58 protein-coding genes (2 of these 58 running past the window's edge) are annotated in these 55083 nt (G+C 71.4%); 15 read left to right on the top strand and 43 right to left on the bottom strand.

The window, feature by feature from the left end; genetic code table 11:
• A protein-coding gene (locus tag AC1DE0_RS05290; protein ID WP_478097904.1) for a GNAT family N-acetyltransferase crosses the window boundary here: on the bottom strand, positions 1-14 show its 5' end (the start). The gene continues 520 nt to the left of window position 1, outside the view; the window shows 14 of its 534 coding nt (coding positions 1-14); its start codon is at positions 12-14; the stop codon falls past the left edge of the window.
• Positions 15-579: 565 nt separating this feature from the next.
• Between AC1DE0_RS05290 and AC1DE0_RS05295 the strand changes: the two genes are divergently transcribed.
• The 3 genes from AC1DE0_RS05295 to AC1DE0_RS05305 all read left to right on the top strand — a co-directional run bounded on the left by AC1DE0_RS05295 (position 580) and on the right by AC1DE0_RS05305 (position 3465).
• Positions 580-1602 (top strand): GTP pyrophosphokinase, encoded by a 1023-nt coding sequence (locus AC1DE0_RS05295; RefSeq protein ID WP_478097906.1) that lies wholly within the window; start codon positions 580-582, stop codon positions 1600-1602.
• Positions 1603-1731: 129 nt separating this feature from the next.
• Entirely contained in the window at positions 1732-2160 is a 429-nt protein-coding gene (locus AC1DE0_RS05300) for a YciI family protein (RefSeq protein ID WP_478097908.1), read from the top strand.
• Positions 2161-3465 (top strand): DUF6596 domain-containing protein, encoded by a 1305-nt coding sequence (locus tag AC1DE0_RS05305; protein WP_478097910.1) that lies wholly within the window; start codon positions 2161-2163, stop codon positions 3463-3465.
• On the opposite strand, the gene AC1DE0_RS05310 is transcribed toward AC1DE0_RS05305, so the two are convergent.
• Positions 3452-3994, bottom strand: coding sequence for a DinB family protein (locus AC1DE0_RS05310; protein WP_478097912.1), 543 nt, complete (start codon positions 3992-3994; stop codon positions 3452-3454). The genes AC1DE0_RS05305 and AC1DE0_RS05310 overlap by 14 nt on opposite strands.
• A 72-nt stretch (positions 3995-4066) precedes the next feature.
• On the opposite strand from AC1DE0_RS05310, the gene AC1DE0_RS05315 reads away from it, so the two are divergent.
• From AC1DE0_RS05315 to AC1DE0_RS05325, 3 genes are read left to right on the top strand one after another with little or no spacing between them, the layout of a single operon-like run.
• Complete coding sequence (locus tag AC1DE0_RS05315) at positions 4067-4693, top strand: LysE family translocator (RefSeq protein WP_478097915.1); 627 nt, start codon at positions 4067-4069, stop codon at positions 4691-4693.
• Between the two features lie 39 nt (positions 4694-4732).
• The gene (locus AC1DE0_RS05320) at positions 4733-6166 is read left to right on the top strand and encodes an FAD-binding oxidoreductase (protein WP_478097919.1); all 1434 of its coding nucleotides are present in this window, start codon (positions 4733-4735) and stop codon (positions 6164-6166) included.
• Positions 6163-7485 carry a class I SAM-dependent methyltransferase gene (locus AC1DE0_RS05325; protein ID WP_478097923.1) on the top strand — a complete coding sequence of 441 codons (1323 nt, stop codon included), beginning with the start codon at positions 6163-6165 and terminating at the stop codon, positions 7483-7485. Before AC1DE0_RS05320 ends, AC1DE0_RS05325 begins: the two co-directional genes overlap by 4 nt.
• On the opposite strand, the gene AC1DE0_RS05330 is transcribed toward AC1DE0_RS05325, so the two are convergent.
• From AC1DE0_RS05330 to AC1DE0_RS05345, 4 genes are all read right to left on the bottom strand, one after another.
• Entirely contained in the window at positions 7482-8057 is a 576-nt protein-coding gene (locus tag AC1DE0_RS05330; protein WP_478097925.1) for a hypothetical protein, read from the bottom strand. The genes AC1DE0_RS05325 and AC1DE0_RS05330 overlap by 4 nt on opposite strands.
• Positions 8058-8137: 80 nt before the next feature.
• Positions 8138-8398 carry a metal-sensitive transcriptional regulator gene (locus AC1DE0_RS05335; RefSeq protein WP_478097927.1) on the bottom strand — a complete coding sequence of 87 codons (261 nt, stop codon included), beginning with the start codon at positions 8396-8398 and terminating at the stop codon, positions 8138-8140.
• Between the two features lie 87 nt (positions 8399-8485).
• Positions 8486-8821 (bottom strand): YnfA family protein, encoded by a 336-nt coding sequence (locus AC1DE0_RS05340; RefSeq protein ID WP_478097929.1) that lies wholly within the window; start codon positions 8819-8821, stop codon positions 8486-8488.
• On the bottom strand, positions 8818-9219 hold the full coding sequence (locus AC1DE0_RS05345) for a VOC family protein (RefSeq protein WP_478097933.1): 402 nt from the start codon (positions 9217-9219) through the stop codon (positions 8818-8820). Before AC1DE0_RS05345 ends, AC1DE0_RS05340 begins: the two co-directional genes overlap by 4 nt.
• A gap of 153 nt (positions 9220-9372) precedes the next feature.
• On the opposite strand from AC1DE0_RS05345, the gene AC1DE0_RS05350 reads away from it, so the two are divergent.
• On the top strand, positions 9373-9588 hold the full coding sequence (locus AC1DE0_RS05350; RefSeq protein WP_478099553.1) for a sigma factor-like helix-turn-helix DNA-binding protein: 216 nt from the start codon (positions 9373-9375) through the stop codon (positions 9586-9588).
• Between the two features lie 34 nt (positions 9589-9622).
• On the opposite strand, the gene AC1DE0_RS05355 is transcribed toward AC1DE0_RS05350, so the two are convergent.
• The gene (locus AC1DE0_RS05355) at positions 9623-10243 is read right to left on the bottom strand and encodes a class I SAM-dependent methyltransferase (protein WP_478097937.1); all 621 of its coding nucleotides are present in this window, start codon (positions 10241-10243) and stop codon (positions 9623-9625) included.
• A 135-nt stretch (positions 10244-10378) separates the two neighbouring features.
• Between AC1DE0_RS05355 and AC1DE0_RS05360 the strand changes: the two genes are divergently transcribed.
• Positions 10379-10900, top strand: a complete 522-nt coding sequence (locus AC1DE0_RS05360; RefSeq protein ID WP_478097940.1) for a flavodoxin family protein — start codon at positions 10379-10381, stop codon at positions 10898-10900.
• Between the two features lie 19 nt (positions 10901-10919).
• Here the strand turns inward: AC1DE0_RS05360 and AC1DE0_RS05365 are convergent, their stop codons facing one another.
• The 19 genes from AC1DE0_RS05365 to AC1DE0_RS05455 form a co-directional block, all read right to left on the bottom strand.
• A complete protein-coding gene (locus tag AC1DE0_RS05365) occupies positions 10920-11852 on the bottom strand; it encodes an alpha/beta fold hydrolase (RefSeq protein WP_478097942.1) in 933 nt (310 codons plus the stop codon).
• 48 nt (positions 11853-11900) lie between these two features.
• Positions 11901-13166 carry an RNA polymerase sigma factor gene (locus AC1DE0_RS05370; RefSeq protein ID WP_478097944.1) on the bottom strand — a complete coding sequence of 422 codons (1266 nt, stop codon included), beginning with the start codon at positions 13164-13166 and terminating at the stop codon, positions 11901-11903.
• Positions 13167-13170: 4 nt separating this feature from the next.
• The gene (locus AC1DE0_RS05375) at positions 13171-13551 is read right to left on the bottom strand and encodes a YciI family protein (protein ID WP_478097946.1); all 381 of its coding nucleotides are present in this window, start codon (positions 13549-13551) and stop codon (positions 13171-13173) included.
• A 129-nt stretch (positions 13552-13680) separates the two neighbouring features.
• Positions 13681-14052, bottom strand: a complete 372-nt coding sequence (locus AC1DE0_RS05380) for a VOC family protein (protein ID WP_478097949.1) — start codon at positions 14050-14052, stop codon at positions 13681-13683.
• Positions 14053-14111: 59 nt separating this feature from the next.
• Entirely contained in the window at positions 14112-15122 is a 1011-nt protein-coding gene (locus AC1DE0_RS05385; protein ID WP_478097951.1) for a sugar phosphate isomerase/epimerase family protein, read from the bottom strand.
• Between the two features lie 73 nt (positions 15123-15195).
• Positions 15196-16602: an alkaline phosphatase family protein gene (locus tag AC1DE0_RS05390; RefSeq protein ID WP_478097953.1), complete on the bottom strand. Its 1407-nt coding sequence runs from the start codon at positions 16600-16602 to the stop codon at positions 15196-15198.
• Complete coding sequence (gene eboE / locus AC1DE0_RS05395; protein WP_478097955.1) at positions 16599-17807, bottom strand: metabolite traffic protein EboE; 1209 nt, start codon at positions 17805-17807, stop codon at positions 16599-16601. Before eboE ends, AC1DE0_RS05390 begins: the two co-directional genes overlap by 4 nt.
• 3 nt (positions 17808-17810) lie before the next feature.
• Positions 17811-18722 (bottom strand): TatD family hydrolase, encoded by a 912-nt coding sequence (locus AC1DE0_RS05400; RefSeq protein WP_478097957.1) that lies wholly within the window; start codon positions 18720-18722, stop codon positions 17811-17813.
• Between the two features lie 10 nt (positions 18723-18732).
• A complete protein-coding gene (locus AC1DE0_RS05405; protein WP_478097959.1) occupies positions 18733-19356 on the bottom strand; it encodes an EboA domain-containing protein in 624 nt (207 codons plus the stop codon).
• The gene (locus tag AC1DE0_RS05410) at positions 19353-20231 is read right to left on the bottom strand and encodes a sugar phosphate isomerase/epimerase family protein (protein ID WP_478097961.1); all 879 of its coding nucleotides are present in this window, start codon (positions 20229-20231) and stop codon (positions 19353-19355) included. Before AC1DE0_RS05410 ends, AC1DE0_RS05405 begins: the two co-directional genes overlap by 4 nt.
• A complete protein-coding gene (locus AC1DE0_RS05415; RefSeq protein ID WP_478097963.1) occupies positions 20228-21175 on the bottom strand; it encodes an SCO3242 family prenyltransferase in 948 nt (315 codons plus the stop codon). The genes AC1DE0_RS05410 and AC1DE0_RS05415 overlap by 4 nt, the downstream gene beginning before the upstream one ends.
• Positions 21172-22317: an inositol-3-phosphate synthase gene (locus AC1DE0_RS05420; protein ID WP_478097965.1), complete on the bottom strand. Its 1146-nt coding sequence runs from the start codon at positions 22315-22317 to the stop codon at positions 21172-21174. Before AC1DE0_RS05420 ends, AC1DE0_RS05415 begins: the two co-directional genes overlap by 4 nt.
• Before the next feature lie 100 nt (positions 22318-22417).
• Complete coding sequence (locus AC1DE0_RS05425; RefSeq protein ID WP_478097967.1) at positions 22418-23140, bottom strand: FIMAH domain-containing protein; 723 nt, start codon at positions 23138-23140, stop codon at positions 22418-22420.
• Positions 23023-25764, bottom strand: a complete 2742-nt coding sequence (locus AC1DE0_RS05430; protein WP_478097969.1) for a PQQ-dependent sugar dehydrogenase — start codon at positions 25762-25764, stop codon at positions 23023-23025. Before AC1DE0_RS05430 ends, AC1DE0_RS05425 begins: the two co-directional genes overlap by 118 nt.
• Positions 25765-25909: 145 nt before the next feature.
• Positions 25910-27025: a sugar phosphate isomerase/epimerase family protein gene (locus tag AC1DE0_RS05435; RefSeq protein ID WP_478097971.1), complete on the bottom strand. Its 1116-nt coding sequence runs from the start codon at positions 27023-27025 to the stop codon at positions 25910-25912.
• A gap of 97 nt (positions 27026-27122) precedes the next feature.
• Positions 27123-28355 carry a Gfo/Idh/MocA family protein gene (locus AC1DE0_RS05440; RefSeq protein ID WP_478097973.1) on the bottom strand — a complete coding sequence of 411 codons (1233 nt, stop codon included), beginning with the start codon at positions 28353-28355 and terminating at the stop codon, positions 27123-27125.
• Between the two features lie 105 nt (positions 28356-28460).
• On the bottom strand, positions 28461-29522 hold the full coding sequence (locus AC1DE0_RS05445; RefSeq protein ID WP_478097975.1) for a substrate-binding domain-containing protein: 1062 nt from the start codon (positions 29520-29522) through the stop codon (positions 28461-28463).
• A 118-nt stretch (positions 29523-29640) separates the two neighbouring features.
• Positions 29641-30744 (bottom strand): ABC transporter permease, encoded by a 1104-nt coding sequence (locus AC1DE0_RS05450; protein ID WP_478097977.1) that lies wholly within the window; start codon positions 30742-30744, stop codon positions 29641-29643.
• Positions 30741-32225, bottom strand: a complete 1485-nt coding sequence (locus tag AC1DE0_RS05455; protein WP_478097979.1) for a sugar ABC transporter ATP-binding protein — start codon at positions 32223-32225, stop codon at positions 30741-30743. The genes AC1DE0_RS05450 and AC1DE0_RS05455 overlap by 4 nt, the downstream gene beginning before the upstream one ends.
• A 154-nt stretch (positions 32226-32379) precedes the next feature.
• Between AC1DE0_RS05455 and AC1DE0_RS05460 the strand changes: the two genes are divergently transcribed.
• A complete protein-coding gene (locus AC1DE0_RS05460) occupies positions 32380-33588 on the top strand; it encodes an ROK family transcriptional regulator (RefSeq protein WP_478097981.1) in 1209 nt (402 codons plus the stop codon).
• Positions 33589-33773: 185 nt separating this feature from the next.
• Entirely contained in the window at positions 33774-34592 is an 819-nt protein-coding gene (locus AC1DE0_RS05465) for an HAD-IIA family hydrolase (protein ID WP_478097983.1), read from the top strand.
• 45 nt (positions 34593-34637) lie between these two features.
• On the opposite strand, the gene AC1DE0_RS05470 is transcribed toward AC1DE0_RS05465, so the two are convergent.
• From AC1DE0_RS05470 to AC1DE0_RS05500, 7 genes are all read right to left on the bottom strand, one after another.
• Positions 34638-36275 (bottom strand): HAD family acid phosphatase, encoded by a 1638-nt coding sequence (locus AC1DE0_RS05470; RefSeq protein ID WP_478097985.1) that lies wholly within the window; start codon positions 36273-36275, stop codon positions 34638-34640.
• Between the two features lie 200 nt (positions 36276-36475).
• On the bottom strand, positions 36476-36979 hold the full coding sequence (locus tag AC1DE0_RS05475) for a DnaJ family domain-containing protein (protein WP_478097987.1): 504 nt from the start codon (positions 36977-36979) through the stop codon (positions 36476-36478).
• Positions 36980-37157: 178 nt separating this feature from the next.
• Positions 37158-37706: a mycothiol transferase gene (locus AC1DE0_RS05480; RefSeq protein WP_478097989.1), complete on the bottom strand. Its 549-nt coding sequence runs from the start codon at positions 37704-37706 to the stop codon at positions 37158-37160.
• Between the two features lie 33 nt (positions 37707-37739).
• Complete coding sequence (locus tag AC1DE0_RS05485) at positions 37740-38006, bottom strand: hypothetical protein (protein ID WP_478097991.1); 267 nt, start codon at positions 38004-38006, stop codon at positions 37740-37742.
• Between the two features lie 58 nt (positions 38007-38064).
• Positions 38065-38301 (bottom strand): hypothetical protein, encoded by a 237-nt coding sequence (locus tag AC1DE0_RS05490; protein WP_478097993.1) that lies wholly within the window; start codon positions 38299-38301, stop codon positions 38065-38067.
• A 14-nt stretch (positions 38302-38315) separates the two neighbouring features.
• Positions 38316-39158 carry a uracil-DNA glycosylase gene (locus AC1DE0_RS05495; RefSeq protein ID WP_478097995.1) on the bottom strand — a complete coding sequence of 281 codons (843 nt, stop codon included), beginning with the start codon at positions 39156-39158 and terminating at the stop codon, positions 38316-38318.
• Between the two features lie 55 nt (positions 39159-39213).
• Positions 39214-39513: a COG4315 family predicted lipoprotein gene (locus AC1DE0_RS05500; RefSeq protein ID WP_478097997.1), complete on the bottom strand. Its 300-nt coding sequence runs from the start codon at positions 39511-39513 to the stop codon at positions 39214-39216.
• On the opposite strand from AC1DE0_RS05500, the gene AC1DE0_RS05505 reads away from it, so the two are divergent.
• From AC1DE0_RS05505 to AC1DE0_RS05515, 3 genes are all read left to right on the top strand, one after another.
• Positions 39500-39838 (top strand): hypothetical protein, encoded by a 339-nt coding sequence (locus AC1DE0_RS05505; RefSeq protein WP_478097999.1) that lies wholly within the window; start codon positions 39500-39502, stop codon positions 39836-39838. The genes AC1DE0_RS05500 and AC1DE0_RS05505 overlap by 14 nt on opposite strands.
• 79 nt (positions 39839-39917) lie before the next feature.
• Positions 39918-40406, top strand: a complete 489-nt coding sequence (locus AC1DE0_RS05510; RefSeq protein ID WP_386053705.1) for a sigma-70 family RNA polymerase sigma factor — start codon at positions 39918-39920, stop codon at positions 40404-40406.
• Positions 40403-41092: a zf-HC2 domain-containing protein gene (locus tag AC1DE0_RS05515; protein ID WP_478098002.1), complete on the top strand. Its 690-nt coding sequence runs from the start codon at positions 40403-40405 to the stop codon at positions 41090-41092. Before AC1DE0_RS05510 ends, AC1DE0_RS05515 begins: the two co-directional genes overlap by 4 nt.
• Positions 41093-41301: 209 nt before the next feature.
• Here AC1DE0_RS05515 and AC1DE0_RS05520 read toward each other — a convergent pair whose 3' ends face one another.
• From AC1DE0_RS05520 to arfA, 6 genes are all read right to left on the bottom strand, one after another.
• Entirely contained in the window at positions 41302-42327 is a 1026-nt protein-coding gene (locus AC1DE0_RS05520) for a glycoside hydrolase family 43 protein (protein ID WP_478098006.1), read from the bottom strand.
• On the bottom strand, positions 42324-44483 hold the full coding sequence (locus tag AC1DE0_RS05525; RefSeq protein WP_478098008.1) for a family 43 glycosylhydrolase: 2160 nt from the start codon (positions 44481-44483) through the stop codon (positions 42324-42326). Before AC1DE0_RS05525 ends, AC1DE0_RS05520 begins: the two co-directional genes overlap by 4 nt.
• Positions 44484-44679: 196 nt before the next feature.
• Complete coding sequence (locus AC1DE0_RS05530; protein WP_442291213.1) at positions 44680-45507, bottom strand: carbohydrate ABC transporter permease; 828 nt, start codon at positions 45505-45507, stop codon at positions 44680-44682.
• Positions 45504-46475 carry a carbohydrate ABC transporter permease gene (locus tag AC1DE0_RS05535; protein ID WP_478098011.1) on the bottom strand — a complete coding sequence of 324 codons (972 nt, stop codon included), beginning with the start codon at positions 46473-46475 and terminating at the stop codon, positions 45504-45506. Before AC1DE0_RS05535 ends, AC1DE0_RS05530 begins: the two co-directional genes overlap by 4 nt.
• A gap of 4 nt (positions 46476-46479) precedes the next feature.
• Entirely contained in the window at positions 46480-47844 is a 1365-nt protein-coding gene (locus AC1DE0_RS05540; protein ID WP_478098013.1) for an ABC transporter substrate-binding protein, read from the bottom strand.
• On the bottom strand, positions 47841-49367 hold the full coding sequence (arfA, locus tag AC1DE0_RS05545) for an arabinosylfuranosidase ArfA (protein WP_478098015.1): 1527 nt from the start codon (positions 49365-49367) through the stop codon (positions 47841-47843). The genes AC1DE0_RS05540 and arfA overlap by 4 nt, the downstream gene beginning before the upstream one ends.
• A gap of 188 nt (positions 49368-49555) precedes the next feature.
• On the opposite strand from arfA, the gene AC1DE0_RS05550 reads away from it, so the two are divergent.
• Entirely contained in the window at positions 49556-50614 is a 1059-nt protein-coding gene (locus AC1DE0_RS05550) for a LacI family DNA-binding transcriptional regulator (RefSeq protein ID WP_478098017.1), read from the top strand.
• 7 nt (positions 50615-50621) lie between these two features.
• Here AC1DE0_RS05550 and AC1DE0_RS05555 read toward each other — a convergent pair whose 3' ends face one another.
• Both AC1DE0_RS05555 and AC1DE0_RS05560 read right to left on the bottom strand, forming a co-directional pair.
• Positions 50622-51347, bottom strand: coding sequence for a class I SAM-dependent methyltransferase (locus AC1DE0_RS05555; RefSeq protein ID WP_478098019.1), 726 nt, complete (start codon positions 51345-51347; stop codon positions 50622-50624).
• On the bottom strand, positions 51344-52018 hold the full coding sequence (locus AC1DE0_RS05560) for an alpha/beta fold hydrolase (RefSeq protein ID WP_478098022.1): 675 nt from the start codon (positions 52016-52018) through the stop codon (positions 51344-51346). The genes AC1DE0_RS05555 and AC1DE0_RS05560 overlap by 4 nt, the downstream gene beginning before the upstream one ends.
• Positions 52019-52133: 115 nt before the next feature.
• On the opposite strand from AC1DE0_RS05560, the gene AC1DE0_RS05565 reads away from it, so the two are divergent.
• Positions 52134-52382: a DUF2630 family protein gene (locus AC1DE0_RS05565; RefSeq protein WP_442291206.1), complete on the top strand. Its 249-nt coding sequence runs from the start codon at positions 52134-52136 to the stop codon at positions 52380-52382.
• A gap of 137 nt (positions 52383-52519) precedes the next feature.
• Here AC1DE0_RS05565 and AC1DE0_RS05570 read toward each other — a convergent pair whose 3' ends face one another.
• Together AC1DE0_RS05570 and AC1DE0_RS05575 are read right to left on the bottom strand one after the other, a co-directional pair.
• Positions 52520-54346, bottom strand: a complete 1827-nt coding sequence (locus tag AC1DE0_RS05570; RefSeq protein WP_478098026.1) for a glycoside hydrolase family 3 protein — start codon at positions 54344-54346, stop codon at positions 52520-52522.
• A gap of 47 nt (positions 54347-54393) precedes the next feature.
• On the bottom strand, positions 54394-55083 hold the end of the coding sequence (locus tag AC1DE0_RS05575; RefSeq protein WP_478098030.1) for a glucoamylase family protein. 924 nt of this gene lie beyond the right edge of the window; 690 of the gene's 1614 nt are visible here — the last part of the coding sequence; the start codon falls outside the window, past its right edge; it ends in the stop codon at positions 54394-54396.

A 55083-nucleotide genomic window follows, 5' to 3' on the forward strand; every position in this document is an offset into this window, starting at 1 on the left:
GTCTCGAGGTGCATGCCGCCACGCTCGCACCACGGTGGTCGCCGAGTCCACGCCTTTCCACCCTCTGCCACCACGTCTGCCCGCTCCCTCTGCCGCCTCCTCTGCATTGAGTCACCGGATGACTCGCCCCCGGAGGCCTGCGACGCGGGTCGACACGCGACGCAATGCAGAGTGGGTCGGCCCCGACGTGCCCGGTCGGAGGTGCGCCGCGGCAGGCCCTTGTCCACACCCCCAGCGGGGCGACTACGTGTGTCCACAGGTGCGACACCGACAGCTGAACCGGACGCCACCGTCCACGATGGTCGACGCACGCCCGCTCCGACCGACCGCCCGACTCGAGAGCGGGCAGCACGGCATCACGCTCGAGGCCGTCATCTCGCTCTTCCGCGCGCTCGGCTTCAGCGTTGGCCTCGACCACACGTTTCCCTGCCCCGTCGAGCGACGAGGTGCACCCGCGGTGCGCCGACTGGGACAACGACGGCGCCGTCGGGCTCGTGGACTCCGCCCTCCGAGCCTTTCCTGCGGTGGCACCGCGACCACAGGTCGGCACCGCGGCTGCCGGCACGGCAGGATGGCCGCATGTCCGACAGCGAGGTGGCACCGAAGTCCGGCGACGACGTGGCAGGGGCGTATGCCGCCGTCCGGCCGGACGTCGAGGCCGCCACCGCCCTCTTCGTCGAGATGGTGCGGGCGCTGCTCGACGAGGCAGGCATCAACTACCTCACGGTGAGCGGCCGCACCAAGACCGTGGCCTCGTTCGCATCCAAGGCCGAGCGTCGCCGCGACGGCCAGCTGCTGTACCCCGACCCCCTCAACGACATCACCGACCAGGTCGGCGTGCGGGTCATCACCTACGTCCACGACGACGTCGCGGCCGTCGCCGAGCTGCTCGCGGAGGAGCTGGCCGTCCTCGACGACCGCGACATGGGCCTCGAGACCGCACGCTCGGGTCGCTTCGGCTACGCCAGCCGCCACCTGCTCGTCGCCGTCGACGCCAGCCGCACGATTCCCGGGGCCTACGAGGGCCTGCGCCGCCGCAGCGCGTCCGTCCAGATCCGCACGGTGCTCCAGCACGCCTGGGCCGAGTTCGAGCACGACATCCGCTACAAGGGCACGGTCCCCGAGGAGCACGCGCACGACCTCGACCGACGCTTCACCCTGGCTGCCGGACTCATCGAGCTCGCCGACCGTGAGTTCTCGGCCATCCGCGACCGCCTCCAGATGGCGCTGCCCGCCACCCCTCCCGACGCCGCGGTGCAGGATCCCCGCATCAGCTCGCAGGACCTCGCGAAGTTCCTCGCCACGAAGTACGCCGACGCCGGCTGGTCGCGCACCGACCACTACGCCTGGGTGTCGGGCCTGCTGCTCGAGCTCGGCATCACCTCGGTCGACCACCTGGCCGACGTGATCTCCGACGTCGACGGCAGCGACCTCATCACCCGGATGGGCTACAAGTACCCACCCGGCGCGGTCCGTCGGCTCGACGACGCGCTGCTCGCCACGTTCGGCCGCCGCTACCTCGACCTGGAGGGCAACGCCCATCGACGCACCTCGCTCGAGGGTCGCCTCGAGCGACTGGCCGGACCTGAGCAAGCCACCTGAGGAACCTGTTCCCCCGTCGTGTCGATTCCCGCGCACCGAGTTCGTCAGGATGATGTGGCGAGGGTCGCCGCAACCGCGCACAGCACATCGCACATCGCACCGCGCACCTGAGCAGAGAAGGAGCTGGCCATGGCCGAGACGTACGCATACCTGATCCACGAGGGCGACTGGGACTCCGACGCCTGGCTGAACGGCGCCCCGCCCGCTGAAGGCGGCCCCGCGGGCAAGGACCCGAACGCGCCGATGCAGGAGGAGATGAACGCGAGCTTCCCCGAGCACGCGGCCTTCCAGAAGGCCGTCGTCGAGCTCGGCGCCCGCCTCGTCGGTGGCAACGCGCTGCAGAACACCCGCCACGGCGGCACCGTCACCCCCGGCGCCGGTGACCGAAAGGTCGAGGACGCCGTCTACACCGACGGGCCGTTCGCCGACACCTCCGAGGTCATCACCGGTTTCTACCTCGTCGAGGCCGACGACGAGGACACCGCGCGGCGCATCGCGGCCCTCGTGCCCACGGGCGGACGCATCGAGTGGCGCAAGGTCTTCCCGACGGGGATGTGAGTGCCTCTCGGGACGGGTGAGTTCGAGGAGGCGTGGCCGCGCATCGTGCGCGCCCTCGCCTCCTTCACCGGGAGCCTCGACGACGCGGAGGAGTACGCCGCCGAGGCCGTCGCCCGCGCCGCCGCCCATGAGCGAGCCGGCGGGACCGCCATCGAGTCGTATGCCGCCTGGTGCACCTCGGTCGCCAAGCGCGCGTGGCTCGACGACGCCCGCCGGCGCGCGGTGGAGCTCCGGCTCGCGCCCGAGCTCGCCCGGCCCGAGGCCGATCCCGTCTGGAGCCCGGTCACCGACCGCACCGCCATGGATGCCGACGACCTGTCCGTCCACGTTCGCGAGGGGCTCGACGACCGCCTCGCCCTGCTCTTCGTCGCCTGCGACGAGGCCATCTCGCCCGCCTCACGGATGGTGCTCGCCCTCCGCGTCGTCTGCGGCCTCACCGTTCCGGAGATCGCCGGCCACCTCGGGGTCCAGGAGACGGCCGCAGCCGCCCGCCTCACCCGGGCCAAGCGCGCCCTCTCCGAGGCGCGGGGCGCGTTCCACGTGCCCGAGGCCGCCGAACGCGAACGCCGCCTGCCCGTCGTGATCGCCTGCGTGTCAGCCATGTTCACGGTCGCGCACCGCACGGTGCTCGACCCGGCTGACGCCCTCGCCGACACCGGACGCCAGGCGCTCTCGATCGCGGACGCCCTCGTCGCGGCCTATCCGGACGACACGGAGGTGCGCGGCCTCCGGGCCGTCATCCGACTCGGGCTCGCCCGGCGGCCGGGGCGCGTCGCGGCAGACGGCACGGGTCTCGCCCTCGACGAGGTCGACCGCAGCACCTGGGACCTCGCGCTGCTGCGTGCAGGGCTCGACGACGCGACGTTCGCGGCCGCCGGCGACGGACGGTTCGCCATCGAGGCGGCCATCGCCGGGCTGCACTCGAGCGCGCGGACGTTCGAGCGCACCGACTGGGCGCGCATCGTCCGGCTCTACGGTGCGCTCGAGCAGCGCTGGCCCTCGCCCTCGGTCCGGGTCGCGCGGCTCGTCGCCACGGCCCAGGCCCAGTTCGCCGACACGACCTCCACGGAGTCGGGCACCGAGACCCGGGATGCCCTGGCCGACGTGGAGCGGGAGCTCACGTCGCTCGAGACGAACGCTCCGGCATACGCGAGCAGGGACGCCTCCCTCGCCCTCGCCGACCTCGAGTGGCGCACCGGGCGGCAGGAGCAGGCCGCCGCGCGCTACCGCGACCTCGCCGAAGTCGTCGCCGTCGAGCCGCTCCGGCGGTTCTGCCTGAAGCGGGCCGGCCTCACTCCCCCGTGACCCCATCCACGTTCTCGCGGAGGAAGTCCGCGTGACCGTTGTGGCGGGCGTACTCCTCGATCATGTGCAGCAGGATCCAGCGCAGCGTGAACTGTTGGTTCTCCTTGCGGTCGAGCTTGGCCGACCTGAAGTCGAGGCCGCCCTCTGCGAGCGCCGCGTCGATGTCGCGGCGGGCCTGCTCGACCGACTCGTCCATGATCCGGCGCAGCTCCTCGGGGCTGTCCGTCGCCGCCGAGGTGATCTCCCAGTCGCGGTCGGCGTCCCAGTCGGCGCTCGCCCACGGCTCGGGCATCGGCCGTCCGTGCAGCACCTCGCCGAACCAGCTMGCCTCGTTGAGCGCGACGTGCTTGAGCAGGGCCCCGAGGGTCAGGGTCGAGGGCGACAGGCGCTGGCCCAGCTGCTCCGCCGTCAGGCCCTCGGCCTTCATCCGGAGCGTGTCGCGGTGGTAGTCGAGGAAGGCGACGAGGGTGGTCGCCTCGTCGGCGGCGAGCGGCGGGTCGGTGCGCTGGAAACTCGAAGGCGTCGTCATGCCGACCGACGCTAGTGTCCGACGGCTGGAAACCGCCTGCCCTTTACGCCTGGTCGGGCGCACACTGGGCGGGTGCCAGCGTCGAGTCAGTGGGTCGCGTTCCTCATCGCGTCGATCCTCTTCATCCAGGTCCCGGGGCCCAGCCTGCTCTTCACCATCGGTCGTGCCCTCACGGTCGGCCGACGCGAGGCGCTGCTCTCGGTCGTCGGCAACGCCATCGGCGTCACGACCCAGGCGGTGCTCGTCGCGGTGGGCCTCGGCGCCATCGTGGCCGCGAGCGTCACGGCCTACACCGTCATCAAGGTGGCCGGTGCGGCCTACGTCATCTGGCTCGGCGTGCAGGCGATCCGCAACCGCCACGAGGCGCGTGAGGCGCTCGAGAAGCACGTCTCGGCCAAGCGCGGGCACGCCCTGCGCATCGGCATGGTCGTGGGCCTCACCAACCCCAAGACGATCCTTTTCTACGTCGCCTTCCTCCCGCAGTTCACGAACGCGACCGCCGGGCACGTCGCCGTGCAGATGGCGGTGCTGGGCGTGGTCTTCGGCGCGCTCGCCGTCTGCAGCGACAGCGTGTGGGCACTGCTCGCCGCCCGGGCCCGCGAGTGGTTCGCGCGCAAGCCGGCCCGGCTCGACAAGCTCGGCGCCACCGGCGGCGTCATGATGGTCGGCCTCGGCGCGACGATGCTTGCCACCGAGTAATCCCCACCAGAGCCCAGCCTCGTCTGTTTGACTTGCACCGTGGCAGCGCCTCAGGTCACGACGCTCGGTGAGGACCCGTCGACACGGGCCCGCGACCACGAACGCGCGGTCGCGGACGTCCAGCGGGCGTATGCCGCCCTCCCACCCGACCAGCGGGTGCGCCTGGCGAAGCGCACGTCCAACCTCTTCCGGGTGCGCAGCGAGACCAGCGCGCCGGGCCTCGACCTGTCCGCGCTGAGCGGGGTGGTGGACGTGCGTCCCGGCGTCGACGGTGGGCCGGCGACCGCGCGGGTGGGCGGCGTCACGACCTACGAGCAGCTCGTCGACGAGCTGCTGCCGCACGGCTACGTGCCGCTCGTCGTGCCGCAGCTGCGCACCATCACCATCGGCGGCGCCGTGACCGGTCTCGGCATCGAGGCGGCGTCGTTCCGCAACGGCCTCCCCCACGAGTCGGTGACCGAGATGCGGGTGCTCACCGGTGCCGGCGAGGTCGTCACCGCCACCCCCGACGGTGAGCACGCCGACCTCTTCCGCGCCTTCCCGAACTCCTACGGCTCGCTCGGCTACGCCCTCGACCTCGTCATCGAGCTCGAACCGGCCCGGCCCTACGTCGCGCTGCGCCACGAGCGCTTCGACTCGGTCCGGGCACTGGTCGACGCGGTCGACGCGGTCATGGGTGCCCTCACGTGGGACGGCGACCGCGTCGACTTCGTCGACGGCGTCGTCTTCGGCCCGACCGAGGCCTACCTGACGTTCGGGCGCTGGACCGACCACGTCGAGGGCCAGGCGCGGCCGAGCGACTACACCGGGGAACACGTCTTCTACCGCTCGATCCAGCAGCGGCGCACCGACGTGCTGACGGCCCACGACTACCTCTGGCGCTGGGACACCGACTGGTTCTGGTGCAGCCGGGCCTTCGGAGCGCAGAACCGGACGATCCGGCGCCTCTGGCCCCGTCACCTGCTCCGCAGCGACGTCTACTGGAAGATCGTCGCCTTCGAGAACCGGCACGGCGTCATGGCGCGCATCGACCGGCTGCGCGGCCGACCCGACCGCGAGCGGGTCGTGCAGGACGTCGAGATCCCCCTCGACCGCACCGCCGAGTTCGTCGGCTGGTTCCTGCGTGAGGTCCCCATCGAGCCGGTGTGGCTGTGCCCGATCCAGCTGCGCGAGCGGGGAACCGGCACCCCCTGGCCGCTCTACCCGATGGCGCGCGACGAGCGCTACGTCAACGTCGGCTTCTGGTCGTCGGTGGTGGTCGAGCCCGGTGCCGTCGAGGGCGACGTCAACCGGCGCATCGAGTCCGAGGTGACCCGGCTCGGTGGTCACAAGTCCCTCTACTCCGACGCGTACTACGACGAGGCCACCTTCGGGCGCCTCTACGGCGGCAACGCGTACGCGCCGGTCAAGAAGAAGTACGACCCGCGGGGACGACTCCCCACGCTCTACGAGAAGGCGGTGCAGTCTCGATGACCCTGACCGTTGGACAGGCCTTCGATCTCGTGTTCGGCTCCGACGCCCCCGTGCGCCTCGTCGCCTGGGACGGCTCGAGCGGCGGCAGCCCCGACGGGCTCGTCATGCGGATGACGAACCCCGACGGGCTCAACCACTTCCTCACCGGCGGCTCCGAGCTCGGCCTGGCTCGGGCGTACCTGCTCGGTGACCTCGAGATCGACGGCATCGACGAGGCCGACCCCTACGACGTGCTGCGGCTCGTCAGCGACGGCCTCACGCCGCGGCACCAGGGCGTGCGCGAGGCGGCCGAGCTGGCCCGGTTCGTCGCCCACCACCGGCCCCGCGCACCGCGGCTGCCGCGCGAGGAGACGCCGAGCCAGCTGCGCCGCATGGCGCAGGGGCTGCGGCACGCGAAGGTCCGCGACGCCGCCGCCATCAGCCACCACTACGACGTGTCGAACGCGTTCTACGAGCGGGTCCTCGGCCCCTCGATGACCTATACCTGCGCCTGCTTCCCCACCGAGAACGCCTCGCTCGAGGAGGCCCAGGCGTACAAGTACGACCTCGTCGCGCAGAAGCTCGGGCTGCAGCCGGGCATGCGGCTGCTCGACGTCGGCTGCGGCTGGGGCGGCATGGTGCGGCACGCCGTCAAGCACTACGGCGTCACCGCGCTGGGCGTCACCCTCTCCAGGGAGCAGGCCGGCTGGGCGCAGGCCGCGATCGAGGCCGACGGCATCGGCGACCGGGCCGAGGTGCGGCACGGGGACTACCGTGACGTCACCGAGCGCGGCTTCGACGCCATCAGCTCGATCGGCCTCACCGAGCACATCGGTGTCGGCAACTACCCCGCCTACTTCCGGTTCCTGCGCGAGCGCCTGCGCGACGAGGGCCGGCTGCTCAACCACTGCATCACCCGGCCCGACAACAGGCACGACGGGCTGCCCTCGCGCGGCTTCATCAACCGCTACGTCTTCCCCGACGGCGAGCTCACCGGCAGCGGTCACATCGTGCGCGTCATGGAGGACGAGGGGTTCGAGGTGCGCCACCACGAGAACCTCCGCGAGCACTACGCCCGCACCTGTGCCGCGTGGAACGCGAACCTCGCCAAGCACTGGGACGACTGCGTCGAGCTGGCCGGGCTCGGCACGGCGCGCGTCTGGGGCCTCTACCTCGCCGGTTCACGACTGGGCTTCGAGCGCAACGGGATCCAGCTGCACCAGGTGCTCGCCTCACGCACGAGCACGGAGGGCGTGTCGGGCTTCCCGCTGCGGCCGCGCGTCGAACCGAGCGAAGTGGCCCGGGCGGCTCGGGCGGGTCAGGTTGGTCAGGGCGCCTAGCCCTGGCCGCCGAGGTCGACGTCGTAGGCCTCGTAGACGAGGTCGCCGCCCTTCTGCCGGTGGCGCACGAGGCGCCCCATCAGCACGGTGAGCTCCTCGCGGAACACCGGCAGGTCGGCCATCGTGCCGCCGTGCTCGAGCACGGCGAGGTAGCCGTGGATCGCCTCGTGGAGGTCCTGGTGCTCGGCGAGCAGCCGGTTGACGCGACCGGCGAGCCGCGGGGCGTTGTGCCGGGCCCGGTCGTAGATGCCGCCCGGGCTCTCGGTGAGGGCGACGTGGTCGTCGAAGTCGTGCGCCAGCTCGGCCAGGGCCGCTCGCACGCGTTCGCGGAACATCCCGCCGCGGGCGATCGGGGCCTCGAGGGCGAGGTCGACCGCGGCCACCGACTCGCGCAGCTCCGAACGGTGCTGGCGCACGCGTTCGAGGTGTCGCGCGAGGTCGGCCGAGGCCATCAGGTGCGACAGCTCCTCGGCCGACGCAGGGGCAGTCGCAGGGGCGGACGCAGGGGCAAGGGCGTCGGGACCGGCCTCCTCGATGAGGGGCGGGCTCGGGGCATTCGGCTGCAGGTTCATGGCGCGACCTCCGTGCCCCCCATGGTCCCCCCGGGTGCCCGGTTCGTCCAGACCTCGAGGCGCCATGCCCGCGGTCGATGTCAGGCGAGGGAGAGGAAGAGCTTCTCCATCTTCGCGACGTCCATCTGCGCGCCTTCCGGGTCCGCCAGGCACTCGCGAAGGCCCGACGCGATGACCGCGAAGCCGGCGCGATCGAGGGCTCTCGAGACGGCCGCGAGCTGCGTGACGACGTCGGCGCAGTCGCGTCCCTCCTCGATCATCCGGACGATGCCACCGATCTGCCCGCGGGCGCGGTTGAGGCGGCGGATGACGGACTGCATCTCGTCGAGGTCGAGCTCCACGGCATACTCCTCCAGGGCCTCGGCGACGCTCCCGATGATACCGGGGGCCGTATGCCGTCCGCCATGCTCTGGCGCGCGCGTGACCCGTCAGCCCGAGCGCGGCGCGTACATGATGACGGCGACGCCGACGAGGCACACGAGCGCCCCGGCGACGTCCCAGCGGTCGGGCCGGAAGCCGTCGGCCACCATGCCCCACACCAACGAGCCGACGATGAACACCCCGCCGTATGCCGCCAGGATGCGCCCGAAGCTGGCGTCGGGCTGGAGCGTGGCGACGAAGCCGTAGACGCCGAGCGCCACGACGCCGGCGCCGGCCCACAGCCAGCCCCTGTGCTCGCGCACGCCCTGCCAGATGAGCCAGGCGCCGCCGATCTCGGCGATGGCGGCCAGCACGAACAGGACGATGGAGCGCGTCACCGTCACGGGATGTCCCCGGCGGCCCGGCGCTCGTCGTCGCTGCGCAGGATGCAGAACTCGTTGCCCTCGGGGTCGGCCATGACGACCCAGCCGCGGCCGTCGTCGGTGCGGCAGTCCTGCGCGACGGTCGCGCCGAGCCCGAGCACGCGCTCGACCTCCTCGTCGCGCGGACGGTCGGTGGGCCGCAGGTCGAGGTGCACGCGGTTGCGCACCACCTTGGCGTCCTCCACCTCGATGAGGAGCAGGCGGTGCGAGCCGTCGGGAGAGAAGATCATGCACTCGTGATGGCCCGGCTCGTTGGGGTCGTCGGGGTCCTCGTGGTAGCCGAGCAGGTCGGCCCACCAGACCGACTGCGCGTAGGCGTCGAGGGCGTTGATCGTCGTGTGCGAGAGGGCGAGGGCCATGCCGCCCATCCTGCCGGGGCCCGCTCCGTGCAACCACCGGGTTCGGGCTGCCACGTCAACTCTGGTTGACGGATGATGGGCGCCGACCTACCGTTGTCAACACGGTTTGACAACCGGAACGAAACCAGGACGACAAGGACGACCGGGGTGACCATGGAGGTCGAGGACATGCTCAAGCTGGCACGGGCGACAGGTGACGACGACCCGCGCGCAGCGCTCGAGGCGGCACGCGAGCTGCGCCGTGAGGCGGACCGCACCGAGGCCGCCGTCGTGCGCCGCGCCAGGCTCCAGGGCCTGTCGTTCGCCGAGATCGCCCAGGCCCTCGGCGTCAGCCGGCAGGCCGTCCACAAGAAGTACGGCCGGCGCTGACCACTCCGGGTCGACCGATCCTGCTTCGCCGGACCTACGGCTCCCGGCGCAGCACGACGACCGTGTCGAGCGCGACCCGCTCGCCCTCCTCGGTCTCGACCGGGCGCTCGCGGATGCCCGACTGCTCGACGGTGACGGGCAGGCCCTCTGCCGCCTCGAGCACCTCGTCGGGGTCGTAGAGCACGGCGCGGTCGCTCGGGCCGCCCCAGCCCTCGGCGAGGTTGCGCCCGGCATGACCCACGACGACCACCCGTCCGCCGGGGCGCACGGCGGTGACGGCGCCCCGGAGCGCCTGGCGCCACTCGTCGGCGGGCAGCTGGAGGTAGCTGAGCAGGGCGACGTCGTAGGCGGATGGGTCGCCCGGCGCCGGGAGCGTCGCGTCACCCACCATCGGGGTCAGCCGGCCGACGTCGGCACCGAGCCGCTCAGCGGCCAGCGATCGCATCCGGTCGACGGCGACCGACGAGTAGTCGAGCGCCACCACCGACCAGCCCTGCTCGACCATCCAGATCGCGTTCCGCCCCTCCCCCGCGGCCAGGTCGAGGCCATGGCCCGGCGTCAGCGGCCCGATGATCTCGGCGACGAAGCGGTTCGGCTCGACGGACCACACGAGGTCGTGCGCGGCATACCGCTCGTCCCAGGCCTTGGCGTCCACGACGTCTCCCTCCAGCTGATCGGCCGCCCGGCGGCGACCGCGAATCCCATTGTGGCGCGGCGCGTCTCGTTCGTCACGATCACCGGACACCGGCTGTGCTCCGGCGTAGCGTTGTCGGCGGAAGGGATGTGCATGATGAACGTCCTCATCGTCCACGAGTCCATGTTCGGCAACACCCGGGAGATCGCGGCCGCCATCGCCGCGGGGTTGCGGCGGGGCAGACATCCGGGCGACGACGGCGTGAGGCTCGTGCACGTCGACGACGCACCGGCCACCATCGACGACGACGTCGACCTGCTCCTCGTCGGCGGCCCCACCCACGCCTTCGGCATGACCCGCCCGCAGACGAGGCTTGACGCCACGACCGAGGGTGGGACGCCGTCACGCGCCGGCGTGCGGGAGTGGATCGAGTCCCTGACGCCGCGGACGAACCTCCCGGTCGTCACCTTCGACACCCGCGTGCACGTGCGGATGCTGCCCGGATCGGCGGCGCGCGCCGCAGCGAAGGCCTTGCGGCACAAGGGCTTCGAGCGGGCGGAACAGGGTGAGACGTTCTGGGTGGAGGGCACGCCAGGGCCGATCGTGCCCGGTGAGGTCGAGCGGGCCGAACGCTGGGGCGCCGAGCTCGCAGCGCGCGTCTCGCACGGCGTCTCGTGACTCGTCTGGGAACGGCCCGCTAGAGCGAGGCGAGCCACGGCTCGAGGTGACCGAGGACCTCCTCGGGCGCCTCGAGCTGCGGCGTGTGCCCGATCCCGTCGAGGTAGGCCGTCTGCCACCCCGGGTTCAGCCGCGCGGTGCGCTGGGCGGCCCCGACCGGCACGAGCCGGTCGCGGGTGCCGTGCACGAGGAGGACGGGCTGCCGCACCCCGGCGATGAGGGCGTCGTAGCGCCGGGGACGGCGCAGCATCGCGAGGATCGAGCGCGCCGCCCCGAGGAACTCCGACTCGGAGATGCCGTGCTCGCGGCGCCAGGCGACGAGGCGCACCCCGGCGTCGACGACGTCGGGGTCGGCCCGCGTCGGGTCGGCGAAGCAGAGGTTGACGGTGCCGATCACCCGCTCGCGATCGGTGTAGCGGGTGTTGAGGCGCCGGACGAAGCGCTCACCGACGTGCGGCACGGCATACAGCCCGAAGGTGAGCGCCACCTGCGGGTCGGGTCGCAGGCCGGGCGTCGGCAGCGACGGGTCGACGAGGGCGACGCCGGCCACCTGCTCGGGGCGGCGCTCGGCGAGCAGCAGCGAGACCATGCCGCCCATCGAGTTGCCGACAAGGACGACCGGGCGGCCGAGTACCTCGTGGACGAAGCGGCTGAGCACGGCCGCGTTGTGCTGCACCGTGGTGGAGCGGCCCCCGGCCGGGCTCAGCCCGAAGCCGGGCAGGTCGAGCGCCACGACACGGCGCGAGCGTGTGAGGGCCGGGGCGATGCCCACCCAATTGAGGTGGGAGCCGCCGAGACCGTGCACGAGGACGACGGGCGGGGCGCCCGCGGCGTCGCCCTCTGGACCACCGAAGTCGACCCAGTGGACGGGCCCGTCGAGGTCGAGCGTGTGGCTGCGGCCACCCCAGGGGGCGGCGAGACCGAGGGGCGCCGTGCCCGGCAACGTCGTCATACCGCACGGTAACCCGCCTGACCCTTGCGGGCGACGAGGGGCGCCCGATCACCTGACGCCGAGGGCGTGCTCCTTCGCCGCGGAGGCCCGGGAGCGCAGGTGCCTGGCCTCCGGGGTGTTGACGCTGAGCTCGGCCGCCCGCGTCCACTCGGCCGCGGCGTCGCCCCAGCGCCCGACCCGACCGAGCAGCTCGGCCCGCACGACGTGGAAGGGCGTGTAGCCGTCGAGGGGAAGACGGTCGACGTCCGCGAGCGCCCTCTCGGGCCCGTACACCTCGGCGACGGCGACGACACGGTTGAGGCGCACGACGTCGGTGGGTGCGAGGCGCAACAGGTGGTCGTAGAGCTGGACGACCTGCGCCCAGTCCGTGTCGGCCGCGTGCGCGGCGTCGGTGTGCACGGCGTTGACGGCGGCCTGCAGCTGGTAGGGCCCCGGCGCGTTCCGGCGCAGGCACCTGCGCACGAGGTCGCGGCCCTCCTCGAGCATGGCCGCGTCCCACCGAGAGCGGTCCTGGTCGGCGAGCAGCACGAGGTCACCCGCGGCGTCGGTGCGCGCCGGCCGGCGGGCCTCGGTGAGCAGCATGAGGGCGAGCAGGCCCATCGCCTCCGGTTCGTCGGGCATCAGCTCGACGAGGACGCGGCCGAGCCGGATCGCCTCGGCCGAGAGGTCCGGACGCCCGAGGTCGTCGCCGGACGTCGCCGTGTGCCCCTCGTTGAAGACGAGGTAGATGACCGCGAGCACCCCAACGAGGCGGCCGGGCAGGTCCGCGTCACGCGGCACGCGGTAGGGGATGGCGGTGTCGCGGATCTTCTTCTTGGCGCGCACGATCCGCTGCGCCATCGTCGCCTCGGGCACGAGGAACGCGTGGGCGATCTCGGGGGTCGAGAGGCCACCGAGCAGGCGGAGCGTCAGGGCCACGCGCGCCTCGGTCGACAGGGCCGGGTGGCAGCAGGTGAAGACGAGCCGCAGGCGTTCGTCCTTCACGGGCCCCTCCTCACGGGGTTCGGGCGGAGCATGGACGACGAGGGCCTCCTCGTGCCGGGCCTCGCGCGTCGACTCGCGACGCAGGCGGTCGACCGCCCGGTTGCGTGCGGTCGTGATGATCCAGCCGGCGGGGCTGGGCGGCATACCTTCTCGGGGCCACCGCTCGACCGCCACGGCGAACGCGTCCTGCACGGCGTCCTCGGCCAGGTCGATGTCGCCGAGCGTGCGGATGAGGACGGACACCGCGCGCCCGTGCTCGGCACGGAAGACGCGCGCGATGTCCGCACCGGTGACGGCACCGTGGTCGACCTGCTCGCCCTGGTCACCCATCACGTCAGCGGTCGGTCGGCTTCTGGCCGGCGTCGTCCTGGTCGACGAAGGGACGCACCTCGACGGGCAGCCCCGTGGCGCCCGCGATCCGCTCGCCCCACCGGAGCACGGCGTCGTAGTCGTCGGACCGCACGATCGTGAAACCGCCGAGGTGCTCCTTGGCCTCGACGAAGGGGCCGTCCGTGAGCACTGCGTCGGCGACCGGGTCGCTCTTGCGGATCGTCGTGGCACTCGCCTGGTCGCCGAGGCCGCCAGCGAACACCCAGCTGCCGGCGGCGCGGATGTCGTCGTTGACGACCTCGAGGTCGGCCATGATGCGGCTGAGGTCGACGTCCTCCGGCGGCGGGCCGTCGGGCGAGAACAGGCTGATCAGGTAGGTCTTCATCGTCGTCTCCTCCTGCCGGGTTCACCGGCCGGTCGTGGTGGATGCTGGAGGCCGCACCCTGCGTGCACCTCCACCGTCTACACGAACGCGACCCGGGCAGATCGACCGAACGGCCGGGAAGGCCTTCGCTCAGGTGCGCGGGCGCTGCTCGACGAGACCGACGAGGTTGCCCTCGGAGTCGACGACGAACGCCATCCACTCGTCGGTGCCCGCCGGGCCGAGCGTGTCGTCGTCGTGGCCGAAGATGACGTGCGGCTCGCTGCGCACCTCGACCCCTGCGCCACGCAGCCGCTCGACCGTCGCGTCGATGTCGTCGACGCCGAGGTAGACGAGCGCGCTCGGCGCACCGCCGTCGAGCAGCAGGCGCACGCCGCCGAGGTCGAAGAAGACGAGACCGGGCGGGTCGAACGTCGCGAGCGGCTCGGCGCCGAGCAGGTCGGCGTAGAAGGTGGACGCGCGGCCGAGGTCCTCGGCCCGCTGGGCGATCTGGACGAGTGCCATGCCCCGACGGTAGACCTGTCGGGGCAGGGCTCGCCTCCCGTTCGCCGGCGTCGGCGGGGTCAGTCCTTGCTGCTGCTGAAGGCCGCGTCGAAGGCAGCCTCGGGCTTCTCGAAGTTGAGGGCACGGACGTACTCGAGGGCACCGGGCGCACCGACGAGACGGTCCATGCCGGCGTCCTCCCACTCGATGGAGATCGGACCGTCGTAGCCGATCGCGTTGAGGGTGCGGAAGCAGTCCTCCCAGGGCACGTCACCGTGGCCGGTCGAGACGAAGTCCCAACCGCGCCGCGGGTCACCCCACGGCAGGTGCGAGCCGAGACGACCGTTGCGGCCGTTGCCGATCCGCTTGCGGGTGTCCTTGCAGTCGACGTGGTAGATCCGGTCCTTGAAGTCCCAGATGAACGCGGCCGGGTCGAGGTCCTGCCACACCATGTGGCTCGGGTCCCAGTTGAGCCCGAAGGTCTCGCGGTGGCCGATCGCCTCCAGCGTGGCGACGGTGCTCCAGTAGTCGTACGCGATCTCGCTCGGGTGCACCTCGTGCGCGAACTTCACGCCGACCTCGTCGAAGACGTCGAGGATCGGGTTCCAGCGGTCGGCGAAGTCGGCGTACCCGGCCTGGATGACGTCGTCGCCCACCGGCGGGAACATCGCGACGTACTTCCAGACCGCCGAGCCGGTGAAGCCGATGACGGTGTCGACGCCGAGCTTCGCGGCGGCGCGGGCGGTGTCGGCCATCCGCTCGGCCGCCCGCTTGCGCACGCCCTCGGGGTCGCCGTCGCCCCACACCGACGCGGGCAGGATGTCCTGGTGGCGCTGGTCGATCGGGTCGTCGCACACAGCCTGCCCGACGAGGTGGTTGGAGATGGCCCACACCTTCAGGCCATGGCGCTCGAGGATCTCGTGGCGGCCCTCGATGTAGCCGTCCTCGGTGAGGGCGCGGTCGACCTCGAAGTGGTCACCCCAGCAGGCGATCTCGAGGCCGTCGTAGCCCCACTCGCCGGCGAGGCGGCACACCTCCTCGAAGGGCAGGTCGGCCCACTGTCCGGTAAAGAGGGTGATGGGTCGGGTCATCGTGGATCTCCTTGCTGCTGCTGTGAGTTGCTACTGCTGTGAGTTGCTGCTGCTGTGGGGTGCTGCTCGTGGGTCAGAGGGTGTTCGTGACGGCGACGGCGGCTCCCGCCGCCTCGAGCACGAGGTCGTGGACGTCCGCTGCCGTCACCGTCTCACGGCGCAGGGCGCTGTCGGAGGCGAGGACGACCGGCCCGTCGGCGGGATCGGCAGGCAGCCGTCCGTGACTGCCCCGCACCCACGTCGGGTCGAGCGGCACGACGCTCATGGCGTACCGGAGCCCGAGCTTCTTGCGCACCAGGCTCAGCCCGGCGCGTGCCTTCGCCGTGCGGTCGGCGGGGTCGAAGAACAGCTCGGCCGGGTCGTAGCCGGGCTTGCGGTGGATCTCGACGCCGCGCGCGAAGTCGGGGGCGCGCTCGTCGTCGAGCCAGTAGTAGTACGTGAACCACGCGCGGGGGTCGGCGACGAGGACGAGGTCGCCCGAGCGCTCGTGGTCGAGGCCGTATGCCGCCTGGCCGGCTCGGTCGAGCACCTGGTCGACGCCGGGGGTGGCCGTGAGGAGCGCACGCACCTCGTCCACGCGGTCGGGGTCGCGCACGTAGACGTGCGCGACCTGGTGGTCGGCGACAGCGAAGGCCTCGGACGCCCACGGGTCGAGGTACTCCATGCCGGCCTGCGTATGCACCTCGAGCAGCCCGGCGCGGCGCAGCACCCGGTTGATGTCGACGGGTTGGTCGACGGCGGTGATGCCGTACTCGCTGACGACGAGCACGCTGACACCCAGGCGCTCCGCGTCGTCGAGCAGCGGGGCGAGCACGCCGTCGAGCTCGCGCGCCGCGGCCCGGGCCTCGGGCGACTCCGGACCGAAGCGCTGCAGGTCGTAGTCGAGGTGCGGCACGTAGGACAGCGTCAGGTCGTGCTCGGGCAGGAGCATGCGGGTCGCCTCGACGATCCAGCGCGACGACGCGATGGACGCCGTCGGGCCCCAGTACCGGAACAGGGGGAACGGCCCGAGCCGGTCAGTGAGCGTGTCGTGCAAGCCCGCCGGGCGCGTGTAGCAGTCGGGCGACTTGCGTCCGTCGGCGTGGTAGATCGGTCGCGGTGTGACGATGGAGTCGACGTCCATGCCCATCGCGTACCACCAGCAGACGTTCGCGACGCGGGCGCCGGGGTTGGCGCGGCGCAGCGCGTCCCAGACCTTCTCGCCCTCGACGAGCGCGTTGTGCTGGCGCCAGAGGAAGACCTCGCCGAGGTCGCGGAAGTACCACCCGTTGCCCACGGCGCCGTGGTCGGCGACCGGTCGGCCGGTGAGCATCGTCGACTGCACCGAGCAGGTGACCGCGGGCAGCACGGTCTCGAGCGGGGCCTGCCAGCCGGCGTGCGCGAGCCGTGACAGCCGGGGCATGTCTGCGAGGGCGCGCGGCGTCAGGCCGACGACGTCGAGCAGCAGGACCTTGCTGGAAGGAGTGGGGGGCTGGTTCATGCGGTCTCCTTGAGGCCGAGGTCGATGAGGGTGTCGCGCAGCCAGGCGAGCTCGCCGGCGATGCTCGCGGCGAGGGCTGCGTCGTCCGTCGGGCGCACGGCCTCGGGGACGACGGACCACGTGTAGGTCTCGACCTCGAGGTGGTCGGTTCGGGCGGTCTTGCCACCGACGAGCACGGCGAGAGAGTCGCGCAGGTCCGAGGTGGTGGCGGCGAGCGGCGGCTCGGGGGCGTGGTCGAGCGGAACGTGGAAGTGCACCCGCCACGGCTGCTCGACGCCGCCCGGGGCCGGGTCGAGGGGGCGGCGACCCCCGAGGGCGTCGCCGAGGTCGTCGCGCGCCCGCAGTGGCCCCCGCGACCCGTCGGCGCCGTGCTCGCCGCACGCGCGCACCTGGTGGAGGAACCGGTCCTCGTCGAAGGCGGCGAGCGCGTCGCGGGTGGCCGGGTCGCCGGGGTGCGCGACGTGGAGGGCGGCCGAGACCTGCGCCTTGACGACCTGTCGCCCCGCGGCGGCCAGTCGGGGCACGGCGACCGCCGCGTCCTCGAAACCGACCGCGAGGTGGCACAGGTCGAGGCAGACACCCAGCACCTCCTCGTCCCAGCCGTCCATCCGCTCGACGAGCTCGGTCGTCGTCTCGATGACGCAGCCCGGCTCCGGCTCGACGGCGACGCGGATCTCGCGGCCGCTGCGGTCGCGGAGGGCGCGCAGGTGGTCGGCGAGACGGTCGAACTGCTCGGCGGCGAGCACCTGCCGGTCGCCGAACCACGGGTGACGCCAGCCGAAGGGCAGGGTCGAGATGCTCCCCCGCGCAGCGTCGTCGGGCAGCAGCCGGGCCAGGACGTCGGCGAGGTCGGTGGTGTAGGCCAGGCGTGCCGGTTCGGTCCAGTCGGGGCGGTAGACGCGGTGCTTGACGACCTCCTCCTGGAAGCCGCGGTAGGGGAACCCGTTGAGCGTCACGACCTCGAGGCCGCGTGCGTCGAGGGCGGCCCGCAGCCGGTCCACCTGCCGCGGGTCCCCGGCCAGCTCGCGAGCGACGGGCGAGCTGAGCCACAGACCCAGCCCGAGCAGGTCGGAGCCGAGGTGGCGGCGGACGGGCACGGCGAAGCGGTCGAGCTGGCCGATGATCGTGTCGAGGTCCTCACCGGGGTGGACGTTGGTGCAGTACGCGACGTGGACGGTCTGGCCGTCGGCGTGGAGCAGACGCACGGCTCACTCCCTCGCGCCGCGGAGCACGGAGTTGCCCATGAACGTCGCCCCGGCGCTGACGAGGTCAGGCTCGACGGTCTCGACGGTCTCTGCGGTCTCGACGGTATCGGGCGCCGGGGTCTCGGGCAGCTCGAGCCGGCCGCTCTGGCCGTAGAACTCCACCGGGTTGCGCCAGAGCACGCGGTCGACGTCGTCGGCGCTGTAGCCCGCGTCGAGCATCGCCTCGGCGACGCGCACAGTCTTGAGGGGATCGCTGTTGCCCCAGTCGGCGGCGGAGTTGACGATCATCCGCTCGAGCCCGTAGCGCCGCAGGATCTCGACCATGCGGTGCTCGTCCATCTTCGTGTCGGGGTAGACGGAGAAGCCCATCCAGCAGCCGGACTCGGCGACGACACCGACCGTCATCTCGTTGAGGTGGTCGACGAGGACGGCGCCCCGGGCCAGCCCCGACTCGCGCACGACGTCGAGGGTGCGCCGTGTGCCGGCGAGCTTGTCGCGGTGCGGCGTGTGCACGAGGGCGGGCAGCTCGTGGTCGACGGCTAGCGCGAGCTGGGCGGCGAAGACGTCGTCCTCCTCGGCCGTCATCGAGTCGTAGCCGAGCTCGCCGACGGCGACGACCCGGTCCTTCGCGAGGTAGCGCGGCAAGACCTCGAGCACCTCGCGGCAACCGGCGTCGTTGGCCTCCTTGGGGTTGAGGCCGATCGTCGCGTGGTGGGCGATGCCGTACTGCGAGGCTCGGAACGGCTCCCAGCCGAGCAGCGCGTCGAAGTAGTCGCAGAACGAGCCGACGTTGGTGCGCGGCTGCCCGAGCCAGAACGAGGGTTCGACCACGGCACGCACGCCGCCGGCATACATGCGCGTGTAGTCGTCCGTCGTACGGGACGTCATGTGGATGTGGGGGTCGAAGATGCGCACGGGATGCTCCTCAGTCAGGGTGGTGGGGATCGGGGATGTCGGGCTCGGTCGGCTCGGAGCGGTCGGCCATCGAGAGGACGACGTACGCCTCCGGGGGAACCGCGCGTCCGGCCGCCTCGCGCTCGGCGGCGTAGTCGCGCACCATCCGGGCGAGCTCCGCGTCGGAGCGGTCGGCGAGGCCGGCGACCCGGTCGACCGGGATGCCGGTGAAGAGCACCTTGAGCACCGCCTGCCGCCACGCGTCATCGTCGAGGTGGGCTGCGGCATACGCCGTGAGGGCGGCGGCGACGAGACGGGTGTCGTTGGTGCGCAAGGCATCCCGAACGATCGGGAGCGCCGCGTCGCCGATGCGGTTCATCCGTCCTTCTGCGTCCAGCGCGGGCAGCGCGAGCAGCACCGCGCGCCTCTCGGCCGCATCACCCTGCTCGTACAGCCGACGCACGAGACCGACGACGTGTGCCGTCTCGCCGGGGACCGCGAGCAGCAGCGCCTCCCGGGCCGCGTCGCCGTCAGCACCCTCCCTGACCGCTGTCCGTGCCGCGGCGGGGAAGTGCCGCTCGATGGAGCCGGGGTCGCGGGCGACCTCGGCGAGCATGGCGTCGATCGTCTTGACCTGGTTCGTGGTCGGGCTCATCGGCCCACCTCCTGGGGTCTTCGCGTCTTGGACTCCTCCGCGCGCCGCTCAGCGGCTCTGAGGAACTCGAGGCTCGCGGCTGCGAGCGCGGGCGCTGCGTGCGAGTGGCGGGGCAGCTCGACGGCCACGAGCCCGTCGAACCGGAGGGCCGCGAGCGCCGCGAGGACGGGCGGGAAGTCGACCTCGCCCTCGCCGAACGGCAGGTGTTCGTGCACCCCGCGACGCATGTCGTCGATCTGGACGTTCGCGACGAGGTCGCCCGCGGCGAGCACGCAGGCGTCGGGGTCCAGGTCCTCGGTGCACCGCAGGTGGCCGACGTCGATCGTCACGCGCAGCCGCTCCGGGTCGCCGAGGCGGCTGCGCAGCTCGACCACGTCGGCGATGCGCTCGACGAACATGCCGGGTTCGGGCTCGAGGGCGAGGTCGACGCCGTGGGTCTCGGCCAGCGGCAGGAGTCGCGTCACGCCGTCCTCGACCCGGGACCACAGCTCGTCCGGGGTCGACCCCTCGGGAGCGATGCCGCTCCAGAACGAGACGGCCGGCGACCCGATCTCACTGGCGACGCGAATCGCTCTCTCCAACAGGTTGATTCGACGTCCACTGCCTTCGTTGGAGACCAGCGTCGGCTCGTGCTTCCGTCGGGGGTCGAGCACGTAGCGGGCACCGGTCTCGACGACGACGCCGAGACCGTGCCGCGCGAGGAGATCGCCGACCCGGCGGGTGCGCGCGGGCAGGTCCGGCGCGAGGGGGTCGAGGTGGGCGTGGTCCAGGGTGAGCGCCACTCCGTCGTAGCCGAGGTCGGCCAGCACCGCCAGGGCGTCGGGGAGCCGGTGGTCGGTGAAGCCGTTGAGGCCGTAGCCGAAGCGCAGGCTCATGTCGCCGACACCCGCCTCATCGCGAGCCGGCCGAGGGGCACCGACGCCGCGAGCGCCAGCGCGGCCAGCGGGCGGCCGCGGCCGGCGACCAGCGAGCCCTGCAGCGGCACGAACCCTCGGATGCCGTGACCGGTGGCTCGTCGGACTGTCGCGGCGTCGGGCGACCGGACGGCATCGAGCTGGGCTCGCAGGACGTCACGCGCGTACCAGGCGGCCATCGCCGTCGAGAGCGCCAGCGAGCCGGCGGACCGCAGCCGGGTCTTGGGTGCGGTCGGTGCTCGACCGGCCGCCGCCGTGAGCCCCGCCGCTGCCGGGCCCAGGACCGCGCTGGCGGCGGCGACCGCCGCCGTGCCGATCGCTGCCGTGCCGATCGCCACGGCCCGCGCGGTGGAGGCCGAGCCACCGTGCACCTCGCCCCGGCTCAGCGCGGTGACTCCAGCCGTGTGTGCGCCGACGATGGCCGCGGGCGCGAGAGCCCGGCGGATCCCCACGAGCCCGCCGGCACTGGCGCCCAGGGCGACATCGAGGGCGCGGGTCGAGGCCATAGTGGCCACGCCGACCGGTCCGTCCTTGGGGCCGAGGTCGTAGGCCCAGACCGCGGCTGCGAGCAGTCCCGCCACGGCCGCTCCCGCCCGGCCCGCCGCCAGGCCGGCCACGGCGACCCCGCCGACCGTCAGGCCGGCGGCCACGCCGAGGGCTGCACCGGCCGGCACCCGCCCGGAGGGGATCGGTCGCTCGGGGCGCTCAGTGGCGTCGAGGTCGCGGTCCGCCCAGTCGTTGAGCGCCATGCCCGCCCAGTAGAGGCACGTCGACGCGACCGGCAGCAGGGCGGTGCGGGCGCCGCCCGGCCACCCCGAGGCCGCGGCGCCGGCGAGCGTGTCGCCGGGCACGGTGAGTGCGGCYGGCGCCCGCACCAGCTCGACCAGGTCGCGAAGGCGGGTCACGACGCGGTCGCCCACTCCGTCAGCACTCGGTGCTGCTCGAAGAGCCGGTGCTCGCGCGAGTCGACGGGGTCCTTGAAGAAGAACCCCAGCGCCGTGAGCGGGCCGACCTCTCCCCGCCTCAGGGCGAGGTCGGCGAGCCGAGCAAGGTCGATGACGAGCGGCGCGGCAAGGCTCGAGTCGCACCCCTGCCACGTGAACTGCATCGACATGCGCGTGCCGAGGAACCCCGAGAACGTGAGGTGGTCCCACGCCGTCTTCCAGTCGCCGAGGTCGGCGATGTTGTCGATGTGGACCGGGCCGTCGACCGGGTGGCCGAGCATCTCCTCGAGGCCGCGCGCCTTGCTGCGCGCCTTGCTCTCCATCGCGTCGGGGTCGGCCAAAGTCGCACCGTCGCCACCACCGAGCAGGTTGGTGCCGGCCCACGAGCGGACCCGCAGCGAGCGCGCCGCGAACATCGGGGCGAGCACCGACTTCACGAGGGTCTCGCCCGTCTTGCCGTCGCTGCCGCCCCACGGCACACCGCGCTGTTGGGCGAGCTCGGCGAGGGCAGGCAGGCGTGCGCCCGTCGACGGGGTGAAGTCGACGAAGGCAGCGCCGGCCGTGAAAGCGGCTGCGGCATACACGGAGCTGGGCGGCAGTGGTGCCTCGCCGGCGGCCCAGGCGGACTCGAGTGCCTCGAGCGAGGCGTGCGCCGGTTTTTCGGCAGCAACCGGCTCGGTGGAGCTGACGTTGACGACGACGACCCGGCTCAGCGACTCGGCTTCGGCGAAGGTACGGATGTCGGCGGCGAGCCGGTCGACGGCCTCGCGCTGGGTCTCGGCGCCCACGCGGTGCCCGATGCGCACGCGGGCGCAGTCGCGCTCGAGCTGGTCGGCGGCGAGGGTGAGCGCGGCGTGGGGAACGACGCCGGCGTCGGCGAGCTGCGCGGCCCGCTTGACGAGCGGCACCTCCGAGACGTCGTGGCCCCCGATGACGATGCGGTCGAGCGGCACGAGGCCCGCGTCGACGAGCTCGGGCTGCTCGGTGACGAGCCCGTCGGGCGCTGCGCCTCCGGCCGTGATGAGGGCCAGGCCCGTCGCGACCGTGGTTGCGACGGAGCCGCGCGCCCCGACCAGCCAGAGTCCGGTTCGGTCGTCGGTCATTTTCGCTCTCCTTCGAGCTGGTTCCGGGGTAAGGCTTCGGGGTCCGGTGGCCCGGCGGCGGGAGATGGGTCCTCCCGCCGCCGGGTCATCGGGTGTGCGGTCAGCGCAGCGAGGCGATGACTGCGTTGGCGTCGCGCTGCAGGGCGGCCGAGGCCGCCGCGTCGCGGACGTTGGAGCCGGCCTTCGCTGCTGCGACGAAGCCCTCGAGCTGCGAGACGGCCGCGTTGGTGCGGCTACCCGCGATGTGCTTCTCGGCCTGCTGGAGCCGCTTCTCGAGCTCCTTCCCGCCGGCCGGGGTGACGAGACCCTCGCTGGACAGTCGCTCCGTCAGTGCCGTCAGCGTGCCGAGCGAGGTCGTCGTGGTGAACGTCCTCGTCGTCGTCGTGGCGAGACCGGCCTTGTCGGTCGCCTTGACGACGAGCGTGTGGCTGCCGAGCGGGAGCCGCCAGAGGGCAAGCGGCTTGTCCGCCGCGACGGCCGTGCCGTCGACGGTGGCCGTCACTGTGTCGATGCCGCTCGTGGCGTCGGTCGCCGTCCAGGTGAGGTCACCTGAGTTGCCGACCGAGGCGCCCTCGGCCACGCCGGAGACCGCGACGGCCGGGGCCGTCTTGTCGAGCTTGACCGTCAGCGAGCCGACCTGGGAGACGTTGCCGCCGTTGTCGGTCGCGCGGTAGAGCACGGTGGTCGTGCCCTCGGTCGAGATCGTCAGTGCGGTGTTGGCGTTGACCCACGTGGTCCCGCCGTCCGTGGAGCGCTGACGCGAGGCGACGGTGCCGTTGTCGGTCGCGGTGTGACCGTCACGGTGACGTTGCTCGTGTACCACCCGTTCGCCCCGTTCGGGGTGGCCGGGCTCAGCGTCGCCGCCACCGCCGGGGGCGTGACGTCGGCGACGCCGTTGCCCACGAACGTGAGGGAGTCGAGCACGACCCCACCGGAAGAGGTGACGTAGAGCTTGCCGGTGCCGGTGGGCTTCGACGACAGGGTCGCTGCCGCATCGGTCCAGCCGGAGCCGTTCACCGCGATGGTGCCGAAGGGAGCCGCGGTCGGCGAGTCCCAACGCAGGGAGAGGGTGCCGGTGCCGGTGGCGCGGGCGCTGACGCCCGTGACGCCGACGAGGTTCGCCGGGTCCCAGGCCAGCCAGTCACCGGCGTCGAACGAGGTGACCTTGCGCAGTCCGCTCGCCGTCGTGTCGGCCGTGATCTCCACACCCTGCGACGCGTCGGCCCACTCGGCCTCCTGCTTCTTGGGGTTGAGGATCAGCTGCTCGGTGGTGGTCGCACCGGGCAGTCCATTGGCACCGTTGTCGGTGTAGGTGATGACGACGACGCCGAAGATGTTCTCGGTCTCGCCGTGCTGGGTCGCGTCGGCCGGGGTCGGGATCGCGAACTGGCAGCCCGTGCCCTGGCTCAGCGGGTGGGCGTGCGCGTCATGGCCCAGACCGAAGGTCCAGCTCACGCGGGAGCACGCCGTGGCGGTGCCGTCCTCGGGGTCCGAGGTCTTGACGTCGAACGGCACGGCCTGGCCCCAGTCGAAGAAGCCACCGTTGGGCGGGGTCGCGATGGTGATGGTCGGGGCGACGTTGCCGACGCTGATCGACGTGCTCGTCAGGCCGCGACGGCCCTCCGGGTCGGTGACGCGCAGACGCGCCGTGTACTTGCCGAGCTCGGTGTAGGTGAAGCTCGCCGTGACACCGGTCGCGTCGAACGTGCCGTCACCGTTGAAGTCCCACTCGTAGGTGAGGGCCCCGCCTTCGGGGTCGACCGAGCCGGACGCGTCGAAGGCGACCGTCAGCGGCGCGGTGCTGCTGCTCGCCGGGGTGGCCTTGATGCTGGCCTGCGGTGCCTTGTTCCCGGGCGAGTAGTCGATGCGGTAGAGGCCTGCGTCGGGGTTCTGCCGGAAGAAGCCGTCGCCGTAGTCGAGGACGTAGAGCGAGCCGTCCGGCCCGAACTCGATGTCGATCGGGCTGTCGGTGATCGGCTGGCCGTTCGTCTCGAGGTCCTTGTTGGGCAGGAAGTGTTGGATGTGGTCGACGGGTCCGTTGGGCCACTGCACGTCGAAGACGGCGAGGTAGTCCTGCGAGAACTCGGCGAAGAACGCCTTCTTGTCCCAGTAGGCCGGGAACTTCGTCGTCGACGGGTTGGCGGCGTCGTAGTGGTAGACGGGGCCACCCATCGGTCCCTGCCCGCCCTGCGGGTCGAAGTCGGTCAGCTCGGGCCACGGCTGGTGGGTGTTGTTGTCGCCGTAGTAGAGCGTCGGGGCGGTCGCAGGCGGCACCTGGGCCAGACCGGTGTTCCAGGTCGAGTTGTTCTGTGCACCGGCGTTGCAGTCGAACCACGGGCCGGGCGTCGCCGTCGCGAAGTTCCACTCGTTGTAGTTGGCGTTCGGGCCGTGGCAGTACGGCCAGCCGCCGTTGATCGGCCGGTTGATCGCCGTCGTCTGCCACTCGACGTAGCCCATCGGGCCACGCGCTGCGTCCGGGGCGCCGGCGTCGGGGCCGTAGTCGCCCCACGAGACGGAGTTCGTCACGGGGTCGACATCCATGCGGAACGGGTTGCGCACGCCCATGACGAAGATCTCGGGGCGGGTCTTGGCCGTGCCTGGCGCGAAGAGGTTGCCGGCCGGGATCGTGTAGGACCCGTCGGCCTCCGGGTGGATGCGCAGGATCTTGCCGCGCAGGTCGTTGGTGTTGCCGGCGCCGCGACGCGAGTCGAAGCCCGGGTTGAAGCCGGGCGCGTTGTTGTTCGGCGCGAAGCCGTTGGCACCCGGTGCGCTCGCCGGCGTGTTGTCACCGGTCGACAGGTAGAGGTTGCCGTCGGCGTCGAAGTCGACGTCACCCGCGACGTGGCAGCACTGGCCGCGCTGAGTCTCCACCTTGAGGATCGCCTGCTCGGTCGACAGGTCGAGCTTGTCGGTGGCGTCGTCCCACTTGAACCGGCTGAGCTGGTTGTAGCCCTTCCACTGGTCCCAGTACGAGGCGTCAGCCCCGGCGGGAAGGCTGTTCGGCGCGGAGCCGGTCGGGGTCGACGCGATGTAGGGCGCCGTCATCGTCTTGGGTGCGTAGTAGAGGTAGACCCACTTGTTCGTCTGGAAGTCGGGGTCGAGGGTGACGGTCTGGAGGCCGTCCTCGGAGTTGTTGTAGACGGGCAGCGTGTTGACGACCTTGGTGACGCCCGAGTCGGGGTCGACGAGGCGGACGTCGCCGTTGCGGGCCGTGGTGAGCACACGACGGTCGGGCAGCACCGCCATGTCGATCGGTTCACCGGTGTCCTTGGTGAGCGTGATCTTCTCGTAGTTCGACCAGTCGAGGGCGGGCTCGGTGCCGTGGTCGACGCCGTCGTGGGCCGAGGCCGGGAGGGTGGCCACGGCGCCGAGCGCCGTGCAGGTGAGGACGGCTGCCGCAGTTGTGGCAACCAGCCTCCTCACCCTGGATCGGGAAGTAGCATTCATCGGTACGTCCTTCTTGACAGAGACGGGCGAAGCCGGGACCCGGAGAGCGCGCCGCTGCAACGGCATCAGCGCTCCCGGGTCCCGGTGTTTCCGGGTATGCCGGCCGCCGGTGGTCGGCGGTCGACGTGCGTTCAGGGGTGGCGGGTCAGCCGCGCAGGGCAGCCATCCCGTCGTAGCTGACCTTCGAGAGCTCCATCGACTGGTTCGGAGCGGTGGTCGCGTTGCCCGGGGCGGTGTCCATCTCCCACATCGGGTTGTGCGAGCCCTTGGCGCCGACGCGACGCAGGAACGTCGAGTAGTCGATGTCGCCCTGCCCAAAGGGCGCCATGACGTAGCCGTTGGCCTGCGTCGTGTCGATCTTCCCGTCCTTGGCGTGGAAGAGCGGGAAGCGCTTCGTCTGGGCGGCGACCACGGCGGCCGGGTCGAAGATCGACGTCACGACCGAGCCGTCCGGGGCGGTGTACGTCGTGTGCTTGTACTGCGCGACGTGGGCCCAGTAGATGTCCATCTCGAGGTAGACGTGCTTCGGGTCGGTGTTGGCGAGGAAGTGCTCGAGACGCCGAACCCCTGACGACCGGGTCGGTCGGCCGGTCGCGTCGAGCGGCCCGCTGTCGAGCAGGAAGCTGTAGGCGACGTCGTGGTTGTGCGTGTAGAGCTTGAGCCCGTGGCGAGAGGCCCGCTCGCCGTAGAAGTCCCACCGTGCCGCGGCGGCCTCCCAGTCGGCGAGGTAGGCGCTGCTCGTGGGGTCGCTGCCGGTGCCGATGTGGCCCATGCCGAGGATGTTGGCGATCTCGCAGGCCGTGTCGAACGCCGTGATGTTGGCGTCGGTGATGGTCGACGGGACGGAGCCGTGGTTGCCCTCGGCCTGCAGGCCGAGCTCGTCGAGCCACGAGCGGAGCAGGGTGGCGCCCTCGACGTTGTTGAGGTTGGCACCGCCCTCCGCGTTGGCGTTCTGGGTGAGGCCGGCGAACTCGATCTGGCGGTAGCCGATCGAGGAGAGCTCGGTCAGGACCTCCTTGAAACCGGAGGCGTAGGGCGAGGTCAGCGGGTTGCGGCTGACAGCGTCGCGCACGGTGTAGAGGATGATGCCGCGGCGGGGTGCCGGGATGAGGACGCCGTTGGCGCCGGGTGCGGCCTGGGCTGCGGCGGCACCCGTCACGGCGACGGCGGCCGCCATGCCGGTCGTGGCCGCGAAGAACTGGCGACGGTTGAGACCGAGCTTGGTGACGAGCTTGAGCGGGTTGACGTCGTTGTCGTGCATGTGAGCGTGCTCCTTCAGGGGGTGACAGAGACGGATCGAGCGGGTATAGCTGAATCTCCTTGTCTGACAGACGGAGTGGGTGGATTCCTCTACCCGCTCAGGACGGTGCCGGGGCTGAGACGCGGGCCACGTCGACCGGGGTCCAGGACCCCGACCGCTCCGCGCTCGCCTCGACGGCCGACAGGATCCGCTGCACCTGGAGCCCGTCGGAGAAGGAAGGACGAGGGTCGGCGCCCTCGGCGATGGCGGTCAGCAGGTCGACCGCCTGGTGGGTGAAGCCGTGCTCGTAGCCGAGCACGTGGCCGGGCGGCCACCAGGCCGCGACGTAGGGGTGGCTCGCCTCGGTGACGAGCACCCGGGTGAAGCCGGCGTCGCGGGCGGGGGCGTTGCCGTCGAAGACGTGCAGGACGTTCATGTCCTCGAAGTCGAAGGCCAGCGATCCATCGGTTCCGTTGACCTCCAAGCGGATCGCGTTCTTGCGGCCGTTGGCGAAGCGGGTCGCCTCGAAGGTCGCCAAGGCACCTCCGCTGAGGCGTGAGACGAGCACCGCGGCGTCGTCCACAGTGACGGGGCCGGTCGTCGCGGCGCCGTTCGAGGCCGCCGTCGCGCCGATGCCTCCGGTGCCGATCGTCGTGGGGTCGGCCACGGGCCGCTCGCGCACGAAGGTCTCGGTGAGCGCGGAGACGCCGGTCAGCGTCTCGCCCGTGACGAACTGGGCGAGGTCGACGATGTGCGCGCCGATGTCGCCGAGCGCACCCGAGCCGGCACGCTCCTTCTGGAGCCGCCAGGTGAGCGGGGACTGGGCGTCGACGAGCCAGTCCTGCAGGTACGCACCCCGGACGTGGAGGATGCGGCCGAGCCTTCCCTCCGCGACGAGCTGGCGCGCGTACGCGATGGCGGGGACCCGGCGATAGGTGAAGCCGACCATCGAGCGGATCCCCCGCTCACGGGCCGCCTCGGCGGCCCGGACCATGGCCTCGGCCTCGTCGACGGAGTTGGCGAGCGGCTTCTCGCAGAGCACGTGCTTGCCGGCCTCGAGCGCCGCGACGGCGATCTCGGCGTGCGTGTCGCCCGGGGTGCAGATGTCGATGATGTCGATGTCGTCGCGCTCGAGCAGGCGCCGCCAGTCGGTCTCGACCCCGGCCCAGCCGAAGCGGTCCGCCGTGTCGCGGGCTGCGGCCTCGTTGCGCCCCGCCACGGCGACGAGCTGCGGCGTGGCCGGCGCGTCGAAGTAGCTGCGCACGTTGCGCCAGGCCTGGGAGTGGGCGCGGCCCATGAAGGCGTAGCCGATCATCCCGACCCCGAGGGTGGGCTTGTTGGGTGTGGTCATGACGTCCTCACATCCGACGTGGGGGTGTGCTGCGTTCGGGTCGTCTGCGTCGTGCCGGGTCCGGGCGCCCACGCCGAGGCGTGTTCCGGCGTGGGCGCCGTCCCGTCAGGACTCGAAGCCGAGCGGCAGGTACTGGTCGACGTTCGCCTTGTTCACGACCGGCGCGTTGAGCACGATGCGCCGCGGGACCTCGACCTGGACGAGGTCGCTGATGCCCTTGCCCTGCGCGACCAGTCGCGCGAGCTTGATGCCGTCGGCCGCCTGGGTGGGCGGGTAGAGGACGGTCGCCTCCATCTTGCCCTCCTTGATCCAGCGCATCGCGTTGGCCGAGCCGGCTCCGCCGATGAAGGCCATCTCGTGGCGGTTCGCCTGGTCGAGCGCGGCCATGACGCCGACACCCTGGTCGTCGTCGTGGTTCCAGAGGATGTCGATCTTCTTCGCGGCCTGGAGCAGGTTGGACGCCTGGCGGTTGCCCGACTCGACGGTGAACTCGGCGGCCACGCGGTTGTCGACGGTCTGGCCGCAGGCCTTGAGCGCGTCGGCGAAGCCCTTGCTGCGGTCCTGCGTGAGGGGCAGCGCGTCGATGCCGGCGATCTCCGCGATGACGGGGTTGCTCAGGCTCTTGTCCTTGACGAGCTTGCAGGCGTAGGTGCCGGCCGACACGCCCATGCCGTAGTTGTCGCCGAGGATCGTCGCGCGAGCGGCGAACGGGCTGGAGAACTCGCGGTCGACGTTGATGACGGGGATGCCGGCGTTCATGGCCTTGGTGGCGACCTCGGTCAGGGCGGCGCCGTCGGTCGGCAGCAGCACGATCGCGTCGACCTTGTCGTTGATGAAGGTTTCGATCTGGCTGATCTGCAGGCTGGCGTCGTTGGTGCCCTCGGCCGCCTTGAGCTCGACGTCGGAGTGCTTCTTCGCCTCGGCGAGCGCCGAGTTGTTGATGGCGGCGAGCCAGCCGTGGTCGGCCGCGGGGCCCGAGAAGCCGATGACGACCTTCTTGCCCGCGGCGTCGTTGTCGCTCGCGGCGTTGCCCCCTGCCGTCTGGGTCGATGCCGCCGGGGTCGTGACCGGGTCGTTGCTCGTGCACCCCGCGGCGACGAGCGCCGTGCTGAGGGTGATCGCCAGGACGGCGACGCGCTTGGTCGAACGGGAGAGTGTTGCGGACACGCTGACTCCTATGTGAGCGAAGAGGGGCGGTGCTGCCGGTGAGTGCTGCTGGTGAGTGCTGCTGGTGGGTGCTGCTGTGCTGGTGGTGCTGTGGTGCTGTTCGGTGGTGCGGTCGGTGCTACGTCGACCTCGTGCGCGAGACCCGCTGCTGGAGCAGCACGGCGGCGACGATGATCGCCCCCTTCGCGACGGCCTGCGTCGAGGTGTCGAGGTTGTTGAGGGTGAAGACGTTGCTCAGCGTCGTGAAGATGAGGACGCCGAGAACGGTGCCGACGACGGTGCCGCGGCCGCCGGACAGGAGCGTGCCGCCGATGACGACCGCTGCGATGGCGTCGAGCTCCCAGAGCTGGCCGTGGGTCGAGGTGCCGGTCGTCGTGCGGGCCATGATCATGACGGCGGCGATGCCACAGGCGACGCCGACGAGGATGTAGAGGTACATCGTCTGGCGCTGGACGCGGATGCCGGCGAGGCGGGCCGCCTCGGGGTTGCCGCCGATCGCGAGGGTGCGCCGTCCGAAGGTCGTGCGGTTGAGCAGCACCCAACCGAGCACTGCCACGACGGCGAACACGATGACGAGGACCGGCACGCCGAGCACGCTGCCACCGAAGAAGTCGATGAAGCCGCGGTCCTTGACGATCTGCGTGCGGCGCTTGGCGATGAGCTCGGCGAGGCCACGCGCGGCGGCGAGCATGGCGAGGGTGACGATGAACGGCGCGATGCGGCCGTACGCGACGAGCACCCCGTTGACGAGGCCGCAGCCCGCACCGACGGCGACGGCCGCGATGACCATGACGATCCAGTGGTACTGCTCGGCCATCGCCTGGGTCGCGACGGTCGTGGCCCAGACCGACGACAGCGCAGCGATCGCGCCGACGGACAGGTCGATGCCGCCGCCCGAGATGACGAAGGTCATGCCGACGCTGACGACGCCGATCGTCGCGCCGAGGCGCAGGATCGTCAGGGCGTTGTCGGGGCTCGCGAACCGGTCGCCGGCAGTGATGATGCCGACGACGACGAGCAGCACCAGGGCCACGACGAGTCCGGCGCTGCGGCCGGCCGGTCCACTGAGGAAGCCGGCGAGGCCGCCCTGCCGGTTCGCTGCCCGGGAAGCCGCTCCCCCGACCGGTGGACCGCTCGTCGCGGCGGCCGACCGCGGCTCGGCGGGCTCGACGGGCTCGACGGGCTCTGCGGCCTGGTCGGCCTTCGTGACGTCGGCGCTCATGCCGCGTCTCCCTTCAGGATGATGTCGAGGACGGCGTGCTCGTCGAGCTCGTCGGCCGGGCCCTCGTGGCGGACGGTGCGGTCGGCGAGGACGAGCACCCGGTTGGCGAGCCCGAGCACCTCGGGGATCTCGCTGGAGACGACGACGACGGCGACGCCCTCGTCGGTGAGGCGGCGGATGAGGCCGTAGATCTCGGAGCGTGCCCCGACGTCGACGCCGCGCGTCGGCTCGTCGAGGAGCAGCACCCGGCAGCCGCGGAGCAGCCAACGAGCGAGGACGACCTTCTGCTGGTTGCCGCCCGAGAGCGTGCGCGACTCGCGGTGCACCCCGCGCGGGCGCACATCGAGCGACTCGAGCAGCTTCTCGGCTTCCTCGACCTCGGCCGACCCGTCGAGCAGGCCGCCTCGGGAGAAGCGCGGCAGGGTCGCCAGGGTGATGTTCGCGGCGAGCGAGGCACCGAGCACGAGGGCCTGGCTCTTGCGCTCCTCGGGGCAGAGCCCGATGCCGGCGGCCACCGCAGCGGCCACCGAACCCGCCCGCACGGCCTTCCCGCCGACCCGGACGGTGCCGCCGGTGGCCTTGCGGGCGCCGAAGATGGTCTCGACGATCTCGGAGCGCCCCGACCCGACGAGCCCGGCGAGCCCGACGACCTCGCCCGGTCTCACGTTGAACGACACCGCGGCGAACTCCCCTGCGCGCGTGAGCCCCTCGACCCGCAGCACCGGCTCGGCGTCGACGTCGAACTCGGGCTTGGGCGGGAAGACGTACTCGATCGAACGGCCGGTCATGAGCCGGATCAGCTCCTGCGTCGGCGTCGTCTTGGCATCGAGGCCGGTCGCGACCGTGCGGCCGTCCTTGAGCACCGTGACACGGTCGCCGATCTCACGGATCTCCTCGAGCCGGTGCGAGATGTAGACGACGGCCACGCCCTGGGCGGTGACCTCGGCGATGACGCGGAAGAGCTGGTCGACCTCGCCGGCGTCGAGCACGGCCGACGGCTCGTCCATGACGATGAGCCGCGCGTCGCGTGAGAGGGCGCGGGCCATGCTGACGATCTGGCAGGCAGCCGCCGAGAGGGTGCCGACCTCGGCGGCGGGCGAGATCTCCGGGTGCCCGAGCCGGGCGAGGAGCGCGGCGGCCTCGCGGCGGGCGGCGGTGCGCTGGGAGAAGCCGAACCTCGTCGGCTCGTGTCCGAGGAAGATGTTCTCGGCGACGGTGAGTCCCTCGACGAGGTCGAGCTCCTGGTACATCGTGGCGACGCCGAGGTCCATGGCCGCCTGCGGGTGGTGGAGGGTGACCTCGTCACCGAGCCACTCGAGGGTGCCCTCGTCGGACTGGTGGACGCCGGCGAGCACCTTGATGAGGGTGCTCTTGCCGGCGCCGTTCTGGCCGAGCAGGCAGTGCACCTCGCCGGGCAGGACATCGAGGTCAACGCCCCCGAGCGCCACGACCCCGGGAAAACGTTTGACCACGTTGGTCATTCGCAGCAGTGGTGCGTCGGCTCCATCTCGCCGTCGAGATTCCATGCGTCACACCGTGACCCACTTTTGTCGGCGCGTCAAGCAAAAGTTTTCGATCCGGACACGCAAAGTCGAGAAGGTGGCATACGTAAGTTGCTTGTGCTTGACTTCGTGGATGCGTTCCGAGCCAGCGTCGTCGACGTATGCCGTGACAGGCGCCGTCAGTGGCGCAGGCGAGCTGCTGCAGCTGCTCCGAGACGAGACGCCACGCACGCGCGCCGAGCTCGCCAAGCTCACCGGCCTCGCCCGGTCGACCGTCGGCGCACGCGTCGACGCCCTCCTGGCCACCGGACTGCTCGCGCCGATCGGCGAGGCCGCCAGCACCGGTGGGCGCCCGCCGGTGCGCTTCGCCTTCAATCCCGAAGCCCGGGTCGTCGTGGGTGCCGACATCGGCGCGACGCACGGCCGAATCGCCCTGACCGACCTCAGCGGCCGGCCGATCTGCGAGATCGGCGAGCCGCTCGACATCACCGACGGGCCGGCCGTCGTGCTCGACTGGCTCGTCGCGACCACCCACCGCCTGCTCGAGCAGGCCGGCCGACTCCCCCGCGAGCTCATCGGCATCGGCATCGGGGTCCCCGGCCCGGTCGAGCACTCGAGCGGCCGCCCGATGCGTCCGCCGATCATGCCCGGCTGGGATGGCTACGACGTGCCGGCCCACGTGCGACGGGACTTCGACGTTCCGGTGCTCGTCGACAACGACGTCAACATCATGGCCCTGGGCGAGCACGCCATGGCGCACCCGCACGTCGAGCACCTGCTCTTCGTCAAGGTCGCGACGGGCATCGGCGCCGGCATCATCAGCGGTGGACGGCTGCACCGGGGGGCTGTCGGCGCCGCCGGCGACCTCGGCCACGTCGCCGCCCCGCACGCGCCCGACGTGCTCTGCTCCTGCGGCAACGTCGGCTGCCTAGAGGCGGTGGCGAGCGGCCCGGCAATCTCCAAGGCCCTCAAGGAGATCGACATCGTCGCCGAGTCCAACCGCGACATCGTCGACCTCGTGCGCGCAGGCAACATCCCGGCGGCTCTCGCCGTGCGGCAGGCCGGCCGCACCATCGGCGAGGTGCTCGCGACGTGCGTGAGCCTGCTCAACCCGCAGGTCATCGTCATCGGCGGCTCTCTCGTGCAGGCCGGCGAGAGCCTCATCGCCGGGGTGCGCGAGGTCGTCTACGGCCGGTCTCTCCCGCTCGCGACCGGGGTCCTGCAGATCGTGCCAGCCACCACGGGCGTCCAGGCCGGCGTCATCGGGGCCGCCACGATGGTCATCCAGCATGCCCTCACGGCCGACCGCGTCGACCTCGCGATCGCCCACTCCGCGTCCTGAGCCTTTGGCTCGCTTCGGTCGCGTGTCCGGCGCTCCGTTGCGTCCCGCCTTCCCTCCTCGGCTGGCTCGCTGCGCTCGCTTCGCTCGTCAGTCCAGGCGCGACGCGCGCCGGACCCAGCGCTCGTCAGTCCAGGCGGGACGCGCGCCGGGCCTGTGTCTAGCGGGCTCTGCACCACAATGGGCCCATGACCGAACACCGGCCCGTCGACACCTGGCTCACCGACATGGACGGCGTCCTCGTCCACGAGGAGGACGCGATCCCGGGCGCCTCGGACTTCCTCGAGGCGCTGAAGGGCTCCGGCAAGCGCTTCCTCGTGCTGACCAACAACTCCATCTTCACGCCCCGCGACCTGCGGGCGCGCCTGCTGGCCAGCGGGATCGACGTGCCGGAGGAGGCGATCTGGACCTCCGCCCTCGCGACCGCGCAGTTCCTCGCCGACCAGCGACCGGGCGGCACGGCATACGTCGTCGGCGAGGCCGGCATCCTCACGGCGATGCACGACGTCGGCTACGTCATGACCGACCGCAACCCCGACTACGTCGTGCTGGGCGAGACCCGCACCTACTCGTTCGAGGCCATCACGCGCGCGATCCGCTTGATCGACAACGGTGCCCGCTTCATCGCGACCAACCCCGACCCGAGCGGGCCGAGCCCGGCGGGCCTGCTGCCGGCGACGGGTTCCGTGGCCGCCCTCATCAGCACCGCGACGGGCCGCCAGCCCTACTACATCGGCAAGCCCAATCCGCTCATGATGCGCAGCGCCCTCAACCGGCTCGACGCGCACTCCGAGACGACGATCATGGTCGGCGACCGCATGGACACCGACATCATCTCCGGCCTCGAGGCCGGGCTGCGCAGCGTCCTCGTGCTCACCGGCTCGACGTCACGCGAGCAGATCGAGCACTTCCCCTACCGGCCCACCCGGGTCGTGGACTCCGTCGCGGATCTCGTCCACTTCGTCGGCCACGAGCCCACGGGGGCCGAGAGCGCCGAAAGCGCCTGACGGCATACGCGGGCGTATGCCGTCAGGCGCGTTTCGTGAGTCGGCTCAGGGCAGGTAGTACGTCGGGTTGGGCAGCTTGACCGCACGGTCGGCACTGCCGCCGATGAGGTCGCTGAACTGGTCACCGAGGTTCGCGACGACGTCGTAGCCGAGGTCCCGCTCGATGTGCGTGCGCGTGGTCGACTTGTACTCGATCGTCGTGCACGTCGGGTAGGCCTTGCAGTGACCCTGCATGTAGGCCGGCGGGGTCTCGGAGCTCTTCCACTTGGTGAAGTAGAGGTCGTTCGTGAACTGCGGGTAGCCCTGCTCGTGGAGGTTCGCGATCGTCGCGGCCTTCTGGCCGGTGTTGCGACCCGTGAGGCCGATGACCGTGCAGCCGGAGTCGGCGACCGCCTTGACGAGAGAAGGCATCCCGGGCGTCGCCGGGAAGAGCTTGTTCTGCACCCAGAAGTCCTGGCGGGTCGGGTTGAAGACGAACTTCATGTCGCCGACCTCCATGTCGTAGGTCCACAACGTGGTGTCGTCGGCGTCGAAGACGACGGCCGGCTTGGTGCCCTTGCGGACGCCCTGGCGGCACTCGCTCTCGAGGCGCTGGGTGTTGCGCTGCTCGAGCGCGGCGAGCTCGGAGATGTAGGGCGAGCTCGTCTTGTTCGCGATGCCGGTGCCGGGGTCGCCGTAGTAGGTGGCGATCGTCTTCTTCACCGAGTCGATGTTGGGGATGCCCTCGCCGCTCTCGGTGCGCCCGCTCGAGCCGTCGGCCTCCATCGTGAACTCCGTGCGCGGAGCGAGCCGAGGCTCTTCGACGCCGGGGAGGTTCGGCGACGGCAGGTAGTAGGTCGGGTTGGGCAGCTTGACGGCGGCGTCAGCGAACCCGCCCTGCAGGTCGCTCCACTGGTCGCCGACGTTGAGCACGATGTCGTAGCCGAGGTCCTGCTCGATGTGCTTGCGCGTGCCGGCCTTGTACTCGACCGTCGTGCACTTGGCCGTGGCACACGTGATGTAGGCGGGCGGCGTCGAGCCGGCCCACTTGGTGAAGTACGTGTCGGGGGTGAAGGCGTTGTAGCCGACGTCCTTGAGGTTGCCGATCGTCGCGTCCTTCTGGGCGGCGCCGCGGCCGGTGAGACCGAAGACGGTGAAGCCCATCGCCTGCGCGTCGTTGACGAGGGAGACCATCGACGGCGTCGCGGGGAAGAGCTTGTTCTGCACCCAGTAGTCCTGACGGGTGGGGTCGAAGACGAACTTCATGTCGCCGACCTCCATGTCGTAGGTCCACAGCGTCGTGTCGTCGGCGTCGAAGACGAGGGCCGGCTTCTTGCCGTGTGCGACCGCGGCCTCGTACTTCGCGTGCAGGCCCGCGCGGATGCGGCCGGTGAGGCGCTGCATCTCGGAGATGTAGGGCGAGGCCGTGCGGTTGGCGAGACCTGTGCCGGGGTCGCCGTAGTAGGCCGCGATCGTCTTCTTGACCGAGTCGATGTTGGGGATGCCGGCACCCCCCTCGGTGGCGCCGCTCGAGCCGTCGGGCGCCATGACGAACTCGGTGCGCGGGGTCAGGGTCTGGTCGTGACGGCCGCCGGAGTCTCCGTGGGCCAGGGCCGGGGCAGCGCTGCCGACGACGAGCGAGCCGACGATCGAGCCGGCTGCTGCGAGGGCCAGGCCCGCGATTCGGGGGGTGGGACGCCTCATGGGTCACCTCTGGGTGTTTCGGGTGCGGGGTGGGCCGCTCGACCGTAGTGCGGGGACCCACCCCGTGGGGGTTTGGGGCAGAGCCGGTCTCCCATTCCCATGCAACTGGCATGGTCTTCACAGATTTCGTTCAGGAAGCCCGTCGGAAAGTGGGCACTCGACGGGGACGTCGGTGTCCCGGGCCGTCGAGTGCTCAGTTGTCAGCCGCGGTGGAACAGGCGCGCCCACCACGAGGGGCGGGTCTGGAGGGTCGCTGCGGCTGCCGCGTCACGCTCGGCGCGGGCGCGCCGCTGCTCCGCCTCACGCTCCTCCCGGAGCGGACGCCAGCGCTCGACCATCTCGTCGACGTCGAGCGTCTTCGCCAGCAGCGGCGGGAGGTTGCCGACCGCGGGGCGCAGGCGGTCGGCGAGCACGCGCTTGTTGTAGTCCTCGACGATCTCGCGCACCTGCGCCTCGGTACGCACGTCGACGAGCGACTCGGGGTAGCCGGCGGCCTCCTTGCGCAGCGCGAGCGCCCCGGGCAGCGCGCCGCCGAGGTCGAGCTTCTCGCGCCGGGCGAACCGCTTGACCCACCAGTCCGGGTCGTCCGAGTCGCTGAGGTCGAGCGGCTTGCCGGCGCCCGGCAGGTTGTCGAAGTCGCCACGCTCCTGCGCCTCGCGGATCTGCTTCTCCACGGCGCTCTCCCAGTACGGCTGGCCGGCCATGCACCCACGCTAACCGAGGCGGCACACCGAGTACGCGTGCGCACGGGCTACGGCGTGAGCCACACGCTCGATCTCGGCCCGGTCGACGCACCGGGCGCCGACCGGTATGGCGCCGCCCTGGCACTCCTCGGCATCGCGCCGACCGACCTTCTCGACCTCCTATGAACCGCGCGGACGCCTAGGCCTCGACGTCCGCGTCGTCGGGCGTCTCCCCCGTCGCACCGTCGCGCAGCTCGCGCCACAGGTCGAGGTGGCCGGCGTGCCGGGCGTACTCCTGGAGGAGGTGGAGCAGCACCCACTGCAGCTGGGGCGCGGACCCCGGGTCGGTGAAGCGCCCCCCGACAGCGGCGTGGTCGGTCAGCTCGTGGGCCTCGGCGACCCTGCGGGTCTCGGCTCCCGCAAGCCGCAGGCGTGCCGCCAGCTGCGGCCCGCCCAGATCGGGAGACACCCAGCCGGCATCGGGCTCGGGCCCGGCGGCGTCGCGCCACGGGTCGGGCACGGCGCGGGCCTCGAAGCCCCAGACCATCCAGCGACGCTCGACGTCCGCGAGGTGGTTCAGCAGGCCGGCCGCGGTCCAGCCCGACGGCGCCACGCTGGCCTGGAGGGCGCCGGCGTCGAGGGCCGTGACCTTGGCGACGACCACGGAGCGGAAGTAGTCGAGGTAGTCGAGCAGGAGGCCGCGGAGGTCAGCCGTGCTCGCGGGCTCGGGAAACGGTTTCGAGGACATCGCGGCATCATCGTCGACCCGACCGCCGGCCGCCTAGGGATGGGAGCGTCGGCGCGCCTGGACGACGGCGATGACGATGCACACGACGAGGCCGGTGAACAGCAGCACCGGCGCGGCCAACATCCCGAGCAGCACCACACCGTCGGCGGGCGGAGGCGTGCAGCCGAAACCGATGCCCTCGCAGCGCCCGTCCGGGTTCGTCGTCGGCAGCGAGTAGTGAAGTGCCACCACGAGCAACAGGGGCAGGCCCCACAGCAGACCCAGCGCGACGGCATACGGTCGGACAGGGTGCTGGATCATGGGGCCACCCTCGGCCCCGTCACCTGCGAGCGGCAACGGCACGCGTACTCAGCGCGTGTCACAGCTCCTTGCGGAAGTGCACGTCGGACGCGTCCGCGGTGGGCACGCCCTCCCACCGGAGAGTCTCGGAGACACGCACGGTCAGCTCCTTCACGGCCGGCGTGACGACGGTCGCGGCGGCGTTGACGACGTCGAGCTCGTCGGAGAGTCGCTGGTCGAGCTCGGCGTCGGCCTCGCCGACCACCGACCGGTACGCGTCGGGCTGGGTCTCGGTGATGACGGGCGATCCTGCCACGGGGACGGCACGCCTCAGAGCCGCGCGATGACCTCGTCGAGCATCGCCTCTGTGAGCTTCCCGGTGAACGTGTTCTGCTGGCTCACGTGGTAGCTGCCGACGAGGCGCACGGGCCGCCCCGCCCCGGTCACGAGCAGCACGTCGGCCCCGTGACCGAACCGGGGCTTGGGCACCGGCACCGCCCAGCCGCGCCGGCGTGCAGCGCCGAGAGCGGCATCCCACGCGATGGACCCGAGCGCCAGCATGGAGCGCAGGTGCGGCTCCGACAGCTCCAGGTCGCGGTCGAGCCAGGGCGCGCAGGTCGCCTTCTCCTCGGTCGTCGGCTTGTTCGCCGGTGGGGCGCACCGGACCGTGGCGACGATGCGCAGGCCGGTCAGCGTGAGCCCGTCGCCCGACGACACCGACGTCGGCTGGCTCGCGTAGCCGGCGCGGTGCAGGGCGGCATACAGCCAGTCGCCCGAGCGGTCTCCGGTGAACATCCGCCCGGTCCGGTTGGTGCCGTTGGCCGCCGGCGCCAGCCCGACGACGAGCACCTCCGCCCCGGGGTCGCCGAACGACGGGCCCGGGCGACCCCAGTAGGGCTGGTCGGCGAACGAGGCCCGCCGGCCGCTGACGGCGACGGACTCGCGCCACTCCACCAGGCGCGGGCAGGCGCGGCACACACTGATGCGCGCATCGAGCTCGCGTATGCCGTCTGCCTGGGCGGCGAGGCGCAGCACCTGCGCCGGGGTGGTGGCCACAGGCGTGTCCGAGGTCGCCGGGTCACCGGGCCAGCCGGTGCCCGGGGGCACGGGTGAGCGGAAGAGCCCACCCGTGACCGGGTGCTGGGCTGGGTCGGGCAGGCCCGCGGCACTCATGCGCCCACGGTAGGCCTGCCGCCCGGCCGATGACGGGGTGCGACGCCCGTTGCCGTCAGGGCTTGGTCTTGATCGGCGTGCCGGCGGGGTCGAGCACCCACCACACGCCCTTGACGGCCTGGCCACTGACGTCGCCGGCCTTGGCGTCCTTGAACCAGTAGTAGAGCGGCCACCCGTCGAGGGTGAGCTGCTTCTTGCCGTCAGGGGTGTCGATCGAGGCGACCTTGCCCGTGACGCCGGTGAGGGTGGGAGCCGAGGCGCCCATCATGGCCTTCGGCCAGGCGACGAGGCACTGGCCCTCGCAGGCGCTCTTCGTGCCGCCCTTGGTGTCCTTGTCGAACATGTACAGGGTCATGCCCGCGCTGTCGGTGACGATCGTGCCCAGCGACGAGCTGGCTGTCTTGAGCTCCGTCACGTCGGGGTGGACCACTGGGGCTGGCGCGCTGGACGACGCTGACGAGGACGACAAGGCCGCTGCCGGAGACGAGGCGGCCGGGGTCGTGGTGTTGGGTGTCGACGAGCCGCAGGCCGCCGAGAGAAGAAGGACCGTGCCGGCGAGGGCCGCGGTGCTGAGGGATCGGGCTCGCATCATGTCTACCTCCTCGAAGGGGACGCCGGACGTGACGTCCGAACGCAAAAACGCCTGTTCTCGTGAGACGGTTCACATGGAGGCCGCGTGAACGGTTCACGGTGTCCGGACGTCCTTGGATGAGTCAGGCCACAGGACCCCGTGAGCGCTGCGAGAGGAGGTGGGGTGACGTGCCGCTCGACGAAGACGCCGTGGCGGAGATCTACCGCGAGCACGGCCCCATGCTTCGCCGCGTCGTCTGGCGGGCGACGAGCGACGCGAACCGGGTCGAGGACATCGTGCAGGAGGTCATCCTCCGGGTGTGGAAGCAGGCGCCCGAGGCCGACAACCTGCGCGCCTACCTCATCACCACCGCGCGGCACCTCATCGTCGACCAGCACCGCGCCGCCGGCCGCCGTCCGCAAGAGGCCACCCTCACCGAGATCGCCGAGCGCGACTCGGCCCTCGACCAGGCGCTCGACCAGGTGCTCGTCGAGGAGGCCCTCGGCCGGCTGCAGGACAACCACCGCGACGTCGTACGGTGCCTCTACTACCAGCGGCTGTCCGTGGCGGAGGCGTCCGTGCGGCTCGGGGTGCCCGAGGGCACCGTCAAGTCCCGGGCCTACTACGCCGTACGCAACCTGCGCGTCATCCTCGACGAGATGGGAGTGACGAGATGACCACCGGATCGGACGACCTGCACGTGCTGCTCGGCGCGTACGTGCTCGGTGGCCTGTCCGACGACGACCACCGCGCCTACAGCGAGCACCTGCGCACGTGCACCCAGTGCCAGGCCGAGCTCGGTCAGGTCTCCGGCCTGCCCCGGCTGCTCGACCTCGCGGGGCCCGAAGGTGGTCTGCATCTCGTCAAGGTCCCGCCCGGAGCCCCGATCCCGCTCATGAAGGAGCCCGACGACGAGCGGGTGTCGATCCTGCTCACCGAGGTCGGCAAGCGCCGACGCCGGCGTCGCACCCTCGCCTCGGTGCTGGGCGCGGCCGCCGCGGTCGCCCTCTTCGCCGGCGGCACCTGGCTCGGCCCTTCGCTGCTGCAGGCCAGCACGCCTGAACCGCCGACGACCCACGTCACCGCCTCCGCGCCGGGCAGCGCGGCCTCGGTCGACGTCGCCCTCGTCACCCGAGGCTGGGGCACCCAGCTCGACCTCGAGTGCTCGGGCCTGCCCACCGACAGCCCCCTGACGCTGTGGGTCGTCGACAACTACGGCAAGGAGTACGCCGCCGCCTCGTGGCGCGCGGGAGGCTCGGGCTACACGAAGCTCACCGGTTCGACGTCGGTGCCCACCTACGAGATCAAGTCCGTCGAGGTGCGCACCAGCATGGGGAAGGTGGTGGCAGCTGCCCGCACCTGACGCCGTCGCGCGGGCACGCTTGAGGGCCCGGCTCGCGACTGATCAGGTCTGCGACTCCGGGCCCTGAGTGGCGGTTAACGTACCTCAACGGGCCAGCCGCCCAAGCGATTCGGGTTGGTGCGGGGCCTATCCCCCCGGCCCCGCACCCATCCCCTGACACTCAGAGAGACGGGCGCCCGGGTTGATACACCCGCAATGCCCCAATCCGGTCAGAGCGACGCGGGCAGGGTGGTTCTGGGTGGTGTCACGGTGACCGTGCGGCCGTCGAAGGTGACCTCGCTGAGCCACATCGTGCGCCCCGGCACCTCGGAGCCGATCGCGGCCGGATCCCAGGCGTGGTAGACCATCAGCACCCGGCCGTCCTTCTCGACGAGGGCGCAGTGGCCCGGCCCCGCGGCGACGTCGGTGCTGGTGAGCACCGGCTCCGAGTCCTTGGTGAACGGCCCGGTCGGCGACGTCGCTGTCGCGTGCCCCACGGCGTACTTGTCGCTGCCGTAGTCGTTGGCCGAGTAGAAGAGGTGGAAGACGCCGTCACGCTCCCAGACGAAGGGCGCCTCGACGAGGTTGCCCTCCCACGGGAGGTCCTGTCGGATCAGGCGTTTCGGCTCGCCCTCGAGCTTCAGCCCGTCGGCCGAGAGGCGCTGGACCGAGATCCACGTGTCCTTGCCGACGGCGTTGCCGTCGTTCTTCCAGTAGAGGTATGCCGTGCCGTCCTTCGCGACGAAGGGTGACGCGTCGATCGACCCACCCTGGTCCTTCTCACAGACGAGAGGCCCGGGGCTTGTGTCGCGGTAGGGACCCTTGGGGTCATCGGCGACCGCGACGCCGACGCACTGGATCGCCGGGTCGGGCGCCATGGTCGTGTAGTACATGACCCAGCGGTCGCCGAACCGGTGGGCCTCGGGCGCCCACACCTTGCCCTTCGTCGTCCACGTCGGCAGCTGGGGCAGGGCATCGGCACCCTGTGTCCACGTGACGAGGTTGTCGGAGACGAGGGTCTGGACGTTCATCCCGTTGCCGTTCGTGGCGATCGCGACCCAGCCGTCGCCGTCGGGGAGGATCTGCGGGTCGGGAAAGTTGCTCGGCCAGACCGGGTTGGTCGCCGATGCGGCTGCGGTCGTCACTGTGCCTCCGGGAGTGGTGGGTTCGGGCGCGCCGCTCCCGCAGCCGGCGAGAGGTCCGATGGTGAGGAGTGCGAGGACGGCGGCAGTCAGGGCGGGACGGGTGCGGCTCATCCTGCCGCCGGGTCGACCGGCCAGGTGGATGCGTAGAAGCGCAGGTGGTCGACGTGGGCGGTGACGGCGGGCGAGGCGCCGCCGTGAGCCACCAGCCCGATGCGCGGGTCGGTGCCGGCGCGGAAGGTCCAGGTCGCACCCCACGTCCAGTGCACGCCGTCGCGGCTCGTTCCGGCTCGGTAGAGATGCTCGCCGGCGGCATTGCGGTGGTGGGCGAGCCGCAGCCACAGGGTCGGGGCTGACGTGCCGACGATGGCGCCGCCGTAGCTCGTGGGGCCGTCGGGGTTCGCCGGGTCGGCGGCGGTCTCGCGGCCGAACTCGGTCTGGCGGGTGTTCCAGATGGCGACGTTCGAGAGGCGGGCGAAGTCGTCGTCGTTCTCGTAGGCGACGAGGCCCACCTGCTGGTAGTTGCGCACCGTGTCGACGCCGAGATCGAGGGTGGTCTTGGCCTCCGCGATCCAGTCGCCGTCACCCGGGGTGTCGTGGAGCAGCAGGCCGGCGTCGTTGCCGCCGCCGACGAGGTCCTTGCCCTCGACGGGCCAGTTGAGGCTGCCGTCCGACACGGTGGCAGCGGGGTTGCGCCGCACCCACGTGAAGCCGGAGAGGCTGGGGTCGTCGAACTCCTCGGACTCGAGGAGGGTCCCGGCCTGTGGGACCGGCGCGAGTGCAGGCGCGTCGGCTGCGGCCGGGTTGACCACGACGTTGTCGACGACGGCCCTGCTGCTGCTGAGGCGCACCGGGGCTGCGGCGGGCCTGGCGTCGCCGGTCAGCGTCACCCGCGCCACGACGTCGGCGAGGTCGCTCTCGGTGACCTCGGCGGTCAGTCCGTCGGCCGTGGCCTCGACGGTCAGGGTGCGCCACGCTCCGGCGGGCAGGGGCGGCAGCGTCGTCGTGGACGAGCGGACCGTGCCGTCGCGGTCAACCTGCGCGGTCAGGCGTGATCCCTTGGGGTCGAGCGTGACCTTCACCGAGGGGTCGCGGCCGAGCAGGACCCGAAGCGGTTCGGTGCCGCGGTGGTCGAGTCGGACGTGGAGCGGGCCGGACGAGGCGGAGGCGGTCGTCGAGGCGGTGCCGTGCACGAGCGCCGTGTCACCGCCGACGGGGTCGGCCGGCCCGGCGGACAACCCCTTGAAGCCGCTCGCCGCCGGGTCGGTGGGCGGGATGCCGAGCCCTGACGCGAGGGTGGGCGCCGGCTGCTCGGTGTCGGACGGGCCGGCACCGGCTCGGGTGCGCGGCCAGCCGTCGACCCAGTCCAGGCGGTCGAGGAGCATCGGCCGGCGGTTGATGCCGAACGGCGTCGTCAGCCACGGGTTGGTGCGGTCGATGGCGTGGTAGGCGATGAAGTCGCGCCCCTCGGCGTCCGTCACGACGGCGTGGTGGCCGGCGCCGACGAACCGGTTGCCGTTCTGCGTCAGCACGATCGTGCCGCCGACACGGGACGTCAGCAGCGGTGTGCCCTCGGCGTCGACGAACGGCCCCAGCGGCGAGCGGGAACGACCGGCGAAGACGGAGTAGCCCGTCGTCGGGCCCGCGCAGCAGTTCGCGGCCGAGCCCATGAGGTAGTAGAAGTCGCCGTGCCGCACGACGTAGGAGCCCTCGTAGCGGTTGTCGATCGCGACCTGCGTTGCCGTGCCGACCGGAGCGAGCCCGTCAGCCGACATGCGCGTCGCCCAGAGCCCGCCGAAGTAGCTGCCGTAGTAGAGGTAGCGCTGGCCGTCGACGTCGGTGAAGCCCGCCGGGTCGAAGGTCCACAGGAACCCGCCACCCGGCGCCGGTCGCGGTGGGACGGCCGGTGCGGGCGCCGGGGTCCAGGGGCCCGACGGTGACGGCGCCGTCGCCGCGCCGATCGCCGAGTCGTCACCGGGGTTGAGGGTCGTGTCGGTGACCGTGAAGTAGAGGACGTAACGCCCTGCGACGTAACGGATGTCGGGGGCCCACAGCCCTGCGGTCGGGGTGGCCCAGGCCGGCCGGTTGGCAGCCGTGAACACCGTGCCGAGGTACTCCCAGCTCGACCAGTCCTTGGTGCGCGCCATGTGCATGGCACCCGGAGCGTCCCCGGCCCTCAGCGGGTCGGAGGTCGCATAGGCGTACCACCAGCCGTCGCGTCCTCGGATCACCGACGGGTCGGCGAACGTGTCGGAGAACGAGTCCGACACCGCGTTGGCGTGTGCTGTGTCAGCCGGCCGCGAGACCACGGCGGCGGTCGCTGGGACTGCAGCAGACGGCATACGCGACCCGAAGGCCGGGGCTACTGCGGTCAGCCCAACGGTAGCGAGAACCGCTGCGACACAGGCGGTTCCGCGCATCAGCGCGCGTGACCTCGGGTAGGCGGGTGGACGCATGGCGGACTCCTCAGCCCTTGACGCCGCTGCTGGCGACGCCCTCGATGACGTAGCGCTGCACGAAGACGTAGAGCGCGAGGACGGGGATCGCGGCCAGCATCGCGCCGGCCATGACGACGGGGTAGTCGATGGTGTAGGCCCCCTGGAGACGGCTGAGTCCCGCTGGCAACGTGAGGCGCTCGGGCGAGAACAGCACGTAGATCGGCCAGATGAAGTCGTTCCAGTTCGCGAGGAAGCTGAGCACCCCGAGCGTGACGAGCGCCGGTCTCGCGTTGGGCAGCACGATCGACCACCAGGTGCGGAACGGGCCGGCACCGTCAAGGGTCGCGCTCTCCTCGAGCTCCTTCGGCAGCCCCATGAAGAACTGCCGCATGAAGAAGACACCGAAGGCGCCCGCTGCCCCAGGAACGACCAGCGCCCAGATCTGGTCGAGCCAGCCCAGCTTGTCGAGCAGCAGGAAGTTCGGCATGAGGAAGATGAAGCCGGGCACGAAGAGGGTGAGGATGATGACGGTGAAGATCGCCTTCTTGAACCGGAACTCCATGCGAGCCAAGGCATAGCCGGCCAGTGAGCAGACGACGAGGACGAGGGCGGCGTGCATCGTCGCCGCCATCATCGAGTTGAGGAACCACCGCAGCACCGGGCTCGCGGCGTCCTGGAAGAAGAGCACGTCGAACGCGCGCAGGCTCGGCTGGGACGGAAAGTAGGTAGGCGGCACCGTGCGCGATTCGCTCTGCGACTTGAACGCGGTGAGCAGCACGAGCAGGAGCGGGCCGATGAAGACGAGGCTGAGCACACCCATGCCCAACCAGAAGAGGGGTCCGTTACGGCGCTTCACGACTTCTTCTCCCTCAGCAGCCAGAAGTTGAGGAGCGAGATCAGCGCGAGGAAGAGGGCGAGCACGTAGCTCATCGCGGACGCCTGGCCCATGCGGTACTGCGAGAGGCCCAGGTCGGTGATCTCCATGATCGCCGTGCGCGTCGAGTCGCCCGGACCACCCTTGGTGATGAGGTAGCTCTGGCCGAACATGTTGGCGCTCGACAGGACGGTCGTCACGACGATGAAGATCAGCACCGGTCGCAGGCCCGGGATCGTGATGTAACGCAGCTTCTGCCAGGCGCTCGCGCCGTCGATCTCGGCCGCCTCGTAGTGCTCGGCCGGGATGTCCGCGAGCCCGGCGAGGTAGATGACGGCGTTGAAGCCCAGCGTCCACCAGACCGTCACCGCCGCCAGCGAGATCCAGGCCCACGGCTGCGAGGTGGTCCACGCGGTGTCGTTGGGCAGCCCCAGCGCCCCGAGCAGGCCGTTGACCATGCCGAAGGACGGGTCGAGCAGGTAGCGCCACATGAGGCCGACGACGGCGACGCCGAGGACGAACGGCGCGAAGAACACCGCCCGGAAGAAGGTGCGCCCCGGAAAACGGCGGTTCAGCAGGATGGCGAGCAGCAGTGGCAGCGCGACGAGGAACGGAACGCTGATGACCACGAAGATGGCCGTCGCCTTCATGCCGTTCCAGAACGGCTCGAACTGCGGTGAGCCGCTGTCGAGCAGGTCGGCGTAGTTCTGGCCGCCCACGAACGGCTTGTTGGGTAGCAGGAAGTCCCAGTCGTGCAAGGAGATCCAGATGCCGAGCACCCCGGGAACGGCGACGAACGTGATGAAGAGGATCAGGAACGGAGCGAGGAAGAGGTAGGGAGTCCACCGCGAGCCGTGGATTCCGGGTCGTGCTCCTCGGGAGCGCCGCACACCCGGCGTGGGCGGCGCTCCCGAGGAGGCTCTGGTGGGCTGTGCAGTCGTCACAGCCATGGCGTCAGCCGCCGTACTTCTTCGCGTTGGCCTCGAGGATCTTCGTGGCGCGACCGGCCGCGTCGGACAGCACCTTCTTCGGGTCCTGACCGCCGAGGACGGCCTGGTTGAGGGCCTTCTCGAACTCGGGCACCGCATCCCCGATGCCGGCGACCGGCGGCGGGAAGTGGAGGTCGTTGATCTGGGTGGCGAGGGTCGCCTGGTCCTTGAGCGCCTTGAACTCGGCCGACTCGCGCACCTCGTTGCGGGCCGGCACCTGGCCGCCCTTGGCCCACTCGATGCTCTTGGTGCTGATCCAGTTGAGGAAGACGCGAGCCGCCGTCTGCTTGTTCTGGTCGGGCGTGCGCGAGGTCGGCAGCACGAACTGGTGCGAGCCGGCCCACGCCGCCTTGGTGCCGCCGATGTTGGGCAGCGGTGCCACGCCCCAGTCGAGGCCGGACTTCTCCTTGAGGGTGTTGATCGTCCAGATGCCGTTCCAGTTGAAGGCGGTCTTGTCGTTCTGGAGGGCGACGATGTCGGCGTCCTGGGCGATCTTGCCGGCCGAGTAGCCCTTCGTGACGAGGTCCTGGAACCAGGTGAGCGCCTTGACACCGGCGTCGTCGGCCCAGAGCACCTGCGTGGCGTCGTCGGAGAAGAGGGTGCCGCCGAACTGCCAGATCAGCGACTGGACCGTCATGCTGCCGGTGAACGGGAACGGCGTGGCCCAGTGGCCCTGGATGCCCTTGGACTTCAGCTGCTCGAGGGCCGCCATGTAGTCGTCGGCGGTCATCGGCGGCTTCTCGGGGTCGAGGCCGCCCTTCTCCATGACGGCCTTGTTGTAGAAGAAGCCGAGCGGGTGCACGTCGAGCGGGATGGAGTAGCGCTTGTCCCTGTAGACGCCCGCCTTCCACGGCACCGGCGCGAAGTCGCTCTCACTGAGCTTGAGCGCCGTGGCGACGTCGTCGAGCGGCTGGATGACGTTGCGCGCAGCGTTCGTCGCGACCGAGTCGACGTGCATGATGCCGATGTCGGGCCCCTTGCCGGCGGTGACCGCGGCCGGCAGCTTGGCGTAGTAGTCGGCCCACTGCATCGTGTTCATCGACACCGCGATGTTCTGGTGCTCGGCGTTGAACTGGTCGACGAGACGCTTCATGAAGGGGCCGTCGCCGCCGGTGAAGCCGTTCCAGAACGCGAGCGCTACCTTCGGGCCGGAGTAGCCCGTCGCACCACCGCCCGCCGAGACCGCGGGTGCCTGCCCGGGCACGCCGCTCGAGCCTGAGCCGCAGGCCGTGAGCCCTGCCAGGCCGACGAGGCCGGCGGCGCCGGAGAGGATCGTGCGTCGCGAGAGGGGGTTGGGGGACAACGGGCTGCGGGGCTGGGTGTTCGTCATCGAACGGTCCCTTCGGTGAGTCGGATGCAGTGCCAGGAGTTGGGCGGCAGGGTTGCCGTGAGGGTGGGGCCGTCAACCGACGCGTCCCCCGGACGGGGGGCCACGCGGTCAGGGTTCGCCTCGGTGTTCGTCGCCGAGGTGTCGTCGTCGTGGAGCGCGAGGTGCTCCACGAGGGTGTATGCCGTGGGGCGGGCGCCCACGGCATCCGCGACGTCGAGCACGAGCTCGGCCGCGTCGGTGCGGCTGCGGTTGACCACGAAGACGGCGAGGTCGCCGCTGCCGGGGTCGTGGGTGGCCGTGACGACGACCTGGTCGACGTGGCCGTAGGCCTTCGTGTCGATCGAGTCGCAGGCGACGGCGGGTCGCAGCACGGTGCCGCGGGCGTGCTGGGCGGTCAGGGCGAAGGGGTGGAAGATCGTCTGCCGCCAGGCGCCACCCCCGGGTCGGGTCGCGATCGGCGCGATGACGTTGACGAGCTGGGCCTGGCAGGCCATCGCGACGCGATCGGTGTGCTGGAGCAGCGTGATGAGCAGGCTGCCCACGACGACGGCGTCGGTGACGTCGTAGACGTCCTCGATGAGCTCAGGCGCCTCGCGGATCTCGAGCGCCTCCTCACCGTCGAACCGGTTCTGGAACCACACGTTCCACTCGTCGAACGAGACCGTGATCCGCTTGTCGGAGCCCTTGACGGCGGCGACGTGGTCGGCGCTCGCGGTGACGGACTCGATGAACCGGTGCATGTCCTCGCCGCTGGCCAGGAAGGAGTCGACGTCGCCGTCGACCGGCTCGTAGTAGGCGTGCGCCGAGATGTGGTCGACGAGGTCGAAGCACCGCTCGAGCACGACGCGCTCCCACGTGCCGAAGGTGGGCATGCCGCGGTTGGACGAGCCGCAGGCCACGAGCTCGAGACCAGGGTCGATGCGGCGCATGGCCCTGGCGGTCTCCTCGGCCACGCGGGCGTACTCCTCGGCGGTCTTGTGACCGATCTGCCACGGACCGTCCATCTCGTTGCCGAGGCACCACACGCGTACGTCGTGAGGCTCGCGGTGCCCGTGCTTGGCGCGGAGGTCGGGCCACGACGTGCCGGTCTCGGCGTTGCAGTAGAGCAGCAGGTCGATGGCCTCCTGCACGCCGCGGGTGCCGAGGTTGACGGCCATCATCGGCTCGACCCCGACGGTGCGGGCCCAGTCGACGAAGTCGTCTGTGCCGACCTGGTTGGTCTCGACCGAGCGCCACGCCAGGTCGAGCTGGGTGGGCCGGTCGGCCTTGGGACCGACGCCGTCCTCCCACCGGTAGTTGGAGACGAAGTTTCCGCCGGGGTAGCGCACCGTGGTCACGCCGAGCTCACGCACGAGGGCAGCGACGTCGGTGCGGAAGCCCAGCTCGTCGGCCTCTGGATGGCCGGGCTCGTAGATGCCGGTGTAGACGCACCGGCCCATGTGCTCGACGAAGGACCCGAAAGTCCTCGGGCGCACCGGACCCACGGTGAACGCGGGGTCCAGACGCACTGTCGCTCGTCCCATCGGTCCTCCTCGACCGTCGACGCGGGGTCGTTGTTACAACGGTTACCCACTTTCGTGTGGCCTGAAAATTACAACGGTTACCGAAATCTGTCCATAGGTGGTCCGAGCTGATCCGGAGAGGCCGTTGCGAGCGCTAGCCTGTTCCTCGGTCGGGGCTTCACCCGGCGCGTGCACGGAGGGAGGCTGGGGTGGCTGCACGGCTTCGCGACGTGGCCGAACGCGCCGGCGTCAGCGTGAAGACGGCCTCGAACGTGCTCAACCACCACCCTCACGTCAAGGCGAGCACCCGCGAACGGGTCGAGGCCGCGATGGCCGAGCTGCACTACCGCCCCAACCTTTCGGCGCGCAGCCTCAAGCACGGCCGGGCGGGTTTCCTCGCCCTGGCGGTGCCGGCCATGGACTCCCCCTACTTCGCCGAGCTCGCCGCGCGCATCACCGAGGAGGCGGCCACGCTCGGCTTCATCGTCCTGCTCGACGTGACCGGTGGCGACGCGGACGCCGAGCGGGTCGTGCTCGAAGGCATGCGCTCACACGTCATCGACGGCGTCATCTTCTCGCCGCTGGCCCTCTCGGCCGACGAGATCAGCCGACGGGCCGACAGCCTGCCGATGGTGCTCCTCGGCGAGCGCCCCGTGCCGACCGGCTTCGACCACATCGCGGTGGACTCGGTCGCCGCGTCCTGTGCGGCCACCGAACACCTTGTCGCACAAGGTCGCCGACGTATTGCGGCCATCGGACGCGAGACGATGAAGGGCACGGCCTCGGAGCGCCTGCGCGGCTACAAGCAAGCGCTGCGGGCGGCGGGCATCACCTACGACAAGCACCTCGTGGTCGACGTGCCGCACTTCGAGCGCGCCGACGGGCACGCCGCGATGACGCACCTGCTCGAGCTGCCAGAGCCACCCGACGCCGTCTTCTGCTTCAACGACCTCATGGCGATCGGGGCCCTGCGGGCCTGCGTCGAGGCCGGCGTCCAGGTGCCCGACGACGTTGCTCTCGTGGGCTTCGACGACATCGCCGAGACGCGCTACTCCAACCCCACCGTCACGACCATCTCACCCGACCTCACGGGCCTCGCCCGGGCAGCGCTCGAAAGGCTCAAGCAGCGCATCGACGGCTATGCCGGCGCTGCCGAGGAGATCCCGGTGGCCTGGACGCTCGAGGCGCGCGAGACGACCCTCGGCGTGCCGCGCCGGCGACGCCGCCGGGCGGCCCCGGCCTCCCACGAGACGGTCCGCAAGGCCTAGCCATTTCCTACGCGCGGCGGCGCGCGCGGACGACGACGTCGTGCAGGGTGCTCCCGTGGCCCGCCGTGCGCGTGTGCTCCGACGCCGTCGCCACCTCCCACTCGGCCGGGTCGAGCCGCGCCCTGATGTCGGCGAGCGTCACGGTCGCGTGCTCGGGTGGCTCGTCGACGTCAGCATGCCCGTGCCCCTGACCATGGCCATGACCGTGCCCGTGCCCGTGCTCGTGCCCGTGCTCGTGCTCGTGCTCGTGGTCGTGCCCCGGGCCGCCGTCGGGGCTGCCGTCCTGGTGGAGGTGGCCCACGACGAGCAGGGAGCCGCCGGGCGCGACCCACCCGGCGATCCGGTCGTAGAAGTCCAGCTGCGGGATCGTCGGGTGGGCGTAGCTCGTCGTCACGAGGTCGAACTGCCGGTCGGGTGCCCACGTCGTGAGATCGGCGCCGCCGACCCACTCGACCGGGGCGTCGCCGCCACCGGCCTGCTCGTGGGCGACCGCACGCGCCAGCGCCTCGGCGGAGATGTCGACGGCCGTGACCGCCCAGCCGTGCGCGGCCAGCCAGCGCGCCTCACCGCCCTCGCCGCAGCCCGCGTCGAGTGCCGTCCCCGGGCTGAGGGCGCCCGCCTCCCTGACGAGGTGCGGGTTCGCCGCCGCAGCCGCCTCCCCCGACCTGCCCTCTTCCCAGTGCCGCTCCCAGTACGCCTGGTCGAACTCGCTGCTGTCGTTCGTCCCCGTCATCGCGTCACCCCGAGGAGGTATGCCGTGAGCTCCCGCGGGCGCGACAGCGCGGCGAGGTGCCCGCCCGGCACGAGGTCGAGGTCGACACCGAGCCGCTCGCGCGCCACGCGTCGCTGGAGCGCCACGGGGAAGAACCTGTCGTCCTCTCCTGCCACGGCGTGGACGGGCACGTCCGGCCAGCTCTCGAAGTCGCACGGGGTGTCGAACGCCCGGTCGACCTCGGGTCGCTGGTGCGCCTCGCCCGAGGCCGCGACTGCCGGGTCGACGTCGTGGAGGAAGTACGTCTCGAGGTCGACCTCCTCGGGGTAGCCGCACTCGCGCGCCGCCTGCACGCGCGCCGCCTCCGAGCCGACGGCGTCCCACCACTCGCCCGCTGTCTCGCCGGGCAAGGGCACCATCGCGTTGAGCAGCACGATCGCCGTGACGGGCCGCTGTGCCGCCACCAGCGGCAGGGTGAAGCCGCCCATCGACTGGCCGACGAGCACCACGTCGTCACGTCCGGCGACCGCCGCGACGACACGGGCGGCATACTCGGGCAGCCCCTCGGCGGGGTCGTCACCGGGCAGGTCCACGGCCACGGCTTCATGGCCGGCCTGCTCGATCAGCGGCACGACCTGGTGCCAGTACCAGGCGGCGCCGCCGGCGCCGGGGACGAGGGCGTAGGTGGTCACCGCCCTCACGCTAGCCCTCGACGGCGCTCCCCGACGGTGCCCGACGATGCCCGACGGTGCCCGACGGCCCCGCTGCACCCTCGACTCAGATCCAGGCGCGTGCGAAGGTGGCGACATGGCTGACGACGTCTCCATCCAGCACCACATCAAATCGCTCATCGACGAGGAGCACGAGCTGCGCTCGGCACTCCAGACCGGCTCGATCAGCGTCGACGACGAGCACGCCCGGCTGCGCAGTCTCGAGGTCGAGCTCGACCAGTGCTGGGACCTGCTGCGCCAGCGCCGCGCCAAGCGCGAGTTCGGCGACGACCCCGACACCGCCGAGGTGCGCTCCGAGCGGACCGTCGAGGGCTACACCGGCTGACCCTCCCCGACCACGACGAGGCCCCGGCCGCGGTGGGTTGCGGCCGGGGCTCGCCGGGCACTCGGGTGCGAGGGGGTCACACCCTTGGGGGGTCGTGAGTGCCTGCCTTGGGCCCTCCCTGGTCTGGGGTGGTGCTCTCAGATGGTCAATCCGTACCCGAACGGGAGCAATGGGTCGTCATAGCCGGGCACGTCCTCGCCGTGCGCCCGCACCTGGTCCATCGACCGGGGCAGGTCGAAGGGCAGCCGCCCGACCGGGGCGATGGTGCCGGTGATCGCGTCGAGGAGCGCGTCGTCGCTGCTGCCGAAGCTTCCGACGACCGCCGCCGCGACCCGCAGCAACGGCGTCACGACCGCGGGCCGGTCGAGCACGACGTCGACGACGAGGGGGCACACCGCCGCGATGCGCTCGAGCCGCGCGACGAGCCCCGGAGGGAAGTCGAGCGAGCCCTGGTGGAACCACGACTCGAGGAAGAGGTCTGACCTCGGGTCGAACGGCGCCGTGAGGCGCACCACCGCGACGTCGGCGTCCTCGGGTCTCTCCACGAGCTTGCCGTGCTTGACGACAGCCTCGGGCGACACCCTCTCCGCGTAGATGCGCAGTCCCTGCTCGAGCGGCAGGCGGCCACCCTCGTTGTGCAGCACGGTCACAGAGCGAGCCTGCGCGGCGTACCCCTCGTCCCGGAAGTCCTGTCGCCCAACGGTCCTGGCTGCCGCCTCCTCGTCGACGTACGGGTCGTCGAACAGGCCGAGCCGGAACTTCACGGTGAGGATGCGCCGTGCGGACTCGTCGACACGCGCCTCGGTGACCCGGCCCTGTGCCACGAGGTCGAGCAGGATCTCGACGCACTCCTCGCCACCGAACTGGTCGGCGCCGGCCTCGAGGATCAGCTCCATGCGGCCGTGGGGGTCGAGGTGCTCGACGCCCCAGGCCCGGGCCGGCAGCACCTGGTCACCGACGTGGTTGTCGTTGACGAGCTCCCAGTCGGTGACGACGACGCCGTCGTAGCCGAGCTTCTCGCGCAGCAGCCCCGTCACGACCTGCTTGTTGTAGCCGAAGCCGATCGGCTCGATCGGCTCACCGTCGACCTCGAGGTCGATCGGCATGCCGTAGTAGGGCATGATCCCGGCCGTGCCCGCCGCGATGATGGGCGGGAACGGCTTGAGGTGGTCGTCGAACCGCCCACCGGGATAGACCTGCTCGCGGCCGTAGGGGAAGTGGGCGTCCTCGCCGTCCTTCTGCGGTCCGCCGCCCGGGAAGTGCTTGCTCGTGCACGCAACGCTTCCCGGCCCGAGCGAGTCCCCTTGGAAGCCCTTGAGATAGGCGACACCGAGTTCGGTCACGAGGTCGGGATCCTGGCCGAACGTTCCCGCCTGGCGGGCCCACCGCGGCTCGGTCGCGAGGTCGAGCGTCGGGTGCAGGGCCGCACGGATGCCCACCGCGGTGTACTCCTGGCGCGCGACGTCAGCGAACCGGCGTACGGCCTCGGCGTCTCGCAGCGCCGCGAGCCCGAGCGGCTCGGGCCACTGCGAGAACGCGCCTGCCGAGAAGGAGACCCCGACGTTCTCGATGAACGCGTGGCGCGGGTCGGTCGACACCGTCACCGGGATGCCGTGTGGCGTGCGCTCGGCGAGTGCCTGCAGGGCATTGCTCCAGCGAGCCGCCATGCGAGGGTCGTCGAGGGCGTGCACGTTGAAGTGGCTCAGGTGCTTCTCGAGCACGACGGTGCTCGTCGGAGACTTGCTGATGTTGCCGGGCTGCTCGAGCACCGAGCCGTCGGCGCCGGCCTCGATGACCGTCTGGAACATCAGGCCGACCTTCTCCTCGAGGGAGAGCCGGCCGAGCAGGTCCTCGACCCGCGACTCGACGTCGAGCCGCGGGTCCTCGTAGGGGTCCATCCGCCCGTTGCCGTTGAGGTCGCGGAACTCGACTCCGTCGTCCGTGGTGCGTAGATCGGGGCGCACGGGTGCCGCCTTTCGTCGGTGGGTTTCTCGTTTGGAGGTCGACCGGGTCAGGCGACCGGACTCGCGCCGAACTCCTCGATGCCGATGACCGGCTGCAGCGCGTTGCGGACCGCCGGCGTGGAGAAGGCACGACGGATCACGTTGTCGCCCAGGACGTTTCCGGCGGCGCCCATGATCATCGCCTGGTCGAGGGAGAGGTAGCGACGGGCCACGGTGCCGGACTTCACGGCGACGGCGTCGAAGAAGCCGCCGCGGCCGTAGGAGTCGAAGTCGGCCTGGATGCCGGCGAGGTTGGTGTAGGCCTCCCCCGGCTCGTGCTGCATGGCGAGGAACGAGGCGTGCGGCGTGACGACGCCGTCGCCGTAGGTCGGCGTCGGGTTCGTCGCCGCGCGGCAGGTGCCGAAGCCGGGGTCGTAGTTCGTGCTCTCCTGGTCGGACATGTAGCCGGTCGGATTGAGCCCGAGCGCATCGACGCCGTACTCGCGGTAGCCGCCGGCAGGGTTGCTCGACGGGCTGAAGCCCCAGTAGCCGTAGCCGGCCTCGATGAGGCCGTGCTCGCGCTGGGCACGGACGTGGAGCGCGTGGTTGCGGCCCCAGGACCTCGGCGCCCAGGCGGCCTCGTCGACGAAGACGTCGGGCATGAGCTCCTCGAACATCGAGCCACCCCAGCCCGGCACGACGTGCATGCCGCGGTAGGTGTAGGCACCCTCGTAGACGTCGACGCCGAAGTACGTGCG

The organism is Terrabacter sp. 05T424, from assembly GCF_056396225.1.

What these genes read in the sequence shown, in the direction of transcription:
- arfA (WP_478098015.1), bottom strand. Translation starts at nt 49,367, where the DNA reads ATGGGACGAGCGACAGTGCGTCTGGACCCCGCGTTCACCGTGGGTCCG.
- AC1DE0_RS05465 (WP_478097983.1), top strand. Translation starts at nt 33,774, where the DNA reads ATGACCGAACACCGGCCCGTCGACACCTGGCTCACCGACATGGACGGC.
- AC1DE0_RS05300 (WP_478097908.1), top strand. Translation starts at nt 1,732, where the DNA reads ATGGCCGAGACGTACGCATACCTGATCCACGAGGGCGACTGGGACTCC.
- AC1DE0_RS05535 (WP_478098011.1), bottom strand. Translation starts at nt 46,475, where the DNA reads ATGGCTGTGACGACTGCACAGCCCACCAGAGCCTCCTCGGGAGCGCCG.
- AC1DE0_RS05520 (WP_478098006.1), bottom strand. Translation starts at nt 42,327, where the DNA reads ATGAGCCGCACCCGTCCCGCCCTGACTGCCGCCGTCCTCGCACTCCTC.
- AC1DE0_RS05460 (WP_478097981.1), top strand. Translation starts at nt 32,380, where the DNA reads ATGCGTTCCGAGCCAGCGTCGTCGACGTATGCCGTGACAGGCGCCGTC.
- AC1DE0_RS05375 (WP_478097946.1), bottom strand. Translation starts at nt 13,551, where the DNA reads ATGAAGACCTACCTGATCAGCCTGTTCTCGCCCGACGGCCCGCCGCCG.
- AC1DE0_RS05435 (WP_478097971.1), bottom strand. Translation starts at nt 27,025, where the DNA reads ATGCACGACAACGACGTCAACCCGCTCAAGCTCGTCACCAAGCTCGGT.
- AC1DE0_RS05370 (WP_478097944.1), bottom strand. Translation starts at nt 13,166, where the DNA reads ATGGGTGACCAGGGCGAGCAGGTCGACCACGGTGCCGTCACCGGTGCG.
- AC1DE0_RS05380 (WP_478097949.1), bottom strand. Translation starts at nt 14,052, where the DNA reads ATGGCACTCGTCCAGATCGCCCAGCGGGCCGAGGACCTCGGCCGCGCG.
- AC1DE0_RS05350 (WP_478099553.1), top strand. Translation starts at nt 9,373, where the DNA reads ATGGAGGTCGAGGACATGCTCAAGCTGGCACGGGCGACAGGTGACGAC.
- AC1DE0_RS05360 (WP_478097940.1), top strand. Translation starts at nt 10,379, where the DNA reads ATGAACGTCCTCATCGTCCACGAGTCCATGTTCGGCAACACCCGGGAG.
- AC1DE0_RS05515 (WP_478098002.1), top strand. Translation starts at nt 40,403, where the DNA reads ATGACCACCGGATCGGACGACCTGCACGTGCTGCTCGGCGCGTACGTG.
- AC1DE0_RS05555 (WP_478098019.1), bottom strand. Translation starts at nt 51,347, where the DNA reads ATGACGGGGACGAACGACAGCAGCGAGTTCGACCAGGCGTACTGGGAG.
- AC1DE0_RS05410 (WP_478097961.1), bottom strand. Translation starts at nt 20,231, where the DNA reads ATGAGCCTGCGCTTCGGCTACGGCCTCAACGGCTTCACCGACCACCGG.
- AC1DE0_RS05500 (WP_478097997.1), bottom strand. Translation starts at nt 39,513, where the DNA reads ATGACCCTGTACATGTTCGACAAGGACACCAAGGGCGGCACGAAGAGC.
- AC1DE0_RS05505 (WP_478097999.1), top strand. Translation starts at nt 39,500, where the DNA reads ATGTACAGGGTCATGCCCGCGCTGTCGGTGACGATCGTGCCCAGCGAC.
- AC1DE0_RS05405 (WP_478097959.1), bottom strand. Translation starts at nt 19,356, where the DNA reads ATGAGCCCGACCACGAACCAGGTCAAGACGATCGACGCCATGCTCGCC.
- AC1DE0_RS05430 (WP_478097969.1), bottom strand. Translation starts at nt 25,764, where the DNA reads ATGAATGCTACTTCCCGATCCAGGGTGAGGAGGCTGGTTGCCACAACT.
- AC1DE0_RS05440 (WP_478097973.1), bottom strand. Translation starts at nt 28,355, where the DNA reads ATGACCACACCCAACAAGCCCACCCTCGGGGTCGGGATGATCGGCTAC.
- AC1DE0_RS05565 (WP_442291206.1), top strand. Translation starts at nt 52,134, where the DNA reads ATGGCTGACGACGTCTCCATCCAGCACCACATCAAATCGCTCATCGAC.
- AC1DE0_RS05540 (WP_478098013.1), bottom strand. Translation starts at nt 47,844, where the DNA reads ATGACGAACACCCAGCCCCGCAGCCCGTTGTCCCCCAACCCCCTCTCG.
- AC1DE0_RS05470 (WP_478097985.1), bottom strand. Translation starts at nt 36,275, where the DNA reads ATGAGGCGTCCCACCCCCCGAATCGCGGGCCTGGCCCTCGCAGCAGCC.
- AC1DE0_RS05390 (WP_478097953.1), bottom strand. Translation starts at nt 16,602, where the DNA reads ATGAACCAGCCCCCCACTCCTTCCAGCAAGGTCCTGCTGCTCGACGTC.
- AC1DE0_RS05385 (WP_478097951.1), bottom strand. Translation starts at nt 15,122, where the DNA reads ATGACCCGACCCATCACCCTCTTTACCGGACAGTGGGCCGACCTGCCC.
- AC1DE0_RS05495 (WP_478097995.1), bottom strand. Translation starts at nt 39,158, where the DNA reads ATGAGTGCCGCGGGCCTGCCCGACCCAGCCCAGCACCCGGTCACGGGT.
- AC1DE0_RS05450 (WP_478097977.1), bottom strand. Translation starts at nt 30,744, where the DNA reads ATGAGCGCCGACGTCACGAAGGCCGACCAGGCCGCAGAGCCCGTCGAG.
- AC1DE0_RS05420 (WP_478097965.1), bottom strand. Translation starts at nt 22,317, where the DNA reads ATGACCGACGACCGAACCGGACTCTGGCTGGTCGGGGCGCGCGGCTCC.
- AC1DE0_RS05330 (WP_478097925.1), bottom strand. Translation starts at nt 8,057, where the DNA reads ATGAACCTGCAGCCGAATGCCCCGAGCCCGCCCCTCATCGAGGAGGCC.
- AC1DE0_RS05295 (WP_478097906.1), top strand. Translation starts at nt 580, where the DNA reads ATGTCCGACAGCGAGGTGGCACCGAAGTCCGGCGACGACGTGGCAGGG.
- AC1DE0_RS05455 (WP_478097979.1), bottom strand. Translation starts at nt 32,225, where the DNA reads ATGACCAACGTGGTCAAACGTTTTCCCGGGGTCGTGGCGCTCGGGGGC.
- AC1DE0_RS05365 (WP_478097942.1), bottom strand. Translation starts at nt 11,852, where the DNA reads ATGACGACGTTGCCGGGCACGGCGCCCCTCGGTCTCGCCGCCCCCTGG.
- AC1DE0_RS05485 (WP_478097991.1), bottom strand. Translation starts at nt 38,006, where the DNA reads ATGATCCAGCACCCTGTCCGACCGTATGCCGTCGCGCTGGGTCTGCTG.
- AC1DE0_RS05475 (WP_478097987.1), bottom strand. Translation starts at nt 36,979, where the DNA reads ATGGCCGGCCAGCCGTACTGGGAGAGCGCCGTGGAGAAGCAGATCCGC.
- AC1DE0_RS05480 (WP_478097989.1), bottom strand. Translation starts at nt 37,706, where the DNA reads ATGTCCTCGAAACCGTTTCCCGAGCCCGCGAGCACGGCTGACCTCCGC.
- AC1DE0_RS05345 (WP_478097933.1), bottom strand. Translation starts at nt 9,219, where the DNA reads ATGGCCCTCGCCCTCTCGCACACGACGATCAACGCCCTCGACGCCTAC.
- AC1DE0_RS05325 (WP_478097923.1), top strand. Translation starts at nt 6,163, where the DNA reads ATGACCCTGACCGTTGGACAGGCCTTCGATCTCGTGTTCGGCTCCGAC.